This is a genomic window from Vibrio neptunius (assembly GCA_019339365.1).
Taxonomy (GTDB): domain Bacteria; phylum Pseudomonadota; class Gammaproteobacteria; order Enterobacterales; family Vibrionaceae; genus Vibrio; species Vibrio neptunius.
The window spans coordinates 2,710,560-2,768,230 of sequence record CP079859.1 but is presented as its reverse complement, the minus strand read 5'-3'; the positions used below and the strand labels follow the sequence as shown (position 1 = coordinate 2,768,230).

The 57,671-nt window shown below is 45.3% G+C and carries 37 protein-coding genes and 6 pseudogenes (2 of these 43 cut by a window edge); 27 read left to right on the top strand and 16 right to left on the bottom strand.

The features are described 5' to 3' along the window. From KW548_13030 to KW548_13005, 6 genes are all read left to right on the top strand, one after another. Positions 1 to 581: the end of a methyl-accepting chemotaxis protein gene (locus KW548_13030; GenBank protein ID QXX06044.1), read on the top strand. Its footprint begins 1,303 nt before the window's first position; only the last 581 of its 1,884 coding nucleotides appear in the window; the start codon falls outside the window, past its left edge; its stop codon occupies positions 579 to 581. A gap of 179 nt (positions 582 to 760) precedes the next feature. Further along, the gene (locus tag KW548_13025; protein ID QXX06043.1) at positions 761 to 2,203 is read left to right on the top strand and encodes a trypsin-like peptidase domain-containing protein; all 1,443 of its coding nucleotides are present in this window, start codon (positions 761 to 763) and stop codon (positions 2,201 to 2,203) included. 164 nt (positions 2,204 to 2,367) lie between these two features. Next, positions 2,368 to 3,888 (top strand): M20/M25/M40 family metallo-hydrolase, encoded by a 1,521-nt coding sequence (locus tag KW548_13020; protein QXX06042.1) that lies wholly within the window; start codon positions 2,368 to 2,370, stop codon positions 3,886 to 3,888. Between the two features lie 327 nt (positions 3,889 to 4,215). Then, positions 4,216 to 6,111 carry a methyl-accepting chemotaxis protein gene (locus KW548_13015; protein ID QXX06041.1) on the top strand — a complete coding sequence of 632 codons (1,896 nt, stop codon included), beginning with the start codon at positions 4,216 to 4,218 and terminating at the stop codon, positions 6,109 to 6,111. Between the two features lie 27 nt (positions 6,112 to 6,138). Beyond that, positions 6,139 to 7,809: an aspartate aminotransferase family protein gene (locus KW548_13010; GenBank protein ID QXX06040.1), complete on the top strand. Its 1,671-nt coding sequence runs from the start codon at positions 6,139 to 6,141 to the stop codon at positions 7,807 to 7,809. Between the two features lie 58 nt (positions 7,810 to 7,867). Next, positions 7,868 to 8,827 carry an ABC transporter substrate-binding protein gene (locus KW548_13005; protein ID QXX06039.1) on the top strand — a complete coding sequence of 320 codons (960 nt, stop codon included), beginning with the start codon at positions 7,868 to 7,870 and terminating at the stop codon, positions 8,825 to 8,827. 13 nt (positions 8,828 to 8,840) lie between these two features. Here the strand turns inward: KW548_13005 and KW548_13000 are convergent, their stop codons facing one another. From KW548_13000 to KW548_12990, 3 genes are all read right to left on the bottom strand, one after another. Next, positions 8,841 to 10,745, bottom strand: coding sequence for a GGDEF domain-containing protein (locus KW548_13000; GenBank protein ID QXX06038.1), 1,905 nt, complete (start codon positions 10,743 to 10,745; stop codon positions 8,841 to 8,843). 131 nt (positions 10,746 to 10,876) lie between these two features. Continuing rightward, complete coding sequence (locus KW548_12995; GenBank protein QXX06037.1) at positions 10,877 to 12,076, bottom strand: outer membrane protein transport protein; 1,200 nt, start codon at positions 12,074 to 12,076, stop codon at positions 10,877 to 10,879. Next, positions 12,073 to 14,373: an Ig-like domain-containing protein gene (locus tag KW548_12990; GenBank protein ID QXX08068.1), complete on the bottom strand. Its 2,301-nt coding sequence runs from the start codon at positions 14,371 to 14,373 to the stop codon at positions 12,073 to 12,075. The genes KW548_12995 and KW548_12990 overlap by 4 nt, the downstream gene beginning before the upstream one ends. Positions 14,374 to 15,003: 630 nt before the next feature. Between KW548_12990 and KW548_12985 the strand changes: the two are divergent. From KW548_12985 to KW548_12960, 6 genes and pseudogenes are all read left to right on the top strand, one after another. Continuing rightward, a pseudogene (locus KW548_12985) lies at positions 15,004 to 16,673 on the top strand (oligopeptide ABC transporter substrate-binding protein OppA). 135 nt (positions 16,674 to 16,808) lie between these two features. Beyond that, entirely contained in the window at positions 16,809 to 17,729 is a 921-nt protein-coding gene (gene oppB, locus KW548_12980; protein ID QXX06036.1) for an oligopeptide ABC transporter permease OppB, read from the top strand. A gap of 15 nt (positions 17,730 to 17,744) precedes the next feature. Then, positions 17,745 to 18,647, top strand: coding sequence for an oligopeptide ABC transporter permease OppC (gene oppC / locus KW548_12975; GenBank protein ID QXX06035.1), 903 nt, complete (start codon positions 17,745 to 17,747; stop codon positions 18,645 to 18,647). A 44-nt stretch (positions 18,648 to 18,691) separates the two neighbouring features. Beyond that, complete coding sequence (locus tag KW548_12970; protein ID QXX06034.1) at positions 18,692 to 19,666, top strand: ABC transporter ATP-binding protein; 975 nt, start codon at positions 18,692 to 18,694, stop codon at positions 19,664 to 19,666. After that, positions 19,654 to 20,655, top strand: coding sequence for a murein tripeptide/oligopeptide ABC transporter ATP binding protein OppF (gene oppF / locus KW548_12965; protein ID QXX06033.1), 1,002 nt, complete (start codon positions 19,654 to 19,656; stop codon positions 20,653 to 20,655). Before KW548_12970 ends, oppF begins: the two co-directional genes overlap by 13 nt. A 158-nt stretch (positions 20,656 to 20,813) precedes the next feature. Next, positions 20,814 to 21,758 (top strand): glutathione S-transferase family protein, encoded by a 945-nt coding sequence (locus KW548_12960; GenBank protein QXX06032.1) that lies wholly within the window; start codon positions 20,814 to 20,816, stop codon positions 21,756 to 21,758. Here the strand turns inward: KW548_12960 and KW548_12955 are convergent. From KW548_12955 to KW548_12945, 3 genes and pseudogenes are all read right to left on the bottom strand, one after another. Beyond that, positions 21,755 to 22,763: pseudogene (locus KW548_12955) on the bottom strand (GGDEF domain-containing protein). The gene KW548_12960 and the pseudogene KW548_12955 sit on opposite strands and share 4 nt — an antisense overlap. 95 nt (positions 22,764 to 22,858) lie before the next feature. Beyond that, positions 22,859 to 25,003 (bottom strand): phosphate acetyltransferase, encoded by a 2,145-nt coding sequence (gene pta / locus KW548_12950; GenBank protein ID QXX06031.1) that lies wholly within the window; start codon positions 25,001 to 25,003, stop codon positions 22,859 to 22,861. A gap of 120 nt (positions 25,004 to 25,123) precedes the next feature. Continuing rightward, the gene (locus KW548_12945) at positions 25,124 to 26,320 is read right to left on the bottom strand and encodes an acetate kinase (protein QXX06030.1); all 1,197 of its coding nucleotides are present in this window, start codon (positions 26,318 to 26,320) and stop codon (positions 25,124 to 25,126) included. A 349-nt stretch (positions 26,321 to 26,669) separates the two neighbouring features. Between KW548_12945 and KW548_12940 the strand changes: the two genes are divergently transcribed. Further along, a complete protein-coding gene (locus KW548_12940) occupies positions 26,670 to 27,122 on the top strand; it encodes a DUF412 domain-containing protein (GenBank protein QXX06029.1) in 453 nt (150 codons plus the stop codon). Between the two features lie 354 nt (positions 27,123 to 27,476). On the opposite strand, the gene ald is transcribed toward KW548_12940, so the two are convergent. Beyond that, a complete protein-coding gene (ald, locus tag KW548_12935; protein QXX06028.1) occupies positions 27,477 to 28,601 on the bottom strand; it encodes an alanine dehydrogenase in 1,125 nt (374 codons plus the stop codon). Positions 28,602 to 28,775: 174 nt separating this feature from the next. On the opposite strand from ald, the gene lrp reads away from it, so the two are divergent. Continuing rightward, positions 28,776 to 29,270, top strand: a complete 495-nt coding sequence (lrp, locus tag KW548_12930) for a leucine-responsive transcriptional regulator Lrp (GenBank protein ID QXX06027.1) — start codon at positions 28,776 to 28,778, stop codon at positions 29,268 to 29,270. A gap of 194 nt (positions 29,271 to 29,464) precedes the next feature. Continuing rightward, entirely contained in the window at positions 29,465 to 32,389 is a 2,925-nt protein-coding gene (locus tag KW548_12925) for a DNA translocase FtsK 4TM domain-containing protein (protein QXX06026.1), read from the top strand. 432 nt (positions 32,390 to 32,821) lie between these two features. Here the strand turns inward: KW548_12925 and dsbB are convergent, their stop codons facing one another. Together dsbB and nhaB are read right to left on the bottom strand one after the other, a co-directional pair. After that, complete coding sequence (gene dsbB, locus KW548_12920) at positions 32,822 to 33,340, bottom strand: disulfide bond formation protein DsbB (protein QXX06025.1); 519 nt, start codon at positions 33,338 to 33,340, stop codon at positions 32,822 to 32,824. Between the two features lie 92 nt (positions 33,341 to 33,432). Next, positions 33,433 to 35,022, bottom strand: coding sequence for a Na(+)/H(+) antiporter NhaB (nhaB, locus tag KW548_12915; protein QXX06024.1), 1,590 nt, complete (start codon positions 35,020 to 35,022; stop codon positions 33,433 to 33,435). Positions 35,023 to 35,717: 695 nt separating this feature from the next. Here nhaB and fadR point away from each other — a divergent pair. Further along, positions 35,718 to 36,557, top strand: a complete 840-nt coding sequence (fadR, locus tag KW548_12910) for a fatty acid metabolism transcriptional regulator FadR (protein ID QXX06023.1) — start codon at positions 35,718 to 35,720, stop codon at positions 36,555 to 36,557. Between the two features lie 63 nt (positions 36,558 to 36,620). On the opposite strand, the gene KW548_12905 is transcribed toward fadR, so the two are convergent. Both KW548_12905 and KW548_12900 read right to left on the bottom strand, forming a co-directional pair. Further along, positions 36,621 to 37,790: a DUF1887 family protein gene (locus KW548_12905; protein QXX06022.1), complete on the bottom strand. Its 1,170-nt coding sequence runs from the start codon at positions 37,788 to 37,790 to the stop codon at positions 36,621 to 36,623. Between the two features lie 146 nt (positions 37,791 to 37,936). Further along, a pseudogene (locus KW548_12900) lies at positions 37,937 to 39,926 on the bottom strand (methyl-accepting chemotaxis protein). A 225-nt stretch (positions 39,927 to 40,151) separates the two neighbouring features. On the opposite strand from KW548_12900, the gene hinT reads away from it, so the two are divergent. The 7 genes and pseudogenes from hinT (at position 40,152) to KW548_12865 (ending at position 46,261) form a co-directional block, all read left to right on the top strand. Beyond that, on the top strand, positions 40,152 to 40,502 hold the full coding sequence (gene hinT, locus KW548_12895) for a purine nucleoside phosphoramidase (protein ID QXX06021.1): 351 nt from the start codon (positions 40,152 to 40,154) through the stop codon (positions 40,500 to 40,502). A 105-nt stretch (positions 40,503 to 40,607) separates the two neighbouring features. Next, positions 40,608 to 42,002, top strand: a complete 1,395-nt coding sequence (locus KW548_12890; GenBank protein ID QXX06020.1) for a hypothetical protein — start codon at positions 40,608 to 40,610, stop codon at positions 42,000 to 42,002. Then, positions 41,999 to 42,388, top strand: coding sequence for a YcfL family protein (locus tag KW548_12885; GenBank protein QXX06019.1), 390 nt, complete (start codon positions 41,999 to 42,001; stop codon positions 42,386 to 42,388). Before KW548_12890 ends, KW548_12885 begins: the two co-directional genes overlap by 4 nt. 73 nt (positions 42,389 to 42,461) lie before the next feature. After that, the gene (gene lpoB / locus KW548_12880) at positions 42,462 to 43,052 is read left to right on the top strand and encodes a penicillin-binding protein activator LpoB (GenBank protein QXX06018.1); all 591 of its coding nucleotides are present in this window, start codon (positions 42,462 to 42,464) and stop codon (positions 43,050 to 43,052) included. Positions 43,053 to 43,070: 18 nt separating this feature from the next. Continuing rightward, positions 43,071 to 43,925: a phosphotransferase gene (locus tag KW548_12875; GenBank protein QXX06017.1), complete on the top strand. Its 855-nt coding sequence runs from the start codon at positions 43,071 to 43,073 to the stop codon at positions 43,923 to 43,925. 99 nt (positions 43,926 to 44,024) lie between these two features. Then, positions 44,025 to 44,567 (top strand): alpha/beta hydrolase YcfP, encoded by a 543-nt coding sequence (gene ycfP, locus KW548_12870; GenBank protein ID QXX06016.1) that lies wholly within the window; start codon positions 44,025 to 44,027, stop codon positions 44,565 to 44,567. A 405-nt stretch (positions 44,568 to 44,972) separates the two neighbouring features. After that, a pseudogene (locus KW548_12865) lies at positions 44,973 to 46,261 on the top strand (NAD(P)/FAD-dependent oxidoreductase). Between the two features lie 132 nt (positions 46,262 to 46,393). Here KW548_12865 and KW548_12860 read toward each other — a convergent pair. The 4 genes from KW548_12860 to KW548_12845 are packed head-to-tail and all read right to left on the bottom strand — an operon-like array spanning position 46,394 to position 51,868. Continuing rightward, positions 46,394 to 46,942, bottom strand: a complete 549-nt coding sequence (locus KW548_12860; GenBank protein ID QXX06015.1) for a GNAT family N-acetyltransferase — start codon at positions 46,940 to 46,942, stop codon at positions 46,394 to 46,396. Between the two features lie 58 nt (positions 46,943 to 47,000). Next, positions 47,001 to 47,774 (bottom strand): peptidoglycan binding protein CsiV, encoded by a 774-nt coding sequence (locus KW548_12855; GenBank protein ID QXX06014.1) that lies wholly within the window; start codon positions 47,772 to 47,774, stop codon positions 47,001 to 47,003. Positions 47,775 to 47,829: 55 nt separating this feature from the next. Then, positions 47,830 to 51,291, bottom strand: a complete 3,462-nt coding sequence (gene mfd, locus KW548_12850; GenBank protein QXX06013.1) for a transcription-repair coupling factor — start codon at positions 51,289 to 51,291, stop codon at positions 47,830 to 47,832. Between the two features lie 7 nt (positions 51,292 to 51,298). Next, positions 51,299 to 51,868, bottom strand: coding sequence for a PilZ domain-containing protein (locus KW548_12845; GenBank protein QXX06012.1), 570 nt, complete (start codon positions 51,866 to 51,868; stop codon positions 51,299 to 51,301). A gap of 165 nt (positions 51,869 to 52,033) precedes the next feature. Between KW548_12845 and lolC the strand changes: the two are divergent. From lolC to lolE, 3 genes and pseudogenes are all read left to right on the top strand, one after another. Then, positions 52,034 to 53,243: pseudogene (gene lolC / locus KW548_12840) on the top strand (lipoprotein-releasing ABC transporter permease subunit LolC). Next, entirely contained in the window at positions 53,236 to 53,922 is a 687-nt protein-coding gene (gene lolD / locus KW548_12835) for a lipoprotein-releasing ABC transporter ATP-binding protein LolD (GenBank protein QXX06011.1), read from the top strand. Before lolC ends, lolD begins: the two are co-directional and overlap by 8 nt. Before the next feature lies 1 nt (position 53,923). Further along, on the top strand, positions 53,924 to 55,168 hold the full coding sequence (lolE, locus tag KW548_12830; GenBank protein ID QXX06010.1) for a lipoprotein-releasing ABC transporter permease subunit LolE: 1,245 nt from the start codon (positions 53,924 to 53,926) through the stop codon (positions 55,166 to 55,168). Between the two features lie 111 nt (positions 55,169 to 55,279). Here lolE and KW548_12825 read toward each other — a convergent pair whose 3' ends face one another. Next, on the bottom strand, positions 55,280 to 55,810 hold the full coding sequence (locus KW548_12825; protein ID QXX06009.1) for a DUF2062 domain-containing protein: 531 nt from the start codon (positions 55,808 to 55,810) through the stop codon (positions 55,280 to 55,282). An 8-nt stretch (positions 55,811 to 55,818) separates the two neighbouring features. On the opposite strand from KW548_12825, the pseudogene KW548_12820 reads away from it, so the two are divergent. Beyond that, positions 55,819 to 57,671 (top strand): annotated as a pseudogene (locus KW548_12820) (DNA internalization-related competence protein ComEC/Rec2); it runs 384 nt beyond the window's last position.

Below are 57,671 nucleotides of genomic sequence, written 5' to 3'. Positions count from 1 at the left end.
GTCTTGCTAACGAGCTGCAAGAAGCGAGTAATGTGGTCGGAGAGTTAAACCGCCACTCTCAGGATATTTCTACGGTTCTGGCAACGATTCAGGGTATTGCTGAACAAACCAACTTGCTGGCATTGAATGCGGCTATTGAGGCTGCACGTGCTGGTGAGCAAGGGCGAGGCTTCGCGGTTGTCGCTGACGAAGTGCGAGTGCTTTCACAACGAACACATGATTCAACCGAAGAAATTAAAGCAACGATCGATACATTGCAAGTCACAACCGGTAGCGCGGTTAAATTGATGGAAAACAGTTCTGCTCTGGCCACGCATTCTGTCGAAGATGCTGATAAAGCGAGTGTGGCACTGGAAGAAATCAATACGGCAGTGCGGACCATTAGTGACATGGCGACACAAATCGCAACGGCGGCAGAAGAGCAAACCCATGTAACAAACGAGATCACACAAAATATCACCTCGATTAAAGATGTCGCTGATCAGTTAGTGAATAGTGCTCAGGAAAGCTCTCAAGAAGCGGGCACAGTGAAGGGGTTGTCTGGCGAGCTAATGGCTAAGGTTTCGACATTTAAGCTCTGATATATCAATAAATTACATCTTGACTAAGGCACTCATTGAGTGCCTTTTTATTCACATCTACAACGCGACCTGTTCAATTTTCTTTACTCTAAAATTGTTATGCAATTGATTGCTTATTTGTTTTTTCGGCATATGTTTGTTTTTGGGACCACACAAATAAACAAAAAAAGGAATAAACAATGAAGACAAATTTATGCAACGTTGGGTTGGCTATCGCATGTTTCTTCACTCCCATCGTGATGGCAGATACAGCGTTGCCCGTCATTGCTGATGAAGTGAAGTTCACTATGTCAGATGCAGAATTGACGGGTATGTCGAGTCAGCACTTGAGTCAGATAGTGAAACATGAAGGGGCTGAATTCATTAAATTGCACTTCAAAAAACTCTCACTTCCGAAAGGGGCGATTCTACGACTTACATCTGCCACTACGGATGAAGTCGTTGAGTATAGTGACAGTCAGCTAGATTGGTTTGCACAATCTATCTCAGGCGATGCACTTGTTATTGAACTGATAGCGAATGAACAAGGCCTGCAAGGACAGTTTGAACTCGATTATTACATGGCGGGTAAAGACTCGGCTGAACAGGAAATGTCGACCCTATCCACTTGCGGAGTTAACGAACGAAGAGATGTGGCGTGCTGGCAGGACTCGCATCCAGAAAAAGTCGCATGGACAACCCCAGTCGCACGATTGTTGATCAATGGTCGTAGTCTATGTACTGCATGGCGGGTAGGCCCAGACAACCGGATGTTTACCAACAACCATTGTGTGGATAGTGAAACGGAACTGAAAAATACCGAGGTCTGGTTTAACTACCAACGCACAACGTGTAATGGTGCGATGTCGACCACTGTTAAAGTTATGGGTGATCAGATACTTAGTACAGATTATGAGCTGGATTATACGCTGTTTACCGTTGCTGATTTCGCCAAAATTGCTTCGTTTGGTTACCTAGGTCTGGACGCTTCTGAGCCGACCTATGGCGATGGTATCTATATTCCTCAACACGGTTCAGGTAACCCGAAAGAACTCGCTATTGAAAGCGATCAAAATGGGTCTGGACTTTGTCAAATCGATGTCGCTTCAGCCAATGGCCGTGGAGCCAATACCGATACAGGTTACTTTTGTGACACCATAGGTGGCTCTTCAGGCTCCCCTGTGCTCAAAGCCAGCAGCAATAAAGCGATTGCGCTGCATCATTTTGGTGGCTGTGAAAATCAAGGAGTGAAAATCAGTAAAATCTGGCCGAAAGTCGCGAGTCACTTTAACAACACTCTGCCCGATGGCATGGTTGAGCAACCTGGAAGTGATATTACTGAGCTGAGTTTAGATACTCCGTTGTCAGGCCTGACACTAGCAAAAGGTGAGCAGAAAATGTATGTCCTGCGCTCAGATAAGAGAACGTCTGATGTTACTGTGTCGATTGCCTCGGGAACTGGTGATGCTGATCTTTATGTTCGTTCAGGACTTCAACCAACCAGAAGTGCCTACGATTGCAGACCATATCGCTCAGGTAACACGGAGTCGTGTGACGCAGTGAAGGCAGGTGAAGACCTCTATATCATGCTCAATGCTTACAGTAATTTTTCGGGTGTGACATTGTCAGTCACGGCAAAATAGTCTGAGTCAAGATAGGGGCAGTTCTGTGCCCCTATTAACTAATCCATGTATTGATAAAAAGATGACAACCTATTGTTACGCTTTGGTGTAAGACGAATAATTCTCAAAATGTAAATAAATATCCTAAGTTTTGGTGATTTTATAAAAACTCCATGGAGGAGAAAATGAACTGCACTAAAACGCTTTTGGCGATGACACTTTCTACGGTTGTCATCCATGCACATGCAGAAGATAAAGTATGGATATCAATTGGTGCTGATGCCTCGAAAACGGTAGCGAAATCAGGAGCACAAGCTGTCCTACCGGATTCACTGGCTAGCAGTGGTGAGGTTTGGGTCGGTCAGGTCGATGAAACTGAACTGGCTGAATTGTCTCACAACATGCATGAAGAACATCATCGTTGCGGCGGCTACATGGTTCACGCTTCAGCGCAGAGTGCGATGGCGGCGAGCGCGATGCCACTGGCCCTCAATACTTTTTCAGCGCCCGCTATTTCTCAGCAAGCTACTGTTAATGCCTGGCTACCTCAGGTTAACCCAGCACAGATCACTGGTACCATCAATTCGCTGACGAGCTTCAACAACCGTTTTTATACCACAACTTCTGGTGCTCAGGCTTCTGATTGGATTGCCAATGAATGGCGTGCTTTGGTTTCAGGTATTTCTAATGCCAGTGTGGAGCAGGTTTCTCACGCAGGTTATAACCAGAAGTCTGTAATTTTGACGATTCAGGGTTCAGAAAGCCCTGATGAATGGGTTGTGATTGGTGGTCACCTAGATTCGACGATTGGCTCACGAACGGATGAACACACGATTGCCCCCGGTGCTGATGATGACGCTTCGGGCATCGCAAGTGTGACGGAGATCATTCGTGTGTTAGCCGAAAACAACTTCAAGCCTAAACGCTCGATGGCCTTTATGGCTTATGCCGCTGAGGAAGTTGGGTTGCGTGGTTCTCAGGATATCGCCAACGCCTATAAATCTCAGGGCAAAAATGTTGTGTCTGTCCTGCAATTGGATATGACGAACTATCAAGGTTCTGCACAAGATATTGTCTTTATTAACGATTACACCGACAGCAGTCTGACTCAGTTCTTAGCTAATCTACTCGATGAATATCTTCCATCACTGAGTTATGGCTATGATCGTTGTGGTTATGCGTGTTCAGACCACGCTTCTTGGCACAACGCAGGGTATTCTGCCGCGATGCCTTTCGAGTCCAAGTTCAATGACTACAACCCTAAGATTCACACCTCTCATGACACTCTGGAAAATTCGGATCCAACGGGTGCTCATGCAACCAAGTTTACCAAGCTGGGCCTAGCTTACGCCGTTGAGATGGGTAGTGCTTCTGGTGGCACACCGCCCCCTCCAACTGGCAATATTCTTAAGGATGGCGTTCCAGTTGCTGGTCTATCGGGATCAACAGGTAGTGAAGTTGCTTACCGTTTTGAGCTGACATCGACAAAAACACTCGATATCAAAACATCGGGTGGTTCGGGGGATGCGGATTTGTATGTCAAGTTTGGCTCAGCAGCCAGTAAACAGAATTGGGATTGCCGACCATACCGCTATGGAAATAGCGAAACTTGTACATTTAGTAACGCGACTCCGGGGACGTATCATGTGTTGTTAAACGGATATTCTTCATTTAATGGTGTCACGCTTGAAGCTTCGACACGATAAGCGCAAATAACGAATGGCTCACTGTTGAGCCATTCTTGTCCAGTATTTATTGTTAAGGTTTTGAATATATGAGGTATATAGTGCGAATTATCCCGCTTTAATCCTCTTTTTCTCCGCTAACAATATAATAAATTTATATAATAATGGTTGTATATATTTGTGATATCAAGCTAAGGTAATTAGGTTGGCTGGGTGTAAAGACGGTTTGAAGGTGGGCATAAGCTCACGATTTGCCGATTATTCGGCAAGCCATATACGAATTAAAATGCAAACCGGAATTCATCCTTACGTTCTTTATATCGCTCGTTCAAGTAGTGAGGAGGCGTAATGAATATAGGTTTTAAAACGCGTATCTATCTTGGTGTTGGGTTGCTAGTGACGATTTCTCTGATTGTCCTTGGCACGCTCAATATTCTATCCATGAAAGAAAAAATGGTCACGGCTTTGGTCAATGAGACTGAAAACAAACTGAGTTTTCATGTGACCGAACTCGAACAGTTGATGCAGTTCCGTATCAATGCAATAGCCACTGGAGCAGAGCAATTTACTCCTGACCTTTCTGACTCTGAAAACCAGAAATTGGTCAATTTGCTTGCCAAAAGCACTGGGATTTCCAATGTCATCATGACCTATGAGGACGGACGGAACTATATGTCTGTCGAGAGTAGTAATCGATTCGACTTCAGGACCCGTGATTGGTACAAAGCAGCCAAAACAGCTTCTTCTGTGGCGTTGAGCGATATTTATCAAGATAAAGTCACCGGAGAAAAAGTCGTCAGTGCCACTATGCCAGTGAAACAAGGCGGTCAAGTTGTCGGCGTTTTGCTCGGTGATATCCAGTTAGGTGAAATCATCAGCACAGTGAGTAACATGCGTTTTGCTGGTGGTGCAGCAACGCTGACCGACCAAAATGCGGTGTTTTTTGCTAGTGATGATCCCAATGATATTGGTCGGACACCATCTCAGGTTAGCCCGAACTTTATTGCCATGGAGCGGATGTTCAGCTCACGGCAAAATGGTCATCTAAACTTCCCGTACCTTGGCATTCAGTTTGATGGCTATTTCCAGCGAGTGAATCTGACAGATAATATGTACTGGACTCTGATGGTGTTCGTTGACCAAGCGACCGCATTGGCACACGTTGACAAAGCTGAGCAAGAATCGATCATTACCGGTTTCCTACTGTTTCTTGTCAGTTTTGGCGCAATTTTTGTCATTCTTCACTACGCCTATAAACCACTGCTCGGCCTAAAGTCAGCGGTATTGGATTTGTCTCAGGGTAATGGGGACTTGACCCAGCGTCTTGAGATAGCCAGTAATGATGATCTTGGACAGATTAGTCTGGGTTTCAATCAGTTTGTAGAAAACCTTCAGCAGATGATGTTGCAAATTTCAAATGCCAGTGAAAGTATTTCGTCTAGCCTCGTTCAGCTTGGTCAAACGGCGAGAGAGAACGAGTCGAAGCTTCTCAATCATTCTAGTGAAACAGAGCAGGTTGTGACTGCTATCACCGAGATGAGTGAAAGTGCACGCAGTGTGGCTGAAAACGTTCATCAGTCCAATCGTATTACTGAAGCGGCGAGCGGCGAGGCACAGTCTTCCTTGAATATCGTCAACAATGCAGTGTCGACGGTCAGTGCTTTAGTCACGGAAGTTGATGATATGTCAAACCGAATTGTCAGTATGAAGCAGGATGCCAATCGTATCAGCGATGTATTGACAGTGATCGGTGAAATCTCAGAACAGACCAATTTGCTGGCATTGAATGCGGCTATCGAAGCGGCACGAGCAGGCGAACAAGGTCGTGGCTTTGCTGTCGTTGCCGATGAGGTGAGGGCGCTCGCAGCTAGGACACAGAACAGTACGACTGAGATTTCCGATATGTTGAGCCAACTACTTGATGGTACCGAAAGCGTCGTTCGCGCCATGGAGGCAACGAAGGAGCAGTGTGAGACCACCGCGGAGAAAACGTCAGAGGTGTCTGAAAGCCTCGGTATGATGACGGTATCCGTCAAAGAGATTGACGATGTCAGTACACAAATCTCAGCGGCAACCGAAGAGCAAAGCACGGTTGCTGAAGAGCTAAGTCGCAATATGCTCTCCATCAGAGAGATTGTTGAATCGCTAGTGACCAGTGGTCAACAAACTGTCTCAGCAACGGAGTCGCTCAGTGAATCCAATCATGAACTAGAAAGGTTAGTCGCCAACTTTAAATTACGATGACACTTTTAAGCCACCAGGAGGTGATGTATGAATCATGCAGCAACACTCGAGAAAGATGGCTTAAAAGCGAACGCGTTATCGCCTTATTATGTAGAGAAATATAATGAGGTGATACGCCGTTTCTTTAGTCGCGATAAACAGTTATGGCCTCTGTTTTCTTGTCCGGAAGTGAGTATGCTGGCGAGTAGAAAGTCGCCATTTTCTAATGAAGATTACCGTCAGCTGGTAAAAGCTTTGTGTCAACGACAAGATATTCCCGAGCAAATGAATGCCCCGACGGAAGCCTTTGACCCGCTTGCTTTGTTTGTCGCCCATCATAGTAAAGATTGGCAAGATCCAAGGTCAGTGGAAAATGTTATCTCTACCCCCTGTGACCCAGCGATTCACGGAGCGATGTTGGCAACAATCAAAAACCCCAATTTGGTCTATAGCGAATACGCCGGTATGGCTATAGAGTTGGAGAGAATGGTCGTGCGTCAGATTGCTCAACTAGCAGGCTATGATCCCCAGACTGCTGGCGGTTTGTTTACCCAAGGCGGTACTTTTTGCAACCTATATGGTTACCTGTTTGGCATGCGTAAAGCATTCCCAAAATCGAAATCTGAAGGGGTGGCGGGTCGGCGATTTTGTATGGTCAACTCCGAATCAGGTCATTACTCGAACATGACTAACTTGTCTCTTCTAGGGATTGATCTCGAAAGGCAGGTAATTCGGGTTCGTATTAATCGTAACAACCAGATCTGTCTCAACGACTTAGAACGACAGTTAGAAACGTGCTTTAAGCAAGGCATTGCTGTCCCTACCATTATGCTCACCTGCGGTACGACTGACACGTTTGCGATTGATGATGTTCAACAGGTGCGCCAGTTGTCTGAACGCTTGTGTCGTAAGTACGAAATTATTCGCAAACCCCACATCCACGTGGATGCAGCAGTTGGCTGGAGTTTGCTGTTTTTTCTTGACTACGATCTTCAAGAAAACCCCCTAGCAATAAATGAAGCGACTCTCACCAGTCTACGCTATTTAAAGAAGATGATGGCAGGCCTAAAAGAAGCTGATTCATTTACCGTCGATTTTCAAAAGTGGGGCTATGCGCCCTACACCTCTAGTCTATTGATGGTGCGAAACAAAAATGATTTTGAAGATTTAAGACAGGAGCCAAGCTACTTTTCTTACTTTGAAACTCAACTTCAACAAAAGACGCATCTTCAGTCTACGATAGAGTGTTCACGTGGTGCGGTAGGCGTGTTTTCTGCCTATTCGGCATTACAGTTTTTGGGGAAAGAAGGCTATCAGGTGGTGCTTGCCCATGGGCTACAAAATGCCAACTATCTGCGTATGAAATTGAGGCAGATGCCGGGCTGTAAGGTTGTTTGTTCTGGTAATCATGGCCCCTCAGTCGCGTTGCGACTTTACCCCCAAGATACGACCTCAGTCCTACACCTTTATGAAACTGAGCTCGCGATTAAGCAAAGCGACTCTGCCGTAGATGATTTAGTTAAGAACACGCTTTACCACAGAAATCACTTTCTTAAACGACAAGGGCAAGGGTTGAATACAAACTGGGTCGAGTCGATCGCTCATACCGACTACGATTACCAAGGATACTGCATAGCGTTGCCTGGCGAGAAGGCGGTGTTTCTTAACCCGTATACCTCCCGCAAGCATATTGATGAGTATTGCCGTTTATTTGGATAGAAATTCAGAGAATGGATGATTTGAACACTGCGGCTAACAGATGAACTAATCTTTATATATGAAGATTTGTTCGTCTGTTGTTATGAAGATAAATACAGCAAAAGTAATTATTGGCTTAACCTGCTGTTTTTCGTCCAGTGTGATTGCTGAAACCGTTCGGCTGCTTGAGCTAGATTGGTCTAGCCAGCGAGTGCTTACGCACGTATTGGCAGAGATCTTACAGTCAAAGCACGTCAATACTGAAGTCATTGCCATTTCTTCAACGCCACAATGGATGTATTTGAGTACAGGTAAAGCGGATATTCAGGTGGAAGTTTGGGAAGGGTCAATGGGGCCTCAATACCGAGAATTGCGAGACAAATCTTTGATTGAAGAAGGTACCACCCATCAAGCAAAGACACGAGAGGAATGGTGGTATCCAGATTATGTTGAAACCTTGTGCCCAGGGCTTCCGGACTGGAAGGCTCTGGAGTCATGCTTTTCCCTGTTCGCAGAAAATGGCGAGCAGGTAGGGACCTTTTATACAGGACCTTGGGAGAAACCCGATAACGCGAGAATCCGAGCTCTTGGCCTCAATTTCAAGGTGATTGTGCTACCCAGTGGGCAAGCGATAAATCAGAAAATTCATCAGTATGTGACACAAAAAAAGCCTCTGCTTATTTTCAATTGGACACCCAACTGGGTAGAGTCTGTCTACGCAGGAAGCTTTATTGAGTTCCCTGCCTATACACATGAGTGTGAAGAAGACCCTTCTTGGGGGACAAATCCTAAATATTTGTGGGATTGTGGTAACCCATCCGGTGGTTGGCTGAAAATTGCCATTTCTAATCAGCTTAAAAGTCGTTCTCAGTGCGCTTACGAAGTGGTGCAACGCTTTCAACTTAACAATAGAGATATCGCGATGGCAGCCACATTAGTGGATGTTGAGAATCTTGATGTTCAAGGGGCTGCGAAGGCTTGGATCGAACGCAATTCAGAGTATGTTCAACAGCTGCTGGGGTCGGTTAATTGCCAATAAGTGTTTGTTTGCATCAATGTTGGCAATCGAATGTGATACATCGATTGCGCCCACTTAGCTTCGCTTGGTAGAGTGCTTTATCGGCGCTTCTGAACATACCATCCCAGTCTGCTTGAATGTCTTGGTAATGGCAAAGCTGAGTTCCGATCGAAATAGTCACCGCAAGGTTTTCCTCTCCTACATTAACGCTATGATCTTCAACGCTTTTCCTGACTCTCTCTAAGGTTTCTTCAACGCCATGTGCGCTATCGATAGGAATGATTAGGACAAACTCCTCTCCGCCCCAGCGAGCGACAATATCGTGTCCACGGGTATTTTTCTTTAGTTGTTTTGCTGTTGCCTTGAGTACCGTATCACCCACATCATGGCCGTGAGTGTCATTGAATTGCTTGAAGTGGTCAATGTCGATAACACTCAGAGCGTAATAGTCACTCTTTTTGACTCTATCAGGTTGAGATAACCAGTATTCAATATAACGTCGATTGGCTAAACCAGTCAGTGAGTCCGTCGTGTTTTGATTTTTTAGCTCTTTGGTAATCCGTTTCATCTTCCACAGACGTCGACTAACGAGATAGGCTAATGCGAAGAAAAAGATAATAAACAAAATTTCACGAGTACGTTGAGAACGCAGATTGGTTTGCTGCAATTCATTTTGTGCCTCTAGTAACTGTATTTCACTTTTGTTTAATTGCCTTTCAAGTGCGTTTTTTTCACTCAAGATTTCAGCATCGTACGTCTGACGATAGAAGTTTTGACGTACCTGTGATAGCAATTTCATGTAAGCCAAAGCTTGTTGATAATTCCCCTGTGCCTCATAGGCTTTGACTAATGTGTTGAGAGTTTGAATTTCCCAAACCACTTCGCTGCTTTCTGAGGTGTGCAATGCGTCAAGAACCCGTTTCGCGTAATCGATACTGTTTTGGTAGTCTTGAGCAACGAAACTTGCCTCTGAATAGGCTTCGTAGCAAGTCGCTAAGGTGAGATTTGACTGGGGATCGAGAGCCTGACTTTCTTCAATACATTGCTTGGCGAGTGTGAGTGCTTGTTGTGAATTTCCGACGTCACTGTATCGCTGTGACATATTTGATAACGTAGAAAACTTAATCTTATCTGACCCTGTATTCTCTGCTTCTTTGAGTGCCATTAGCATGTATTGTTCAGAGCGCTCCTTTCTGCCCATAGCAAAATCAATGGCACTGACATTGGAGTACATAATGGCTTCAAACAAGCTGTTGTTGTAACCTTGTGTTTGATACAGCGCTAGCGCGCGTGTGAGGTATGTGTTGGCACGCTTCCACTCGCCTGACTGCATGTAGACAGTTGCGATATTGTTGAGTGTCATGCTCGTTTGGAAGTCATCCCCGATTTCTGTCATGACCTCATAGGCGGTTTTATAATAATTGAGGCTGGATTTAAGATTTGAGCGCTGAGCCTTAACGTTTCCCAGCCAACGATAAGTGCGACCCAGTAACCTCTTGTAGCCAATATCCCTAGCAATTGGGATCACTTCGTGGAGCAGAAATTCCCCTTCCAAAAGTAGATCTGATTCAATCAAGTGAATGGCTTTGTTTAGCATCGCTTCTGCACTAATCCACTCAATTTGGCTGTTTTCGCCGAGTTTGAGCAGTTCAGGAATCTTGGGTGTTCTTAATCCCTCGTATTTACGGAGATTTTTGAGGCCGAAATAATAAAGGGCTTGTTCAGATACTGATGCGTTCGGTGGCAATTCAATATGTGAAAGTTCGACTTCTCCTGGTTTGCAAAGTGAGTCGTAATAAAAGGTCAACAGCGCTTTATGTTCAATATTCGTGTGTAAGTAAAGATAATCGCTATCCGTTTGGATATGACACGCGGCCAAAGCGGGCAAGGGGAAAGTGAAAATAAGAATTGTGACAATTAACACAAGGTTCGTGGGCATTATTCACCGAGTCAAAAGATACCGATAGCTCATAGTTAAGTTTATCACTATCTATATAGTCTGCCTAACCACAGAAAAGAAAAAGCCAACTCTTTTGAGCTGGCTTTAGATGTTGATGTAAAACGAGCGGCTTAAAAAGTGTAGTTCAACTGAGCACCGACCAACCAAGCACGGGTATTGACCGTCGCTTCGATATTGTACTCATCAACAACAGCTTGAGATTCATTGATTGCTGTCTGCATACCGGTTAAATAGCCGATAGATAAATCGAGCTTTAGCTGATCCGTCGCTGCGTATGACCCTCCGAATGTAAACCAGTGTCGATCAGTGTCAGGTATTGACAGTGAACTGATCTGATCGACAGGTGAAAGGTCATACATATAACCTGCCCGCAACTCAATATCTTTGTTTAGTTGGTGTGTGATTCCAACAGAAATATGACCTGCATTCTTCCATGCATAATCTTTAATCGATGCGCTGTAATGCTCCGAGGTCAGCTTATCAAACTCAGACCACGCAACGTACTGTAGGCTGTAGTGTGCGGCCCATTTTGCGTTGAGTTTGTGGTAGCCGGAGAACTCAATGGTGTCAGGGAGAGGAATATCGACACTATCCGTTTTCCCTTGCTCCCAGGCATACACATTTCCATCGGCTGTTAGCTCAGGACTGTATCGATACGACAATCCAAATCGGTTGTCTTCATCAACAAGATAGGCAACACCTAGATTGAAGCCAAGTCCTACGCCGTTTGCATCAATCCGAAGAGGGGTAGCACTGTTCGGTGTCCGAGATATCTCGCCCTCTCCGTATATAAGATCGATACCGCCGCCAAGGGACCAAGATTCATTCAACTGGTAGGCTGCAGAAAAGCCTGCATTAATGCTGCTAAGGTAAGTCTTACCACCAAAAATAGGGGCCTCAAAGCTATCTTCAAATTCAACGTCGGTACCGAAGTTTGAATGAATCGTCGCGCCTAGTGTCCAGTCTGTACCCTCTAGTGGGTACACCAGATGAGCATTAGGAATAAAGGTGTTGTTGTCCAGCCCTGTATCGCCAATTGCCTGTGTAGAAGCACTAGGCGGAGTGTAGCGGATGTTGCTGAAGTCTACTTGGCTGGCAATATTCACTGCACCAATAGAGAACATCGGCTTATCGATTAAACTCATCGCCGCCGCGTTTTTCGCTACAATCGAGGCATTATCCGCAATGATTGCATCACCCGCGAATGCGCGCCCTAAACCGGTTGCCGATTGAGCATTAAGTTGAAAGCCTGCGGCATGTGCTTGTAATGTTGCCGATAGAGCTGTGAAGCCAAATATGATTTTTTTCATTCTTCAACCTCGTCGTTGCTATCTACAATATTGATAAAATCACTATCATCGAGTGTTATAACTTTGCCCTTTGTTTGAATCATTTCTAAAACGGCATCTTGTTGTGTTTGACGAGAGTCCTCTACGGCTTCTATCTCTGAGAAAGATGGCAGCCCAGTTTCATCCATTGGGCCTTCATATGGGAATAGGAACGTGCCGTGACCTCCGACCGTTGCCTTAATGACCCCCCGTATTCCATTTGAATCGCTTGTGGTATCCAAGATCGAGTTGAGTCCAAGAGCGATAATCAAAGGGTCAGTACCCGTCATGACATTGTTATCGGCATGGTTCGGAACGACGGTATCTGGCATGTACTCTCCGACTTCACACTGGGTACCACAATCACCAACGGCTTCAATAAGTAAAGTTGGCTGTTTAGCTTCGCGTTGGCGAGTGACCTTTCCAGCGGGATCGGAACCATCAATTGTTTGCTGGACGCCATGTTTTAAAACTGGAATTAAAGCGTCAAAGATCTCGTCTTCCAACATTTCAATGCTGTCGCTTAACGGACCACTGTGATTATCGAGTTGAGTAATACACTCTTCATTGCTTGTATCAGCCGTACATAAATTAGGTATCAAGGTTTCTGCGATGGCGCGTTGAACATCCGCTGATTTTTTCACGGACGCTTCCATTTCCGATCCAAGTGTTAAAGATGACAGAGTCAGATTAACTAGGCCTTGGCCCGGTACTGCATAGTTTGAGGTTTCTAATTCTAAACCTCTGATTTGACGGCTATCTTGATCATATGTCGCCTCTGTGGTCATCACCGACATAATTCCACCCAGAGAAACGCCTACGAGGTGTGCCTCGCGATTAGCGTTTGGGTTGCCGAAGTTCATCGCCCATCTAAGGCCAATAAAATCGCTAACCGATTGGTGCAGGTTGGAACGTAAAGTCAAAGGGGAGGTTATATTGATAAAATAGGATTTGTCTGCACGGGCGCTAATAGGTTTTCCTCCCGTTGGGCAGTATGCATCTTCTGGGTCTATATAGTCAGAGGCATCACATACAACCCTCTTTCCGTGATAAGGCATATCTATTGCGGCAAAAATGTATTCTTGGCCGTCCTTGACATATTTTTTACTTACTAAGGATGCATCGTCTTTACTGCCCGTTATACCGTGAATAAAAAGTACGGTTGGATTCGATGTATTTTCAATGTAATCGATCGCATCATCTTTGGTCGTTGTTTTACCTGTGATGAAAGGCAAATAAAAGTCAACAGGTATGATGGTAGAGTTGTCGTTGTGTATGGCAATCTTCTCTGTCCGGCTAGTCTTGGAGAAGTATTGCTCCGTTAGGTGTTCGCCATTGACTCCTGTCATCCATTTGTACATTGATGGGCAGTTAGATATAGGGTCATAGCGGTCGAGTATGCAATTTTTATCAACGGCAGTATCCTGCGTTAATGGCAAATAATAGTTAGCAATCAAGTGAGCTCGGACTACAACATATCGATCCTCTGGATCCGCGGTAGGAAGTCCTTTCTTTTCATATTCGACTGCGCTCCAATCAATAGAGGGTTTATCTATTAGTGTTTGAGTAATGACGTTGTCTATAACCGAGTAGCTATTTTGAGTGGTAAATTTAGCGGCATAAACGAGGTCGTGGTGATTGTCCCTGGCGTGGTAAATATCGACGGCCTCTTGGGTCGTGCTTTGCAGCCATTTCTCATGCTCATCTAGCTCACTTGGATCCGCAGTAAGCAGTTGAGTGAATCCACGCGAAGGTTGCAATGGTTTGCCTTGAGTGGTTTTCACTCCATCGGTTACTGCGAGGTAATAGGGAGTACTAGGTTGCAGTGCAGCACGACACTGGATAGTCAACTGACGGCCATCACTTGTCAGTTTTGTGTCGTTGATTTCACTTCCCGAACTATCCAGTAGTAGTATGTTACCCTCCAGCGAAGACGAATCTATGGCAGGTACTTGACCCGAATTGACGCTATCAAGTGGAATCACGATAGGTTCAACACATAGCCCCCAACCATCAACCGCAGCAAGACTGGTCTCAAAACTCTGGTAGTAGGCCTCGTATTCTTCATTGGTCGAATAGCTCAGAGGAGATGCAGGTTCATCGGGTAGAGAGAGGGAACCATCGTCATCGTATCCATAGCCATCATTTGGCATTGGAACGTGATTTAATGCAAAAGGAATTTCTACCGCAATGTTTTCTGTGGTGCTTTCTTCACCATCGCAACCAGTGATTACAAATGCGGCAGAGAGTAATACTGCTAGTATATGGAGCTTTCTCATCATAGAGGTGCCTATACAGTTGTGGGGGTAGCGGTATATCAATGTGCATACGGCTCGCTCACAAATGATTAAGCTTAAAAAAGCTAAGAAAAAACTAAAAATCTATATTTTTCATTTATTTGGCTTATGTTGCCGGTGTGTTAATTATTTGGGGAAGGTGGGTGAGGGGCTGAGTCCAAAATGGGGCATAGAGCACATTGCTTGTGCAACAGAGTGATTAACCTCACAGAATGCTATTTTTGTAAGGGTAATGTAGCTAAATGTTAGGTTGCTTACATAACTTTTGTTAAAATTTCTGCAAAATATCCAGAATAAGATGCTAAAAAGTTGCAGCTTATCAGATAAATAGGCACTTCAATCTGAACCTAAAGAATTTCTTATTCAAATACACTGGTAATCATTTCTTTAGTAGTGTTTTTTACCAAAATGTCGCACTGATCGGAGAATTAAACGATTTTTCGCTACATTTTTATGGCAAATTAATCCAATGATTGATAATGTGTGCCGCAATCTTTGTGCGATTTTAGATTTTTATGCTTAAATTTTGAGCTAAACAGATCTAAATCACTGTCCGTTCTAGTACCGTGCAAAGAAGTCATGGATGCAAATGAAAAACTTGGAGTTTTACACATGTATAAGAACAAAATTACGCGCGCTCTATTTGTTGGCGCGGGCCTCTCTTTAGCTTTAACTGGTTGTGGCGACAAGCCAGAAGAAAAGCAAGCTGCACAGCCAGTACCTACTCCTGAAGCGAAATCAGACTCTCAGAAAACTGAACTTGCTGACGTACAAGAAATTGTCCGTGGTAACGGTACCGAAGTGGCGACAATCGACCCACACAAATCTCAAGGTGTACCAGAGTCTCACGTCATTCGTGATCTTCTAGAGGGCTTAGTGAATCAAGATGCTGATGGTAATACAGTTCCTGGTGTTGCAGAATCTTGGGAAACAACAGACAACAAAACCTTCACTTTCCACCTACGTAAAGACGCAAAATGGTCAAATGGCGATCCTGTTACGGCTGGCGATTTTGTTTACAGCTTCCAGCGCGCCGTTGATCCAAACACAGCTTCTCCATACGCTTGGTACATGGAATACACCAAGATGTTGAACGCAAAAGACATCGTTGCAGGCAAAAAGATAAGAGCGAATTAGGTGTTAAAGCAGTCGATGACCACACGCTGGTTGTTGAACTAGATACCGCTGTTCCTTACTTTGTCATGATGATGGGTCACACAACAGTGAAACCTGTTCATAAAGCAACAGTAGAGAAGTATGGTGATCAGTGGACGAAACCAGAACACTTTGTTGGTAACGGTGCATTTGTTGTCGACAACTGGGTTGTTAACGAGCGCTTGGTACTTAAGCGCAATGAACAATACTGGGATAACGCAAACACCAAGCTAAATAAAGTAACTTTCCTACCTATCGAAAACCAGGTAGCTGAAATGAACCGCTTCCTTGCTGGCGAAATTGATGTTTCTTACGAATTACCTGTTGAACACTTCAAGCGCCTTAAGAAGGAGCACCCAGAAGAAGTATCGGTGACGGGCAACCTATGTACTTATTACTACAGCTTCAATACTAAGAAACCACCATTTGACGATGTTCGCGTTCGTAAAGCCATCTCTTATGCTATTGACCGTAACATTGTAACTGACGCGATCTTAGCGCAAGGCCAAAAACCTGCTTACTTCCTAACGCCTGAGATCACCGCTGGATTCAACCCAGAAATGCCAGCTTATGGTCAAATGACTCAAGCAGAACGTGATGCAGAAGCGGCACGTCTTCTCGCTGAAGCGGGCTATGGTAAAGATAACCCACTGAAATTCAATCTGCTTTACAACACTTCTGAAAACCACAAGAAAATCGCAGTAGCACTAGGTTCAATGTGGAAGAAAACACTGGGTCTAGAAGTCACTCTAGAAAACCAAGAGTGGAAAACTTACCTATCTTCCAAGGACTCAGGAGACTTTGAAGTTGCTCGTGCAGGATGGTGTGGTGACTACAATGAAGCGTCTTCATTCCTAACACTTATGAAGAGTAACAACACCACGGGTGGTGTTCACTACGGCAGCAAAGAGTATGATGAAATCATGGCTAAAGCGATTGCATCGACTTCGGAAGAAGAGCGTCAAGCACTTTACCTAGAAGCGGAAAAGCTACTAGCGAAAGATATGCCTATCGCCCCTATCTACCAGTACGTGAAATCACGTCTACTTTCTCCTAAGGTTGGTGGCTTCCCAGCAAACAACCCAGAAGAGAAGATCTACTCTAAAGATCTCTACATCGTCAAGTAACTCTTGAACTGATCGAACTATAAAAATATAGGCCTGCATGTGAGAAATGACATGCAGTGCCTTTCTGCAATCTGAATTCGTAGAAATTCGGTTGTTTCTTCATTTTTAACTGTCACAGACTGAAAGAGTGAGTTTATGCTTAAATTCATCGCGAAAAGGATATTTGAGGCGATCCCAACTATGTTGGTTCTGATCACTATATCTTTCTTTCTTATGCGTTTCGCACCGGGTAACCCATTCTCGAGTGAACGTCCATTACCGCCAGAAGTTATGGCAAACATTGAAGCTAAATACGGTCTAGATAAGCCTGTATTTGAGCAATACACCACGTACTTGACTAACGTTGTCCAAGGTGACTTTGGTCCGTCGTTTAAGTACCTAGATTACTCTGTAAACGAGCTCATCTCGGTCGCGCTACCGGTATCGGCAAAGGTAGGTTTTATTGCCTTTATTTTTACCGTTATTATGGGAGTCACCGTCGGGACTATCGCAGCGCTTAAGCAGAATACTTGGGTAGACTACACCATCATGTCGACCGCCATGTTGGGTGTCGTGATGCCTTCATTTGTGCTAGCACCAGCACTTATCTATTTGTTCTCACTTCATTGGAACCTATTTCCTGCGGGAGGGTGGCAAGACGGCAGCTTAAAATATCTAGTGCTACCAGTCATTGGCATGTCACTGCTCTACGTAGCGACATTCGCTCGTATCACGCGTGGTTCGATGATTGAAACACTGAACAGTAACTTTATCCGTACCGCTCGTGCGAAAGGTCTAAGTTACCGCTACATCATTGTAAAGCATGCTCTTAAACCAGCACTTCTCCCTGTTGTGTCTTACATGGGCCCAGCATTCGTAGGTATCATCACAGGTTCGGTAGTTATTGAAACTATCTTCGGCCTGCCGGGTATCGGTAAGCTTTTCGTTAACGCTGCATTTAACCGTGACTACTCGCTAGTAATGGGTGTAACCATCTTGATTGGTTTCCTATTCATTTTATTCAATGCGATTGTCGATATCTTACTTGCAATGATTGACCCGAAAATTCGCTACTAACAGGGACGTTTGGTTATGTTAACGAAAAAAGAAAACCTAGAAGCGATTGAAAAGTTCTCTGAAAACTTAGAGATCGAAGGTCGCAGTCTATGGCAAGACGCTCGTATCCGCTTTATGCGTAACAAAGCGGCGATGGTGAGCTTGTTTATCCTATTCTTAATGACGCTAGCGGTAATCGTTTTACCGACTATGGCGCCATTCACTTACGATGATACTGACTGGTACGCAATGCACGTTGGTCCGAACGCAGAGCACTGGTTTGGTACCGATAGCTTAGGCCGTGACCTTTATGTTCGTACCTTAATTGGTGGCCGAATCTCACTGATGGTCGGCGTGATGGGTGCGTTTGTCGCGGTATTGATTGGTACGCTTTACGGTGCAGCTTCTGGCTTCATCGGCGGTAAAGTAGACCGAATCATGATGCGTATCCTTGAGATCCTTTACGCAGTACCGTTTATGTTCCTAGTTATCGTACTAGTTACATTCTTCGGTCGTAATATCATTCTTATCTTCGTTGCTATCGGTGCGATTGCATGGCTAGATATGGCACGTATTGTTCGTGGTCAAACCCTTAGCTTACGCAGTAAAGAGTTCATCGAAGCTGCACACGTTTGTGGTGTGAGTAAGTGGAAGATCATCACTCGTCACATCGTTCCAAACGTACTGGGTATCGTAGCGGTTTACTCAACGCTTCTAATCCCAAGCATGATTCTGACTGAATCATTCCTATCATTCCTTGGTCTTGGTGTTCAGGAACCAATGACAAGTTGGGGCGCACTTCTTCAAGAAGGTGCACAGACAATGGAAGTAGCAATCTGGCAGCTAGCATTCCCTGCAGCGTTCATGGTTGTGACTCTATTCTGCTTCAACTACGTTGGTGACGGCCTGCGCGATGCGCTGGATCCAAAAGACAGATAAGTAAAAAGCAATAAATTATAAAATCTATAAAGATTAAGGAAGCAATGATGAGCTTATTAGATGTCAAAGATCTGCGTGTCGAATTTACCACTCAAGACGGTATTGTTACCGCAGTCAACGATCTAAACTTTTCTCTGAACCAAGGCGAAACTCTCGGTATCGTGGGTGAGTCTGGTTCAGGAAAATCGCAAACAGTATTCTCTATCATGGGTTTATTGGCGAAAAACGGCATTATCTCAGGTAGTGCCAAGTTTGAAGGTAAGGAAATCCTTAACCTTCCAGAAAAAGAACTGAATAAAGTACGTGCTGAGCAGATCGCGATGATCTTTCAGGACCCAATGACGTCTTTGAACCCATACATGAAAGTCAGCGATCAGCTTATGGAAGTACTGATGCTTCATAAAGGTATGGGCAAAGCTGAAGCGTTTGAAGAGTCGGTACGCATGCTTGAAGCCGTGAAGATTCCGGAAGCACGTAAGCGTATCACTATGTACCCGCATGAGTTTTCAGGCGGTATGCGCCAACGTGTAATGATCGCGATGGCACTACTATGTCGACCTAAACTACTGATTGCCGATGAACCGACAACCGCACTGGATGTTACCGTTCAAGCGCAGATCATGGATTTGCTTAATGAGCTGAAACATGAATTCAATACAGCCATCATCATGATCACTCACGATCTGGGAGTGGTTGCTGGGTCATGTGACAAAGTGCTTGTTATGTATGCTGGCCGTACCATGGAATACGGTACTGTCGATGAAATCTTCTACAAACCAAGCCACCCTTATGCTGAAGGCCTACTCAAAGCTATCCCTCGTTTAGATACGGAAGGTGAGATTTTGCCGACGATTCCGGGTAACCCGCCAAACTTGCTACGCCTGCCAACTGGCTGTCCATATCAAGAGCGTTGTCACCGTGTTATGGCTCGTTGTAAGCGTGAAGCGCCAATCCTGACACCATTTGGTGATGGTCGTCAGCGTGCATGTTTTTCAGAATGGGAGGCTTGGGAAAAATGAGTGCAGATAAAAAATTAATTCTGGATGTATCGGATCTTAAAGTTCATTTCAGCATTGCGTCTAAGTCCGCTTGGCCTTGGTCTAAGCCATCGAACCTGAAAGCCGTTGACGGTGTTAATGTGCGCCTTTATGAAGGTGAAACATTAGGGGTAGTAGGTGAATCGGGTTGTGGTAAATCGACGTTTGCACGCGCCATTATCGGTCTTGTTGAAGCGACCGATGGTGAAGTGGTTTGGCTGGGTCAAGACCTGACTAAGATGCAAGACGTGCAGCGCCGTGAAACGCGTAAAGAAATTCAGATGATCTTTCAAGATCCGTTAGCATCACTTAACCCACGTATGACGGTTGGGGACATCATCGCCGAGCCTCTGGAGACTTTCTATCCTGAGTTGTCAAAAGAAGAAGTAAAAGACCGCGTTAAAGAGATGATGGCTAAAGTTGGTCTTCTGCCTAACGTAATCAACCGCTACCCTCATGAGTTCTCAGGTGGTCAGTGTCAACGAATTGGTATCGCTCGTGCACTTATCCTCAAGCCTAAGATGATCATCTGTGATGAGCCGGTTTCTGCTTTGGATGTGTCTATTCAGGCTCAGGTTGTCAACCTTCTGAAAGAGTTGCAAAAAGAGCTAGGGCTGTCTCTGGTCTTTATTGCACACGATTTATCAGTAGTTAAACATATCTCTGACCGCGTATTGGTAATGTATTTGGGTAATGCTGTTGAGCTGGGTGAAGCCGAATCGCTATTCGCTGATCCTAAACACCCATATACACGGGCTTTGATGTCAGCGGTGCCAATTCCTGATCCGCATCTTGAGCGCAATAAGCAGATCGAAATGCTGGAAGGTGATCTACCATCTCCAATCAGCCCGCCGTCTGGTTGTGTATTCCGTACTCGTTGCCCTCAGGCAACAGAAGCGTGTGCTAATACGAAACCGTCTATACAGGGCAGTGATGTTCATGCCGTATCTTGCCTGCATGTCAGTGTCTAGCCTATTCAGCCTGTGACGGGCTTAAGCGCGGCCTCCTTCGGGAGTCGCGCTTTTTTACTTCAAATATTTCGAACAACAAAGCCAACTTATTCTGCTTTAGAGTAAGCTGGCTTTTTTTTATACTTAGTCTATAGATATTAATCAGTTGAGAGTGTGATATGGGCAAGTTAGTAGAAGGTAAATGGCAAGACGTTTGGTATGACACGAAAACCAGTGGCGGCAAGTTTGTCCGAGAAGATGCTGGGTTTCGACAATGGGTAGAAAACAAGCCTGATGCGAAATTTCAGCCTGAATCAGGCCGCTATCATTTGTACGTATCGCTCGCTTGTCCTTGGGCCCATCGCACCCTCATATTCCGAAAACTGAAAAAGTTAGACGCGCATATTGATGTGACTGTGGTATGTCCGGATATGATGGGAGAGGGATGGCAAATGGGCTTGCCTGAGCCTTTATTTGGGCACACTCGGATGCACCAAATCTACACTCAAGCTAAGCCAGATTATACAGGTCGCGTTACGGTGCCAGTGTTGTGGGATAAAAAGCACAATACGATAGTGAGCAACGAGTCTTCTGAGATTATCCGCATGTTTAATTCAGAGTTTAATGAACTTACGGGTAACCAAGATGATTATTACCCCAATGAATTAAGAGCGTTGGTGGACGAGTGGAATGATTACATCTATCCCAATGTCAACAATGGCGTATATCGTTGCGGGTTTGCGACGGCTCAAGAAGCCTACGAAGAAGCTTACGATAACTTGTTTGAAGCGCTTGATCGGATCGACACACACCTAGCAAGCCACCGTTATCTTGCAGGTGGTGCTATCACGGAAGCGGATTGGCGATTGTTTACAACATTGATTCGATTTGATGCTGTGTATGTCGGCCACTTCAAATGCAATAAGAAACGCATCGCCGACTTTCCAAACTTGCACGGATATATGAAAGAGTTATATCAGGTCGAAGGGATTGCAGAAACGACCGATTTTTATCACATCAAACGTCATTACTACTTTAGCCACACAGGAATCAACCCAACGCAAGTGGTGCCCAAAGGCCCCGAGCTTGACCTAGAATCTGCTCATGGTCGTGGGCACATTTAAATTGCAATAACCTGATCACGGCCCTGTGATTTCGCTTGGTACAGGGCCGCGTCTGTTATCTTCATTGTTTCGTCAATTCGGACGATTCCTTCCTCGACCACCAATTCGCATAATCCTCCACTCAGCGTCACTTGTAGAGTTTGATCTCCAATCGATATGGGTGTTTGACTTAACTTTTCTCTCAGTGCATTGGCAATGCTAAACGCGCTTGCTTTATCGGGCGCTGGAAAAATGGTGCAAAACTCTTCGCCGCCGACTCGATAAAACGCATCTTGGTGGACTTGCTGACCGACGATTTGAGCGACCACTTTTAATACCGTGTCACCTGCGGCATGGCCATAGTTGTCGTTGACTCGTTTAAAGTGGTCGAGATCAAAGTGCACAAGGTAGTGATTGTGAGCCAAATCCGGATTGTTTGACGTATCAGCCTCAAGCGCCAAGCGATTTTTTGCGCCGGTCAATGGATCGAGGAGAGCGGCATCACTAAGCTTGCCTTTGATCTTGGTTTGCATATCTTCATGAACAAAAGAGATTGCCCAAATTAGAAAATAAGGAATGGTGAAGTTGACCAAGGTATAGGGTGTCGAGTTGATGAGAGGTGGGTAAGAGGCAAGGATAGAAATCGCAACTAAATAGAAGCCGAATGTGATGGCTGAAGCGATATAACGGTTAAAAAATATATGGTACAAAGCGGGAAAACAAAATGCCCAAAAAACCAAAACAGAGTAGCCATCTGCCACTGCCATGCTGTAGATAAGTAGGGCAGTGAGGCCTGAAATCACTAGCGCTGAATGCCAAGGCCTGTAATGGCCGAACTCTATTCTCAAATACACATAGATGCAAATAGCAGTATAGATAGAGTCGATAACACCGAACTTTGGTAAGTCCCAGAAAAAAAAAGTTAACAATCGTAAAGCCTGTGCCGGTGAACGCCAGAAAAAAGCTGGTGATCTTCAGAACATTTTGTTCGAGTGAGGCTTGTGATGAAAATAGCTTTACTGACATTTGAAACCCAAGCATGACGTTTGGGATAAGTGTAGCAATAAAAAAAAGCAGCAGTAAAATACTGCTGCTTTTTCATTAACATAAACCAATAACGTTTAGTTTTGCTCTTGGTCTGCCTGAATGGCGGTTAGTGCGATTGTGTAAACAATATCGTCGACTAGTGCACCGCGAGACAAGTCGTTTACAGGCTTGCGCATACCTTGCAGCATTGGACCGATAGAGACTAGGTCTGCTGAACGTTGTACCGCTTTGTATGTTGTGTTGCCCGTGTTTAGGTCTGGGAATACAAATACGGTTGCTTTACCTGCAACTGGAGAGTTTGGTGCTTTAGAGGCTGCCACGTTTTCCATGATAGCCGCGTCGTACTGAAGAGGACCATCGATGACAAGATCAGGACGCTTCTCTTGAGCAAGTTTCGTCGCTTCACGTACCTTATCAACGTCTGCACCCTTACCAGATTCACCGGTAGAGTATGAGATCATTGCAACACGTGGGTCGATACCAAATGCGGCTGCAGAATCCGCTGATTGGATAGCGATTTCAGCAAGCTGTTCAGCCGTTGGATCTGGGTTGATTGCACAGTCGCCGTAAACCAGTACTTGATCAGGCAGAAGCATGAAGAACACTGAAGATACAATAGACGCGTTCGGTGCAGTCTTGATGATCTGGAATGGCGGGACAATCGTGTTTGCTGTTGTATGGACAGCACCAGAGACCAGACCGTCAACTTCGTTGTTCTCAAGCATCATAGTGCCTAGGAATACTGAGTCTTGTAGCTTCTCACGAGCAACAACTTCAGTCATGCCTTTCGCACCACGTAGTTCAACTAAACGAGCAACGTAGTTTTCGCGGATAGCGTCAGAATCAATGATCTGAACACCTGCGCCAAGTTCAACACCTTGCTGTGCGGCAACACGTTTGATCTCTTCTGGGTTACCCAGAAGTACACATTCTGCAATACCGCGCTCGGCACAGATAGCCGCCGCTTTTACTGTGCGAGGTTCATCACCTTCCGGCAGAACGATACGTTTACCTGCACGACGAGCGAACTCAGTAAGCTGGTAACGGAATGCTGGTGGGCTTAGACGGCGTGATTTTTGAGTGCCTTCCGTCATAGACTCAATCCAGTTGCCATCGATGTGGCCAGCAACGTGTTCGTTGATGAACTCGATACGCTCTTTATCATCTTCAGGTACTTCAAGGCTGAAGCTCTGTAAGTTCAGAGATGTCTGCCAAGTGTTGCCCTGTGCTTTGAAGATTGGAAGGCCAGTATCGAACGCTGGCTTACACAGACCAACGATTTCTTCAGGAATGTCGTAACCGCCAGTCAGAAGTACCGCACCAATATCGACACCATTCATTGCTGCAAGTGCTGCTGCAACGATGACGTCTGGACGGTCCGCAGAGGTTACCAATAAAGAGCCATGCTTAAAGTGCTCAATCATGTTTGGTAGTGAACGTGCACAGAACGTGATGCTCTTGATACGACGAGTGTTGATATCACCTTCGTTGATGACGTCAGCATTAAGGTGCTTCGCCATGTCGATTGCACGAGTGGCAATCAGGTCGATGCTCCATGGCACACAACCAAGAACGCGGATTGGAGATGTGTTAAAGATCTCCATCACTTTCATTTCGTTTTGCTTCGCGCTGTCTGCATCATCAAAGATTTCTGACAGGTCTGGGCGAGTACGTCCTGCTTCATCAACTGGAGCGTTAAGCTTGTTGATGATAACGCCTGAGATATTCTTGTTCTTAGTACCGCCGAAGTTCGAACATGCGACTTCGATACGCTCTTTAAGCTGTGCAGGGTTATCTGTACCTGGTGTCGCAACAAGCACGATCTCTGCGCCAAGTGTTGCCGCGATTTCTGCGTTCACTTGGTTCGCAAACGGGTGCTTACGAGTAGGTACAAGACCTTCAATCAATGTAACGTCTGCGTCTTTATTGATCTGATTGTAACGCTCTACTACTGTTTCCAGCAGCTCATCCATGTTGTCATTACCAATAAGGCTTTCAGCGACAGACATCGCCAAAGGTTCACCGATCTTCATATCGCTGTTATGACCAACGATCGTTGAAGTCAGATCGGGCTGATCGCCACCTGAACGTGGCTGACAAATCGGTTTGTAAAAAGAAACCTTAACGCCTTTGCGCTCCATAGCGCGAAGAACACCCATGCTTACACTAGTAAGACCAACACCAGCGCTGGCAGGGATAAGCATAATAGTACGAGACATTCGTAGAGTACCTTTAGCTATTTTAGATAAAAGCCCAACTTCGTATTCCCTGAAATGGAATAGGAGTTACGCCCCTTAGTAAGAACACCGGCTGACTTACAAGTCAGCCGGTTGAGTCAATTAAAGACCTGCTAGACGCGCAGTGTCTTCTGCGATAACGAGCTCTTCGTTAGTAGAGATAACCATCGCTGGGATGCGGCTATCAGCTGTAGTGATAGTACCTTCGCCGCCGAAACGTGCTTTCAGGTTAGCTTCACCGTCAACTTCGATACCGAATACGCCCAGACGGTTAAGAACCATTTCGCGGATTGGACCAGAGTTTTCGCCGATACCACCAGTGAATACGATCGCATCAAGACGGCCTTCTAGAGTCGCCGTGTAACCAGCAACGTATTTCGCTAGGCGATGGCAGAATACATCCATGGCGCGAGTTGCTTCTTCTTTCTCACCGTAGTTGTCTTCAACGAAACGGCAGTCGGAGGTCACTTCAGTCAGACCAGCAAGGCCAGATTCTTTAGTTAGCATGTTGTTGATTTTCTCAACTGAGTAACCAAGAGTATCGTGTAGGTGGAAGATGATCGCAGGGTCAATGTCGCCACAACGCGTACCCATTACCAGACCTTCTAGAGGAGTCAGACCCATTGAAGTGTCTACAGATTTACCGTTTTTAACCGCACATACAGATGCACCGTTACCTAGGTGACAGTTGATGATGTTAACTTCTTCAACTGGCTTACCAAGGATATTAGCAACTTCACGAGTGATGAATAGGTGTGAAGTACCGTGCATGCCGTAACGACGGATACCGTGCTCTTTGTAGAGGTTGTATGGAAGAGCGTATAGGTAAGACTCTTCAGGCATTGTTTGGTGGAAAGCAGTGTCAAACACAGCAACGTTTTTCAGTGCTGGGAAAGATTTTTGCGCTGCTTTGATGCCAATGATGTGAGCAGGATTGTGAAGAGGTGCTAGAGTTGCACAGTCTTCGATACCTTTAAGAACGTCGTCAGTAATAAGTGCCGACTGAGTGAACTTCTCCCCGCCGTGTACAACACGGTGACCGATTGCTGCTAGGTTCTCAGAAAGCTCTGGCTTAGAAGCAAGAATAGTTTCTACCATGAACGCTAGAGCTTCTTCGTGAGCTGCGCCGTTGCCTAGTTGAGCTTCGTGCTTACCGTCAAGTTTCCACTTGATACGAGCTTCAGGAAGGTGCAGACATTCTGCAAGGCCTGTTAGATGCTCATCACCGCTTTCTGCATCGACAACAGCAAATTTAAGAGAAGAACTACCGCAGTTTAAAACTAAAACTAGCTTAGACATGAGTGACTACCTGTAATAATCAATTAGGATAAAAAATTAATCACAAGAATAGACGAAGCTCACAGGCTGCGTACTAGTCTTGGTCAAAAAAGCTTCAAATTCCGTATAAAAAGACAGCAGCGATTCCCAATCACTGCTCATGCATCCGCTGCAGAAAGGTCCCGAGAGTTGCTTAAATTGTAAATAACAGCAACAATGAGATTGTGGGCCCGCAGAGGATAGCGATAATAGGTAATAATAACAAAAAAATTTGAAAGAATATTAATTTTCATCAATTTTTTACGCTGAAATTTTAATCTTTCAACTTATTTTTAGTTTTACAGGCCTGAGACTGGAGTGAGAGAGTCCTATGAGTAATAAAGTCGGTTTAGTTCACAACCTTCGTGATGGGCAAAAGTACATGGAAATTTGGCCTACGCGCAAAGAACTCAATTTGCTGTTTCCAGAGCAACGCATTATCAAAGCCACCAAATTCGGTGTAAAAGTAATGCCCGCGATCGCCGCGATTAGTGTCTTGACCCAAATGGCCTTCAATAACTATACAGCGATGCCTCAGGCGGTGATTATTGCCTTGTTTGCTATCAGCATGCCGATTCATGGTATGTGGTGGCTCGGTAATCGTGCGAACACCCAGCTGCCTCCAGCGTTAGCAGGTTGGTACCGTGAACTTCACCAAAAAATTGTTGAGAGTGGATGCGCGTTAGAACCGCTGAAAAGCAGACCTCGTTACAAGGAGTTGGCGCAGATCCTGAATCGTGCTTTTCGTCAACTGGATAAGCATGCTCTAGAGCGGTGGTTTTAGGAGAGGGAACGGGCTACGCCCTACAGAACACTTCGTTTCGAGAATCGGGAACAGACTTCGCCGTTCTAGAGAAGAACGCCGCAATATGCCGTCATTCCCTAGACTGACGAAGGAAGGAGTAGGGAATCTCCATAAGCTTGCGACTTTCGTTAAGAGATCCCCAACTCACTCGTACCTCGTTCTTGAGGATGATTAGTGTACAAAGAGCTCTTATTGATTCTGTCATTCCATAGAACGACGAAGGAGTGAGTAGGGAATCTCTAACAATTCTCGATGCACTCTAAACTAATTTCAGTTCAAACAAAAAAACGCCCACCGAAGTGAGCGTTTTCTCTTATTTAATATTATTTAACTTTAGTTGAACATGGCAATCGCGTCAGCTGGGTTTACGTAATCAAGATCGAAGCTTTCTGCTACTTCTTTACACGTCACTTTGCCATGGATTACGTTCAAGCCTTCTAGGAAACCATTATCTTCTAGTAGAGCTTCACGGTAACCTTTGTTCGCTAGCTTAACAATGTAAGGAAGTGTTGCATTGTTTAGAGCGAATGTAGAAGTGCGAGCAACAGCACCTGGCATGTTAGCAACACAGTAGTGAACTACGTCGTCAACGATATAGGTTGGTTCTGCGTGTGTGGTCGCGTGTGAAGTCTCGAAACAACCGCCTTGGTCGATTGCAACGTCAACAACTGCTGCGCCTGGCTTCATCTTAGCGATGTGTTCTTTGGTGACGAGTTTAGGAGCTGCAGCGCCTGGGATAAGAACTGCACCTATGACGAGATCAGCATCTAGTACATGCTTTTCAATGGCATCTTCTGTAGAGTAAACCACTTTTGCGCGCCCTTGGAATTCTTCGTCAAGACGGCGCAGAGTGTCGACGTTGCGGTCTAAGATTGTCACGTCTGCACGCAGGCCAACAGCCATACGAGCGGCGTTAGCACCGACGACACCACCACCAACGACCACTACTTTTGCTGGTTCAACACCTGGTACACCGCCGAGCAGAAGGCCACGGCCACCGTGAGATTTCTCCAAAGTTTGTGCGCCAGCTTGGATAGACATACGACCTGCTACTTCAGACATTGGAGCAAGTAGTGGCAAGCGACCCATATTATCTGTTACAGTCTCATATGCTATACAGACAGCTTTGCTCTTGATTAGCTCTTCAGTTTGTGGAAAATCTGGTGCTAGGTGCAAATAAGTAAATAATATTTGTCCCTCACGAAGCATAGCTCGCTCAACAGCTTGGGGTTCTTTGACCTTTACAATCATTTCTGCTTGCGCGAAAACGTCAGCAGCGGTAGGAAGAATGGATGCGCCTACAGCGATGTAATCATCGTCTGAAAAACCAATGCCAGAACCGGCCTTGGTTTCTACAAAAACTTGGTGACCTTGAGATACTAGCTCGCGAACGCTGGCTGGGATCATGCCAACACGGTATTCGTGGTTTTTGATTTCCTTAGGTACGCCAATGATCATCCTGACTCCTCATTTTATTTTGGTTGTATAAACTATATTGGTTGTATTAACTGTATGTAGGGTAATTCTATCGAATTAATATCTAGTATAGATACGATTGAATAAAATTTGATACTGAATATTAAAAAGTTGTAGTATATTTTTTTGCAAGGAAGTAATAAGGTGGAATAAAAAATGGCAGACAACAATAAGAAGCCGTCTAAGGATCTAGACCGTATCGATCGCAACATTCTAAACGAACTGCAGAAAGACGGTCGTATTTCAAACGTTGAACTGTCTAAACGAGTTGGTCTTTCACCAACACCGTGTTTAGAACGTGTTCGTCGTCTGGAACGTCAAGGGTACATTACGGGTTATACAGCTTTGTTAAACCCTCAGTTCCTTGATGCCTCACTGCTGGTTTTCGTAGAAATTACGTTAAACCGTGGTGCTCCAGATGTGTTTGAACAGTTTAATGCAGCAGTGCAGAAGCTCGATGATATTCAAGAGTGTCACCTAGTGTCAGGTGACTTTGATTACCTATTGAAGACTCGAGTGTCGGACATGAGTGCATATCGAAAGCTCCTAGGCGATACGCTTCTGCGTCTTCCTGGCGTTAACGACACACGTACGTACGTCGTTATGGAAGAAGTGAAGCAAACAAACCAGTTAGTTATCAAAACGCGCTAAACTTTGCTTTATAGCGTAATACCTTTCGATATTCTGACTTAAGGTAATTGGGTTTTAAGTCCTGATATGGTTAAATCAATAGTCCGAGTGGCATAGCTGCTCGGACTATTTTTTTCCTTACTGATTAGCCGGATGGATGTTCTGCCATACGAGCTTTAGCCAGCAATCAGTATTACGCAGTTGATAAGTCGGTTATGTTCAAAGAGAACAAAAATAAAGTTGAAACAATAATCAAAACTGGAGAAGAGCCTCACTCCTCTCGTCTTGATGGGCCTCAGCGTCTTAAAGAGTGCAGTCTGATTGTGGTTGTGCTGTTTTCTATATTATTGTCCGTTGCATTAGTCACCTTTAACCCCGCTGATCCTTCTTGGTCCCAAACGGCTTGGGGAGGTGATATACATAATGCAGGAGGGCTCGTCGGGGCCTGGGTTGCCGATACACTGTTTTTCACATTTGGTTCTCTTGCATATCCGATACCCCTTGTTATGACTGTTACGGCTTGGGTGATGCTAAGGAATCGAGAAGAAAACGAGTCAATTGATTTGATGCTTTGGGGCACTCGTTTTCTCGGATTAGCGATACTTATTCTGACCAGTTGCGGCCTAGCAGACATTAACTTCGATGATATCTGGTATTTCTCGTCCGGTGGTGTCATTGGCGATGTGTTGACCAGTCTAGCGCTGCCCACTCTTAATATTTTGGGCACGACTCTGGTATTACTGTTTTTATGGGGCGCAGGCTTCACCTTGTTGACTGGGATCTCTTGGCTCAACATTGTCGATAGGATTGGGGAAGTGGCAATTAATCTTGTCACTAACCTTGTTAACCGAGCGCGCGGAGAAAAAGACGAAATCCTTGAACCTGAGTTGATGGTGCCTGAAGAAATCTCCCCACAGGCCAATGAGCAAACTAACCAGGATGAGGTGTTGTTTGTTTCGGAGTCAGAGAAAGAGCCACGCCGTTTCAATATCCACATGCCTGAAGTACGTCAAGAGGCCAAAGTAAGCAAGCCTGCCAGTGAGAGTGTCGAGGTAGAGAATGCAGTGGTTGAACCCAATGCGTCAATACCCATCTCTGAGCCCGCCCCCATAGAGGAAGTGACTGCTACCCCTCATACTCAAGCGTTTGACGAAACAATTCAAGATGAGCGCTTAATGCAACTGGGCTCAACGATAGAAGAGCTGGATGCTGTGGCTCAAAGTGAAAATGATTTTGCCACCCAAGATCGCCGAATTGAATCAAAAAACATCCCAGAACCTGAGGAAGAAAACGTCATTGTTGACGAGGCCGAAGTTGTCGATGATCCTGTGAAAGGCATGCCATGGAGCGTCGAACAGAGTGATGAAGAACAGGCCCTTGTTCAACCAAACATTGACCCTGTAGCACTTGAAAGAATTTCAGATGCTGTTGAACCTGAAAACGCTCATCAGCTACCCAATATTTCAACATTTGATGTTGCGGATGAGGAAACCAACGATAGCGATCTTGTTGAAATCGAAGAAGTGAATCAAGATGATGATGTTGCTGCGTTCCAAAACATTGTTGCTGATGCTCAGGCAAAAGTAGTAGCTCAGCAGAACCCATTCCTTGTCCAGCAAGATACTAACCTTCCGATGCCAAAAGAGCCGATGCCAACATTGGAGCTTTTATATCACCCTGAAAAGCGTGAAAACTTTATTGACCGCGCTGCCTTGGAAGAAATAGCCCGCTTGGTTGAAGCTAAGCTTGCCGACTACAAGATTAAGGCTGAAGTGGTCGATATTTTCCCTGGTCCTGTCATTACTCGATTTGAGTTAGATCTAGCACCAGGGGTAAAGGTGAGCCGTATTTCAGGCTTGTCGATGGACTTAGCCCGCTCATTGTCCGCGATGGCGGTTCGTGTTGTGGAAGTGATACCGGGTAAACCATACGTGGGGCTTGAGTTACCAAATATGAGCCGACAGACCGTATACTTCTCAGATGTTGTGGGGAGTCAGCACTTTATTGACGCCAAATCACCGACAACGGTCGTCCTTGGTCAGGATATCGCAGGTGAGGCAGTTGTCGCAGATCTGTCGAAGATGCCGCATGTGCTTGTCGCGGGTACCACGGGCTCAGGTAAGTCAGTGGGTGTTAACGTGATGATCTTGAGTATGCTGTACAAAGCGACTCCCGAAGAAGTGCGTTTCATCATGATTGACCCGAAAATGCTTGAGCTATCGGTATACGAAGGTATTCCACATCTTCTCTCTGAAGTGGTTACTGACATGAAAGACGCGTCGAATGCGCTGCGTTGGTGTGTGGGCGAGATGGAACGTCGTTACAAACTGATGTCTGCACTTGGCGTACGTAACATCAAAGGCTTTAACGACAAGCTTAAGATAGCCGCAGAAGCGGGACATCCTATTCACGACCCATTGTGGCAACCGGGTGATAGCATGGACGAAACTCCACCATTGCTGGAGAAACTGCCTTACATTGTGGTTATTGTCGATGAATTCGCTGACCTGATGATGGTTGTAGGCAAGAAAGTCGAAGAGCTCATAGCCCGTCTAGCTCAAAAAGCGCGTGCTGCGGGTATTCACTTAATTCTCGCTACCCAACGTCCATCTGTTGACGTCATTACTGGCTTAATCAAAGCTAATATCCCAACTCGTGTTGCGTTCACCGTATCAACCAAAACAGACTCTAGGACCATTCTAGATCAAGGTGGTGCCGAATCATTATTGGGTATGGGTGATATGCTTTATCTTCCACCAGGGTCGAGCCACACGGTGCGTGTTCATGGCGCCTTTGCTTCAGATGACGATGTTCATGCGGTGGTAAACAATTGGAAAGCGCGGGGTAAGCCCAACTATATTGACGAAATTACCAATGGTGACCAGGGCCCAGAGGCACTGTTACCAGGCGAAAAGCCAGAAGGTGAAGAAGAGATGGACCCGTTGTTTGACCAAGTTGTGGAACACGTTGTACAGTCACGCCGTGGTTCTGTATCCGGTGTGCAGCGGCGCTTTAAAATCGGCTATAACCGTGCAGCTCGTATTGTTGAACAGCTAGAGGCTCAAGGGATTGTGAGTGCGCCTGGACATAATGGAAATAGGGAAGTTTTAGCGCCAGCACCCGGTCGAGAGATGAACTAACGGCAAAGCTGTTAGGAACGGGCTGCGCCCTATGGATCGCTTCGCTCCGAGATGCGAGAACGGGCTCCGCCCTACGAGATAAGACAAAGCAGGGTGTTCTGAATCGAGAATGGAATGCCTCTAAGAGATAGACCGTCATTCCATAGACCGACGAAGGAGGGAGTAGGGAATCTCTGTGCTCTCTTAGCTTACTTTGGGAGATCCCCAACTCGGTCGTCCCTCCCTCTTGAGGATGACACTTGTTTACGTAAAGGGTTGATGTTGTGTCAGCCTTTCTAGCCTTTCTAGCCTTTCTAGCATTCTCTAGTTTTCCGTAACAAAGTCCGCTCCCGCATCCGTTTTCCATAGCGAAGCGTTCCTGCCTCATTCCAAATCAAAAAGGGCTGACATCATATGTCAGCCCTTTATTTTTTTGTGTGCTTTCGCCTCTCGCTACTTGCTCTTCGCAAATTGCGCAATAACGATCACCGCTAATGTCGCTAGATTTGCTGCGAAGATGACCACCAGCCACTGTGGCATCGAAAGTGACAGAAACTGCCACACAACTTTGCTGCAGTCGCCAAAGGCTTCGAACATCCATGGCACCCATTTGTTTAGAGGTGCCCAATCGGGGAACGTAACAAACAAATCACAGGTTGCAAACGGAGAAGGGTTGAATTGGTAATCAACGTGCTCCAAAGCTAGCATTAAGCCTTTATATGAACTTGCTCCCCATGCCGCGAGCCCTAGACTGCGTAACGCTGTGCTGTTTGGTGCTATCAAACCGACTAAGGCAGCGGCACCGATTCCAAGCATAGCGACGCGCTCGTAGATACACATAACACAAGGCGCGAGCAGCATGACATGTTGAAAATATAACGCTGCAACCTCAAAGAAGATGACAAAAGCTAATAGCAGTAACCAAGACAGGCGTGATTGGGAAAAAGACTTAATGGTAGAAAGAATGTTCACAGAGATATCCTGTTATAAAAAAGCTCTGACTAATCAGAGCTTTTTATCGTGGAAAAGTTTCGGTTTCAACGAAAACTTTTGAATTTTAGTGATTAATGTCCGCCAGATATCGTTTGAATAACGTCGCCTGTGTGCTGTGAAATCCAACCTAGGTCATAGAACCATGCGGTCATAGGTTCAACCAGAAAGATGATTCCAGCCAGACCAACAAGCGCAAGGACGATGGTGTAAGGGAGAGCCATAATAACCATGCGGCCGTAAGACAAACGAATCAGAGGTGCAAGCGCTGATGTTAACAGGAATAAGAAGGCTGCTTGGCCATTTGGCGTTGCGACTGAAGGAAGGTTAGTACCGGTATTGATTGCTACTGCGAGTAGGTCGAATTGGTCGCGAGTGATCACTCCCTCGATCAGTGCTGTTTTCACCTCATTGATGTAAACCGTGCCGACAAACACATTATCTGACACCATAGAAAGTAGGCCATTAGCAATGTAAAACAAGGCCAGTTGGGCGCCCTTGTCTTCGACGTGAAGGACGGCGTCGATGACAGGCTTAAACAGTTGCTGATCTATGATGACGGCAACGACGGCAAAAAACACCGCGAGCAGTGCAGTAAATGGCAATGCCTCCTCAAATGCTTTACCCATTGAATGCTCTTCAATAACACCAGTAAATGCAGTCGCTAGGATGATGACCGAAAGGCCAATTAAGCCAACTGCCGCTAGATGAAGCGCTAGGCCGACAATTAACCAGACCGCAATGGCACCTTGAATCCATAGCTTGGCGACGTCTTGTTTCGTACGAGTTTTTCGTTCTGCATTGTCAAAATCGACTAAGATTTGGCGAACATTATCAGGTAAGCGAGCACCGTAACCGCATATTTTTAGCTTTTCGACAAGCACACAAGTGATTAAGCCACAAACAAATACGGGTGCTGTAACCGGGAGCATTCGAATAATAAACTCTCCGAACAGCCAGCCCGCCTGATCAGCGATGATTAAGTTTTGCGGTTCTCCAACCATGGTCATGACGCCACCCAATGCGGTGCCGACGCCAGCGTGCATCAGTAGAGAGCGTAGGAATGCACGGTAGTTTTCTAAGTCATCTCGTGTTAACTCACAAAGGTGATCATCCTGAGTATGGTCGTGTGAAGCTGTAGAGCCTTTGCCTGAGGCGACTTTGTGATAAATCGCATAGAATCCAACAGCCACACTGATGACTACTGCAATGACGGTGAGTGCATCAAGAAACGCAGATAGAAAGGCTGCGGCAAAACAAAATGCCATAGAAAGCAAGCTTTTTGAGCGAATGCCAAGCAGTATCTTGGTAAAGATAAACAGCAGCAGCTGTTTCATGAAGTAAATACCCGCCACCATGAAAATAAGGAGAAGTAGTACTTCGATATTGGCGACGAGTTCGTGTTTGACTTGCTCTGGACTTGTCATTCCAATAGCAATGGCTTCTATGGCTAGCAGACCACCAGGTTGAAGAGGGTAGCATTTTAATGCCATTGCCAGGGTGAAGATAAATTCTGCGACTAATAGCCAGCCCGCTACAAATGGGTCGATAAGAAAAAATACAATCGGGTTGATGACAAGAAATGAAAGGATGGCAACTTTATACCAATCCGGAGCTTTACCTAAGAAGTTCTTAATGAAAGCATTCCCGAGTGACATCGGCATGATACTAATACTCTTTAATGTTGTAATGAATAGACACTGCGCGTGCTTGCATCTATATATCTGAGCTACACTTGGCTTGGGTTACCGCCAGCGGTGGGGTAGGTAACCAACAAAATCAAATGGTAAAACAGACCTGATTCAACAGTGACTTAGAAAAACAACATAGAGAAATATGTTATGTGGTCTTGCCAAGTCACTCCCTGAGAAAGACAAGCACTCCGTACTTTGGTCGCAACTCTACTCCACAAGTTAATTTAGTCAATAATAAAGTTTATATTGATAAATTGCTCACTGAACTTTTGTTTAAAAACGCGATCCGAGTGGCGATAAAACGGATTGAGAGTTGTGAAAAAAAACAATTCATGGCAGCTCATGGGCGAAAAGGTCGAATAAGATAGATTATGTTATTATATTGCATGGAAATGACGTAAGTATATTGCAAATATAAGAACTTAAATTTTGCTTTCTAAGTCAATAAAGATAAGGGCTAACAAAGGTTATATTTTTATTAAATTCATAATATACAAGCTTTGACTCAAAGACATAAAAACTCAATATCTTAGTCTAAATTAGAGTTGTTGCTCTATGTGGTGTTTACAGCACGTTTACTCTAGGTTTGTTTCCGATACTTGAGAACTAGTGGTATGATGAGTTCTATGAGACCCTATAAATAAGAATATTGGATAGCTAAATTAATGGTAATTAAGGCAAAGAGCCCTGCAGGTTTTGCAGAAAAATACATCATTGAGAGTATTTGGAAAGGGCGCTTCCCTCCAGGTTCTATTCTTCCCGCTGAACGCGAGCTCTCTGAACTCATCGGAGTCACCAGAACGACACTACGTGAAGTGTTGCAGCGCTTGGCTCGTGACGGTTGGTTAACCATTCAACACGGCAAGCCGACAAAGGTTAACCAGTTTATGGAAACGTCGGGGTTACATATCCTCGATACACTCATGACACTTGATGCGGACAATGCGACATCTATTGTTGAAGATTTACTCGCCGCACGTACTAACATCAGTCCTATCTTTATGCGTTATGCATTCAAAGCTAATAAAGAGAATGCAGAGCGTACGATCAGTGGCGTTATTGAGTCTTGTGAAAGCCTTCTCGCAGCTGAGTCATGGGATGCTTTTATGGAATCCTCTCCATACGCTGAAAAAATTCAACAGCATGTCAAAGATGATGGTGATAAAGATGAGGCTAGGCGCCAAGCTAACTTGATCGCCAAGACGTTTAATTATTATGACTATATGTTGTTTCAACGTTTGGCGTTCCATTCAGGTAATCAGATCTACGGTTTGATTTTTAATGGACTTAAGAAGCTTTATGATCGTGTTGGTAGCTACTACTTTTCTAAACCGGAAGCTCGCAACCTAGCTCTGCAGTTTTATCGTGATTTACTTGAAGTTTGTGAAACTGGCAATCGAGATCGCATTGTAGTGGTCATTCGCCACTACGGCATGGAAAGTGCGCAAATCTGGAATGAGATGAAAACGTCCCTGCCAACCAGTTTTACAGAAGACGACGGTTAATTCATACAATATACAATAAGAAAACCCGCCAATAGGCGGGTTTTTGTGTTGTTAGAAAAGCCTCTAGTAGATGCCACTGTCGTCATAACCACCGGCTTCTTTAAACCAATTGGTGAGGTGTGTTTTGAGATCTTTCAGCTCGTCGGGCCCAATCAAAGCGAGGCCTAAATCTTCGGCGCGAGTAATATCGTTGTAGCGCAGTGGTCTGAAGCTAACCAACATTGCACGAGCTTGTAATCCACCGAGTAAATCTCGCAGCGACTCAAGTTTGTACAAAGTGTCATCGCCATCGTCTCGCATACCTTTCGTCTTACATTCGATGATATGAAGCTTGTTATTCGCGACTGAAGCGACGTCCAGTTCATTACGTACTTCACGATCGCCTAACTGGCGATAGACTTGAACGTTGAGTGAGTGGTCTTGAATGGTCGGCATGTCCTTTTGAATTTGACGAACGGTGCTGTGAACCAAAGTTTCCAACCACTCTCCGTTAGAGAAGCGTCGTGCATCCTCATCGACAAAAGTCAGAATACCGTTTTCGTAATGGGCAATTTCGGCCTCAACCAGATCACTGAGCAACATGTTGAGCTCGCGATAGCCTTGCTGTTTTTCAGACAAAGCCACGTCCAACTTTTGCTCTTTACGGCATGTAGTGGCGAGGTAATTCAGCGTTGCCAAGCCGGGGCCTAACTCAAGAGCATTGCTGGCCCAGCGCTCTCCTAGCTCATAGAGTTTTTGATCAAGCTGAGGGGGTAGCTGCTGATCATTGAACTCACCGCGTGCACCAAACACGGTAAGATAGTCGTCAATGGTAATCCTATCTTCTACTTGCGTGTCTTCTTTGCCATCGGGATACAGCCAGCAAAGACGGTCGCTATTGGGTTCGACAACAAAGATAGGCCAGTGGAAAGTACGAAACACTTCATAAACAGAGAGCAGGCGGTGACGCAAACCACAACTGGCGTTGAGTTTGACATCCTCACCACGAACGTTGAGGTCATCAGCGAGTATCCCCACTGCACGCTTGATCCGTGATGTGTTTGCGACGTTGGGAATCTCAAAAAACTCGGACGTTATGTCTCTTTTGGCCAGAACACTATGTAACCGATGGTACATCTCTTTCTGGCTTTTCACGCCTATAAAAACGATATGATCACTGACGGTTCGGTTATCCAGAAGCGGAGTGACTAAACGAATTGGGTCCTGATCAATGATGCCAACATGAACTGCCATATACCTTCCTCATGCATGGCTTGCGAAAATTAGAATTTATAAGTGGGCAAGCCTCAATAACCATATAACGACAGCACATATAAAAAACAAGGGCGATTAGTGAAATTAACCGCCCTGAGTGAATAATTTGCATTGTCTTTACAAAACTAGAGTTTAAAGCGATGCACGAGTTCACCTTGTTGGTTAGCGAGTTGGGTTAAATCGGTACTGGTTTGTGCTATCTGAGCCATTGCTTGATAGCTAGAGTCAGCAATCTGATTGATTTCATCGATGTTGCGAGCAATCTCTGCGGTTGTTTCGTTTTGTTCTACGGCTGCTTGAGATATGTGTCCACTCATATGGCTAATCTCTATGATTAAGGCTTGAATCTCTTCCATTGCACTATTCGCATTCGAGGCTTGAGCCACGGATTGATCCATATCGTCCATACAGCTTTGAATAACCTTATTGGCTGATGAGGAGCTGCCTTGCAGGTTATTGATCATGTTCTCGATTTCTGTGGTGGATTCAGTGGTTCGTTGAGCGAGAACCCTGACTTCATCGGCGACCACTGCAAAACCACGACCTTGTTCACCGGCGCGCGCTGCCTCGATGGCGGCGTTGAGCGCCAGCAGGTTGGTTTGTTCGGCAACATTGCGAATCACATCTAAAATTGAGCCAATCTGGCTGCTCATGGTTTGTAGGTCTTTGACTGCATCAACGGATTGCGTCAAGCGTGTTTCGAGTTGGTTGATGGTCGTAATGTTGTCGTTCATAATTCGACGACCGGACTCCGATGCCGCCTCAACTTGCTCGACCATTTGCTGAGAGCTCTGTGCACTTTGTGCGACTTCTTGAACCGAGTGCGCCATTTCAGTCATGGCTGTCGCGACACTGGCGGTTTGCTCTCTCTGTTGACTCAACTGTAACTGGGCTTGAGAAGAGGTTTGTTGATTAGTACTGGCCGTGTTCGTCAAATTGTCTGACGCACCGTTTAATTTCTTTAATATGTCGTGCAGGTTGTCCGCTAACGAATTGATATGGCCACTTACGCGACTAAATTCGTTGTTGTAACGAATCTCAATTCGTTGCGTCATGTCGCCTTGCGTCAAACTCTCTAGAGTGGAGAGAATACGTGTCAGTGGAGAACGAACACTATGAGCAACTTGATGGCCAATACCAATCGCTAAAGCAATCACCAGTACACCGAGTGAGACGGCGTTGATGACTCCTTGGTCATATACATCACTCGCTTCAGCGAGAGAAGCGTAAAGGCCGTTTTGTGCTTCTTCACTAAAAGACGTCAATAGCGCCATGGTGTTATCTACTTCCAATGTGAGATTGGCAATGTTGGCATAAAGAGCGGCCTTGGCCTGCAGATAAGAGGCGTGTTGGTCAAGTACGCCCCTTTTTTTCCGATATCTGTCGTGAATTGTTCAACGGATTCATCGAACACTTTTTGATCTCAGGCATCTGTGTCGTGAGGCCACGATAGGCATAGTTGAGGTGGGTTACCGCCTTCTTGTTTTTGGCGACGGCTTTATTGACTAACTCTAGATTGTTGCTCGCGAGTGCATCGGAAGTAATGACTTCAGCATCTCTGAGTTTAATAAAATAACTTTTGGCCATTACTTTGACAGAGATACTACTTTGATCATCGACATATTCTTTCATGCCGATACCGAGTTCTGAATGAAGACGCTGGAAGCGGCGAGATGATTTCTGTACCTCTGCTTGAGCGACAAACATGTCGCCATAATTGTCCATTGCAGCGTCAGCTTCGGTAAAGTAACGCACTTCCATATCTTTGAGCTTTTCTATACTGGCAAGTAACTCGGTGTTTCCGTCACTTGCTTTGGCTAAGTCCTGCAGCGCTTGCGCGTAGCGATTTTTGGCCTCTTCAAATTGACCTCGAATTTCTCCCATACGCTCTGGGCTCTGCGTGGTCAAAAAGTCTTTAAAAAGCTTATCCGCAGAAAGAAGGTAAACGCTAGTCTGGTTTGATTGTGATACCAAAGGTAGGGCTGTATTCGATACACTGCCGAAGTTGGTGTGAATTTGTTGCATTCCCCGCATTGTCATAATGGTTGAAATAACAAACATTATGATGATCAAGGCAAACCCAGCGTACATACGCTTGATCACTGAGCCTTTCATAGATCTCTCCCTAAATACTGACTTGTCTTAAAAAATTAACAAAAAGAGCGTTATTGTATTGAGGGTGAGACACGCATTTTATGACGCGTAATACAAATTTAACTATCTACTATTATCAGTACGGTGTATATGTTAAGTGAACACTGTTTTTTATTGTGATCTGAGCCAGCTTAGCGCATACTCCGTGGAAACGATTAACAATAACAACACTTAATGGAGTGCTTCATGGCTGAAGAAACCATTTTCAGTAAAATTATTCGCAAAGAAATTCCTGCCGATGTGGTGTACCAAGATGATCTTGTTACCGCATTTCGAGACATAAACCCTCGTGCGCCAACGCACATTCTGATCATTCCTAACAAATTCATTCCAACAACCAATGATATTGAAGAGGAGGATGAGGCAACCATGGGCCGTATGTTCATCGTTGCGCGTAAGCTCGCGAAAGAAGAAGGTATCGACGAAGACGGCTATCGTTTGATTGTGAACTGTAACTCTCACGGTGGGCAGGAAGTTTATCATATTCACATGCATTTGGTTGGTGGTCGCCCACTTGGCCCGATACTAATGGGTTAAAGATAATACGTTTATTGGAGTGACGGTATTCATGCAAACTTTTTATCAATACCGTTGTCCAACCGCGACGATGATGAAATTCTAATAACTAATTCGGAGTACGAAGTGCGTAAACACGTTCGACTCGCATTCGTGATATTCAGCTCTGCTGCTCTTTCTGCATGTGCCAACCTCTCTGCTGGAAATTTGTTTAGCCACTACAGCGCTCAAAACAGTGACGTTTATCAGTCAGTGAAAGATGGCGAATATCAAAAGGCAGAGGAAGCCCTACCTGAAAACGTTGCTGGTGATATTCTTGATAATTTCGAGAAAGGTCGAGTCTATTTACTTAACCAGCAATACGCTGACAGTAAGTCAGCGTTTGAAGCGGGTGACAAAGCGGTTCGTGTTCAGCAGGACAAAGCGACAATATCGCTGACTGAAACGGCAACAAGCGTAGCTGCCTTGGCGGTTAACGACAACTTGGACATCTACGAACCCGCTGATTACGAGCTAGGTTTTTTGCATCTGTATCTGGGATTGAACTACCTCAGGGAGAATAGTCTTGAAGGTGCATTGATAGAAATGCGTCGTGCCAATCAGGTACAAGAGCAAGCGCGTAAAGCGCGAGAAAAAGAGTTAGAGTCTGCTCAGAAGGATATGCAAAGTCAGGGGCTAACACCGAACCTCGGTAGTGTTTTGTCGAGCTATCCAGATGCTGGCAAAACACTTCAAGCGATACAAAATGGTTACCTGTTGTATTTATCGGCTTTGCTTTATGAAGCCGACAATTCGTTGAATGATTCCTATGTGGATTATCGACGTGCACTAGCAGTGATGCCAGACAATACACAAGTGATTGAAGGTACAAAGCGAGTCGCAAAGCGTCTCGGTATGCGCGAAGATCTTGTTCAGCTAGAAAAACGCTATGGTAAAGCAAGCTATTTGGGTACCGACGAAGCAAGAGTGATCGTTATAGAAGAGCAGGGTGTGGTTGAGGCTATGCAAGGCTGGAAGCAGTCTCTACCTCTATACGATAGCGGAGGAAATGGCGCGTTGTACTCGATTGCGCTTCCTTATTACCCACAGCAGGTGAGTCAGTCGTTTGTTCCCATGCAACTCAATAATGAGAACTTGCAGAGTAACTTGCTGACGGATGTGAACTTGATGGCTGAGAGAGATTTATCTGAACGTATGCCAGCAATCATCATTCGTCAGGCTTTACGAGTCTGGGCTAAGGACGAGATCCGTAAAAGTGCTGCAAAAGATGATGAGCTAGGTAATGCTTTGCTCAATATCTGGAATACATTGACAGAGCAGCCGGATACTCGCAGCTGGATAACGTTACCCAGAGAGATCCGCAGCAGTAGTGCTGTTGTTCAGCCTGGTACTCAGGTAATTCGTGTTGCTGGTCAAGACTACAAATTTGATGTAGAAGAAGGGCGAACAGCTTTAGTTTGGGTCTCTCGTCAGGGAGGCAGTGCTACAATTTGGCATAAACAGTTAGGAAAAATTCGATGAAAAAATGGCTTATGGCAGCGATAGCTGCTTTGGTGATGGTTGGTTGTTCTAGTAATACCGCTGGGTTACGTATTGACGGTCAGTCGCAAACCGTCTTGTTTGGTGACAACGTTCTATCAGGACGCTTACAAATTGAAGACATTTCAACCGCTCAAGTAGATGGCCGTGCTCGAGGCATTGTTCGACTAGCGAGTCAGTACAAAGGCGATCAGCATATTCAGTACCGCTTTTACTGGTACGATGACAACGGTCTTGAAGTGAACAACAAGCTGGGCCCATGGCGTCAGGCGATCATTCGAGGTATGGAAACGATCGCTCTTTCTGAAGTTTCAGTGAATCCGAATGGCACGCAGTTCCGCGTTCAGATTCGCGAAAATGATAACTAAATCGAACTAAAGTCCACTAACTTTAGTCATACATTCATAACACAAGATTCTATAAAGATTTGAGGAACCAAGAATGAAAAAAAGTGTTATCGCATTACTTGGCTTGGCTGTCATCCTAGGCGGTTGTTCTAATAAAGTCAGCTACGGTGATGCACAGGCGGTTGAGACTACAACGATTGATTTTGGCTCAACAGATCTGCAAAAAATTGCCGGTGAAATGGTCGACAGCATGATGATGTCTGGCTCGGTATCAGCGATCACTCGTGACTCTCGTCCAATTGTTTTTGTTGAACGAATCAAGAACAAGACAAGCGAGCACATTGATACTGAATCCATTACCGATACTATTAGCACTAAAATGCTCAATTCAGGCAAGTTCCGCTTCGTTGATATGGACCGTGTAGAGTCTGTTCGTGATCAACTTAACTTCCAAAACAATGACGAACTAGTGAACCAGAGCACAGCGATTCAGTTTGGTAAGATGGTTGGTGCTCAGTACATGCTTTATGGCAACCTAGCAAGTATCGCTAAAGCAGGCGGCAGTGATAAGGATGTATACTACAAAATGACAATGCGTCTTATGGATTTAGAAACAGGCCTGATTGAGTGGGCAGATGAAACTGAAATCCGCAAACAAGAGTCTAAGAGCTTCTTAGGTCTTTAATCTTTAGAGGAGTGATTTATGGCAAGGATGTCGTGGCATGAGGCATGTCAGCTAGACGGTTCGTTAAAGTCATTAGATCACTTCTTCTCTCTCTCTCCGGATTACGCTCAAACGCTGACTGGAGGCCTGACTAATCGCTGCTGGAAGGTTGTCACCCAAAGCGGCGATTGTTTTGTCTGGCGCCCCAATACCTCGATAACCAAAGCTTTTTCCATTTCCCGTTTTCAGGAATATCAAATTCTGACAGCGATAGAAGATTCCCATCTTGCGCCGAAAGCATTCCATATCAACGAACAAGGGTTGTTGGTTGAATGGATTGAAGGAGAGTCGTTGAGTAATGAGTTGTCCTTTGACTCGTTGTTAAAAATGATGATCAAAATCCACCATTTAGATACGACAAGAGTGCCTGTCGCTCCATTTAACTTTACAGCACGTGTTGACCACTACTGGATGCTACTTCGTGAAGAGTTAAGGTCTGATGACTATCTTGACATTTATCAACAATGGCGTGGCGTTCCAAGTTTGGCGGATGTCGGTAATACGTTGTGTCACTTTGATTTGGCGGGTTATAACATGGTCAAACACGCTGACGGAAATCGAGTCATAGATTGGGAGTATGCTGCGATTGCTGATCCTAGGCTAGATCTGACGCTGAGTATAGGAGTGGTCGATGAAAAGCCCTTGGAGTCGGTTTACCGCTACTGCCAACTGAGAGAGATTGAAGGTGTGGATGACTGGGTTGAAGGCGTCATTGCTTGGCAACCTAGAGCAACTATGATGGCAATGCTTTGGTATTTGTTGGCCTTTCAGCTTTGGGGAGATGAGCATTATCTTACTCAAGCACAAGCTTTGCGTGACACATTTTGCAGTTGAGATCACTGTTTGAACGACGTAAACAGTGAATTCTAGTCGCTGACTTTAAAACCTTACAAATCATGGTAGATTAAGCTGACAAGAATTGAGGGTGATAGAATGATTATTTACTTACATGGTTTCGACTCAACGAGTCCGGGGAACCACGAAAAAGTGCTTCAACTGCAGTTTATCGACGATGATGTCCGTTTTATCAGCTACAGTACTTTACACCCCAAGCATGATATGCAGCACCTACTCAAAGAGGTCCACAAAGCGATAGAGCAATCTGGCGACCGTGAAGCCATTGTTTGTGGTGTCGGTCTGGGGGGATATTGGTCGGAGCGCATTGGTTTTTTGTGTGGTATTAAGCAGGTGATTTTTAACCCTAACTTGCATCCGGAAAATAACATGCAAGGACGGATAGATCGTCCTGAAGAGTATGAAGACATAGCCACAAAATGTGTCGAAGAATTTCGTAGCAAAAACAAAGACCGATGTTTGGTGATCCTATCTAAAGATGATGAGGTGCATGACAACCGTCAAACGGCTCAGGCACTTGAGAAACATTACCAAATTATCTGGGATGAAAAGGAGACTCATAAGTTTAAGAAAATCTCTCAACATCTGCAGACCATTAAGGCGTTTAAAGCAGATAGCTAAACTTCATTTCTAACTCGGTTTCTTGAAAAGCGACGTCAATAGAGCACGTCGCTTTTTCGTTATTGACGCAAATAGAAATTAAGGAAAAATTAAGTGTCATTAGCGCAATATATGGTTGCGCGGCACATTCCGGCCGATATAATGAATCCACTATAAATTTTTTGATAAATATCAAAAAAATTGAGAGCGAATCTTAAAGTTCGCCCATTTTAAGCTAGAGCTCGATAGCTTGGAGTCATCAGACTATTATTCCAATTTTCGCGCTGTATTTTACGAATAAACCTCTACTGGCCCATTTAATCCTAAGACTGAACCTGGTTCAGCAGATTGGCCAATATTACACAATTTCATCGGGGCGAACTCTTCGACTCGAAACCTAGTTTTTATCTTTAGAGGAAAGTTGCTGTGACTCGAATTATCGTAATAGGCGGTGGTGCAGGCGGACTTGAGCTTGTGACCAAACTTGGTCGTACACTGGGTAGAAAAAGAGAGCGAAAGTGACACTGGTCGATCGCAAGGCCAGTCACTTGTGGAAACCTCTATTGCATGAGGTAGCGACAGGGTCATTGGATGAGGGCGTCGACGCCCTTAGCTATCGTGCTCATGCAAAAAACCATCATTTTGATTTCCAAATGGGGAGTCTTGAAGACATCGACAGAGAACGTAAAGTAATCAGGCTAGGCGAACTCAGAGATGAACATGATGAGCTTTTGATGCCAAGCCGTGAGCTTGAATACGACATCCTTGTTATGGCGTTGGGCTCTACTTCCAATGACTTCAATACCCCTGGCGTCAGGGAGCACTGTATTTTCCTCGATAGTACAGAGCAAGCTTATAAATTTAGAACTGAGATGAACAATGAGTTTCTCAAGCTGCATGCCAAACATGGTCATGGTACGGTGGATATTGCTATCGTCGGTGCTGGTGCGACTGGCGTTGAACTTTCCGCAGAGCTTCATCATGCAGTCAAAGAGCTTCGCACTTATGGTTTTGGTGACCTTGACTCTAGCAAGCTTAACGTCAACTTAATTGAAGCTGGTGAGCGAATTCTTCCCGCTCTGCCTCCAAGAATCTCCAGTGCCGCGCATCATGAGCTGACGAAGTTAGGGGTGAATGTGCGTACCACCACTATGATCACTGAAGCTGGTAAAGATGGCCTTATTACTAAAGAGGGTGAAAAGATCCCAGCTCAAATTATGGTTTGGGCTGCAGGTATCAAAGCGCCTGACTTCGTTAAAGATATAGGTGGCCTAGAAACCAATCGTATTAACCAGCTTGTGGTGAAAGATACGTTACAAACGACATTGGATGACGATATTTTTGTCATCGGTGACTTAGCTCAGTGTACACAAGCTGATGGCTCATTTGTGCCTCCACGTGCTCAGGCTGCTCACCAAATGGCAAGCTGCGCTTTTTCCAATATCGTTGCTAAATTGAACGGTCGTGAAATGAAAGCCTATATCTACAAGGATAAAGGCTCCTTGGTTTCCCTGAGCCAGTTTTCAACAGTAGGTAGCCTGATGGGTAACTTAACTAAAGGCTCTATGATGGTGGAAGGACGCATTGCCCGAGTGGTTTATATATCCTTGTATCGTTTACATCAAATGGCGTTGCATGGCGTGTTCAAAACCGCCTTGATTATTTTGATGGGGCGGATAAATAGAGTGCTTCGTCCAAACCTTAAACTGCACTAATCAAAAAGCGTTAACAATGAAAAGAGCACTGTGGAGTGCTCTTTTTTTTGCATGTTCTAATTTAGTCAGTTGATGAAGATTGCATAATAATACTTTGCAACCTTGGCCAAAGGTTCTTGATGGCTATTACAATTATGAGTTGTTGGTCGGAATTATGGAATAGACTAGCCCTTGCTTGGGTTGCCCATTGAACAAATAGCGGTTTTCAGCACTTACTTCAAATTGTGCCCCACAGGATTCTGCCAGTTGCTGACTTGGAATATTGTCGGGGTCACAAACGATTTCAATCCGCGTGATCTTAAGCTGAGCGAAGCAAAATTCTATCAAGGCATCCAACGCTTCTTTCGCATAGCCTTGTTTGTGATATGAGTCATGCAGCCAATAACCCAAACTGGCCATATTAAAGGTGTGGTAGAACTCGTTGATTGCCACCATACCAATTAGCGCATGGTCACTACGACGATAAAGACCGAAACCGTAAGCTTCCGATTTGACCCAGTTCAAGCGAGTGGCGAGAATAAAACGTTCTGCCTCTTGAATCGTGAACTTGTCATGGCACCAATCTATCCAGCGGTGAAGGCCGGGAGATTGAAGGACACATTGAGCCAGTGTTTTTGCATCTTCTTGAGGTATCAGTTTTAAAACTAATCTAGGTGTAATGATGTGGTAATCCGGACCCATAACGCTCCTTTATCAAAAAACAGCCCTTAAAGGGCTGTTGATTGTGACTTATTTCAGATTATTGCGCGACACGGCGCACCTGAATGATCATCCCAAGCAAAGGGTGATCTAAGAAGTGGGTTTCTGTGCTACGCATACGGCGTTTTTGGTCCATGCGGTAACTCTTTAGAAACTCTTCGGTATGTACCATCGGCGTCACATCTTCCATTAAGCCGACTTGAACCGTGTTTTCGGCAGTCACGTCGTTAGTTGGAGTAAACTCAAGGGGTTTTGCTTCGAATGTTATATCCCTTACACTTGGTGCTTTCAAATCCAACTTAACGTCTGCATACAGGTAGTGCTCGACGTAAACCTGCAATTTGCCATCCAATTCATAAAGTGGCGATGCAATGTTTTCTTCAGTCACTCCGTTAATGACTTCTGCACTAGTCTCTGATGCTCTTTGAGAACCGTCAGGCATGAATTGGCCTGAGAAGTCTCGACCCGCTTGAATATGGAATGTCGGGGCGACATAGCGATTACCGTCTCCTTGGCGCCATGCGGTGTGCAGTAGAACTTTGAACCCCGCATGATTTTTCAATTTTTGAACCTGAGGGTTAAGCTTGTATGAAGACGCTGGCAGCAGCGAGACTCCTTTTTGAGCGCGGTAGCCAGTATCATTCAAGTTTCCGACTCTCTTCATTGAAATCTCAGGGACTGCGTTTGGCCAAGATTCAGCAGTCTGTTCTGGATTAACCGCACGCTTAAAAATGATCACTTCTATATCAAACTGGCGTTTTGCCCAAGATGGCATAGCGACAACCAGAAGTAGCAGTGGGATCAACTTTTTCATTACAACTCCATCGTAAGGTGGTTACACCTTGGAAAATTAGTTAAGCCTGAGTTGATCAGGCTTGTGGTAATAGGTTTTGTTGGAACTCTCCCAACATGTCACCAACAAATTGAATTCTCTTACGCCTGTCAACCAATGGTACCGTAAACTTGAACTTAGTTGGGCCTTCCATTGCGAATTTTTGTGGTTGAGATTGCAATAGTTTAACCAAATAGGTCGGATTTATGTCAGCGTCAGGATAGAACTCAATGAATCCACCTTTGTCATGCGCTTCGATTTTCTTCACTTTAATGGCGCCCGCTTCAAGCTTTATTTCTGATACAGATAGAAGGTTTTTGGTTGCATCTGGTAAAAGCCCAAAGCGATCGATCAGTTCGATTTTGAGCTCGTCCAGCTCGGTCTTGTCTGATACGCTGGCGATTTGTTTGTACATGGATAGGCGAGTGTTGATGTCCGGAATGTAATCATCAGGCAGTAGAGCGGGTAAGCGCATCTCGACTTCTGTTTGCTCTCTGAGTAGTTCGTCTAGAGAAGGCTCTTTGCCTTCCTTCAGTGCCTCGACGGCTTGCTCAAGCATTTCCATGTACAAAGTAAACCCAACTGACTGAATTTGCCCGCTTTGCTCGTCACCGAGAAGCTCTCCCGCCCCGCGAATTTCAAGGTCGTGAGTCGCAAGAGTAAAGCCTGCACCTAAATCTTCCAATGAAGCAATGGCATCAAGGCGCTTAATAGCATCTTTCGTGATGGCTTTTGGATGAGGTGTTAGCAGGTAAGCGTATGCCTGATGATGAGAACGTCCTACGCGACCGCGTAACTGGTGCAACTGAGCAAGACCGAGGTTATCCGCTCTGTCCATAATGATGGTATTAGCGGTTGGCACATCGATACCTGTTTCGATGATAGTGGTACACACCAGTAAGTTAAAGCGCTGGTGGTAAAAATCATTCATGATACGTTCGAGTTCTCTCTCGCGCATTTGGCCGTGGGCTACGGTCACACGAGCCTCTGGAATGAGCTTCTCCAGATCGGCAGCAACTTTCTCTATGGTCTCAACTTGATTGTGCAAGAAGTAAACCTGACCACCGCGCATAATTTCACGTAATACAGCCTCTCGCACGACTGCATCATCACTCTGCCTGACAAAGGTCTTGATTGCGAGACGTCTTGCTGGTGGAGTGGCGATGATCGATAAGTCGCGCATACCACTCATCGCCATATTTAGCGTTCGTGGGATTGGCGTTGCGGTGAGCGTTAAAATATCGACATCAGTGCGCATTGCCTTCATTTTCTCTTTTTGCCGGACCCCAAACCGGTGTTCTTCATCGACAATTAGCAGGCCAAGGTCTTTGAACTTGATGTCATTAGACAAGAGTTTGTGTGTACCGACGACTAGGTCGACTTTGCCATCTTCAATATCTTGTAATACTTGCTTTTGTTCCTTGGCTGTTTTGAAGCGTGAGAGTACTTCAACGCGAATGGGTAGATTAGCAAAACGGTCTCTGAAGTTTTCGAAATGTTGCTGAGCGAGCAAAGTCGTCGGCACCAGTACAGCGACTTGCTTGCCATTGTCTGTGGCAAGAAACGCCGCACGCATCGCGACTTCTGTTTTACCAAAGCCTACATCACCACACACCAAACGATCCATCGCTTTAGCCTGACACATGTCAGACATGACGGCGTTGATCGCCATTGACTGGTCATCTGTCTCTTCAAACGGGAAGCCCGCTTTGAATGTTGCGTACTGATCGCGATCAAGGACGAATTTATAACCCGGCTTAAGTTCTCGTTTAGCGTAAACATCAAGCAGCTCTGCGGCGACATCTCGTACTTTTTCTGCCGCTTTGCGACGTGCTTTTGCCCAAGCTTCTCCACCAAGTTTGTGCAATGGGGCGGATTCTTCTGCACCACCTGAGTAACGGCTGATGAGGTTCAATGCCGCGACAGGCACGTAGAGCTTGGCGTCATTCTGGTATTCCAGCGTGACGTATTCGGTAGTCATCCCACCGGCTTCCAACGTTTGTAGGCCAATATAGCGGCCAATACCGTGGTCGATGTGAACGACAGGCTGGCCGGGTTTAAGCTCAGCAAGGTTGCGTATCACGGCATCGCTATTAGTGACTTTACGATCTTTACGACGACGCTGAATAACTCGGTCACCGAGTAAGTCGCTTTCGCAGATCAAAGCGACCTGATTGTCACCAAAAAGGAATCCGTGCTCGGAAGCACCAAGTACTAAGGTAAATTTATCGCTGCTTTGTGTCGCAGCAGAGAAACTTATGTGTTCAATTGGGCGAAGCTTAATACTTTGAAGAAGCTCAAGTAAGGCCTCACGGCGGCCTTCAGATTCGACTGAGAAAACGACTTTGCCATTAAAGCTTTCGCTAAACTGGCGAAGCGCCGACATGGGTTCCTTGCTTTGGTGCTGAACAGCCAACTCTGGTAGCGGTTGAACGGCTGGGTTAGTACGCCCTAGTTTTTCTGTCACCGAATCAGCAGAAAGTTGCACCTGAGGGAGTGATTTAAAATGACGGAATAGCTCGTCTTTTTTCAACCATAATTCTTCTGGCGGCAATAGAGGCCTTAGTGGATCCACTTTGCGTTGGCCGTAACGGTAGTCGACATCGGTGAGAAAATGATCAATGGCGCCTTCTAAGTCACCAATTGTGATTAATTGGCTGTTATCGGCAATGTAGTCGAACAAGGTTTCGGTGCAATCGAAAAATAACGGTTGCCAGTACTCGATGCCCGCAGGCCACGTACCTTTAGAAACCTGCATGTAGATTGATTCGGGTTCTCGTCTCGTTTCAAACCGCTGACGCCAGCGGATACGAAAATCTTCAATAGCGCTGTCTGTGGTTGGAAATTCATGGGCGGGTAGTAGGCGAATATCTTCAACGTCTTCAATAGAGCGTTGGTTTTCTGGATCAAAAGTACGAATCGTATCGATCTCGTCATCAAAAAAGTCGATTCGGAATGGGTCATTTGCCCCCATTGGAAAGAGATCAAGAATCGAACCGCGGCTGGCGTATTCGCCCGGGCCAAACACTTGATCGACGTGTCGATAGCCGGATTTTTCTAATTGAATACGCAACTTTTCGAGTGAATACTGGTCGCCCACTTTGACCATTAATGTGTGTTGCAGTAAGAATTCTCTTGGAGACTGTCTTTGCAACAGGGTATTCACTGGAATGATGGTAATACCACTGGATTGGGTCGGTAGCTGATACAAGCGAGCAATACGGTCAGAAATGATTTCCTGATGCGGAGAAAAATTGTCGTAGGGTAACGTTTCCCAGTCGGGAAACAGCGATACGTCTTGATCCGTAAATTGCTCGACTTCTTGAAGCAGCTTTAGCGCTGTTTGAGGGTCAGCGACAGCGACGAGTGTGTGGCTGGTATGTTGATTAGCAAGTTCAGCAATAGCAAGTGCCAAACTGGCTCCTTGCAGGTTACCGACCTGTTTTTTGTCTCCGGAACCGGTTGGGTTAGCCAGATTTAAAAGCGATGTAATAGGCATAATGAAGTTATTGTTTGTCGCGTTGCAATGAACGCTGACGAAGTAATTTTTGTTGCTGATAGAGAGCGGCTTTAATCAGAAGATCCTCGTCCTGATCGCGCAATAGGTCGTACTTTAAGGTAATAATGTATCGATCGTCTTTCTGCTCACAGCTTTCAACGTGACCGTAGCAGTAGATAGCGGCAGGCGGATGATCCATAAACATTTTTACACGGGCTTTTGCATTCAATGGAAGTTTTCCTTCAGCAGCGTAGCTAAATTTACTCGCGCCAAAAGAGAGGGTTTGATGTCGGTATTGCTCGTCATCTTGCTGCGACAGCATAAAAGTCAGTAGTAAATTGAGTTTTGCATTTTGAGTGTCCAGTAACTCAATAACATGCCTGAAGTCATTATTCTTTAACTCAGTCCTAGCGTTGTCATTGAGAAGATCGAGGTGGCTAAACTCACTGGCGACTAAAAAGGGGGCTGGAATTTCTCCTTCAAACTGTTCAAAACTTGGCAATGCTTCATCTTGAGCCAGTGGCTCTACGTTGACGGTCATTTTGTGGTGAACAGTGAAGTATTCTTGATCAGACATGCGAAAATTCCTTTAAATTATCCTTTGATTATCGCCATAAGAAGCAACTAATCAAGGTATGTCATTGTTTAACACACATTTTGACGTCTAATTAGCAATTAGGGACTACAACCCACCGCTATAAATCGTTACAGTATCGCCTATCAAACGTTATTGGTTTTATATATGTACCATCCGATTTCCACTTTTATCGGTTTGCGCTACCTACGCGGTCGTTCCGGCGATAGGTTCAGCCGTTTTGTCTCTTATATGTCTACCGCAGGTATCACGATTGGTGTGATGTCTTTGGTTACTGTGCTATCTGTCATGAACGGCTTTGAAGCACAGCTAAAAGGTCGAATTCTCGGTGTTTTACCACAGGCCATTGTGTCAGAGGCGGATGGTAAAACACTTTATACCGATCAAGCGCCTGATTTCGCTGTGGCACTATCGACTGCCGCGTCCCCACAGCCCATCGTTCAAAGTGAAGCTGTGATTCAAAGCTCAGACAATCTGTCTGCTGGTTTGCTAATCGGTATCACGCCTAGTGACAAAGACCCGATCCAGTCGCATTTGATTGCAGGTCGATTATCTTCCTTACAGTCTGGTAAGTATCAGGTGTTCATTGGCCATACTTTGGCGAGAGCAATGGATGTCTCGCTCGGCGATAAGGTACGTTTAATGGTCACTAATGCAAGTCAATTTACGCCACTTGGTCGAATTCCGAGTCAGCGGATTTTTACGGTAGCTGGAATTTACAACACAGGCTCCGATGTTGATGGTCAACTTATGTTGACTCATATTGACGACGCAGCGCGTTTACTGCGTTTCAAGCAGGACACCATTACTGGTTGGCGTTTGTTTTTCGATGATCCGTTTGTGGTGGCGGAGCTGAGTAAGCAGCCATTACCTGAAGGTTGGCAATGGCAAGACTGGAGAGATCAACGAGGCGAATTATTTCAAGCTGTTCGAATGGAAAAAAAATATGATGGGCTTGATGTTAGGGTTAATTATTGGCGTTGCCGCCTTCAACATTATTTCCGCTTTGATTATGGTCGTGATGGAAAAACAGTCTGAAGTGGCGATTTTAAAAACTCAGGGAATGAAAGATAGACAAGTTCTGGCGATATTCATGGTTCAAGGGGCTAGTAGTGGTGTGATAGGCGCCCTATTTGGTGGTGTTTTAGGCGTGCTACTGGCGAGCAATATCAACGCACTACTCGAAAGTGCGGGCATTGCTTTGTTTGCTGTTGGCGGTGAACTACCGATTGTGATAAACCCTGCCCAAATCAGTATCGTGGTTGCTCTGGCTATCTTACTCAGCCTACTAGCCACACTTTTCCCTGCTTATCGTGCATCTTCCGTAAAACCAGCTGAGGCTTTGAGATATGAGTAACCTGCTTCAATGTCATAATATATGTAAAACATACCGCGAGGGTTCTCTTGATACTCAAGTACTTAAAGGGGTGAGTTTCGAACTGAAAAAAGGAGAGTTGGTATCGATTATTGGTTCTTCAGGATCAGGAAAGAGCACTTTGCTCCATATTTTAGGAGCGTTAGATGATACCACGCAGGGTGAAGTAACTTTCCTTGGCCAACATCTCTCTGATCTGAGTTCGAATAAACAAGCTAAGCTTCGCAACCAACATCTGGGTTTTGTTTATCAGTTTCATCACCTTTTGGCAGACTTCAGTGCCTTAGAGAACGTTGCCATGCCGCTACTTATTGGTGGAATTAAAGTCGGCAAGGCGAAAGAAGCAGCAAAAGCGCTTCTGGACAAAGTTGGCTTGAGTCATCGTATTGATCATCGTCCATCTGAGCTGTCTGGTGGTGAACGTCAACGTGTGGCTATTGCCCGCGCATTGGTTAACAACCCAGACTTAGTGCTAGCCGATGAGCCAACCGGCAACTTAGACCATAAGACTGCATTGGCCATCTACGACTTGATGCGCGAGCTCAATGAACAGTATGGAACCGCGTTTTTAGTGGTTACGCACGATGGAGAATTGGCGAGCAAAATGGATCGCCAACTGCATATGCAAGATGGTTTGTTGTTAAACGTTGAGGAGGCGTAATTTGTTCTCTTCACTCTCCCTATTTATTGGTGGCCGTTTTAGCCGTGCTAAGCAGCGCAATAAAATGGTGTCGTTCATCGCACTGTCTTCCACGATTGGTATTGCAGTCGGAGTGGCGGTGATCATCATTGGCCTGTCGGCAATGAATGGATTCGAACGTGAACTCAAAGATCGTGTTCTGTCAGTGGTTGCTCATGGTGAGTTTGAAGGCGTTCGTGGACCACTGGAGGATTGGCAGTCTGTCGTTGAGCAAGCTGAAAAGCACCCACAAGTGGAAGCGGCAGCCCCATATGTAAAGATGACAGCGTTAGCGGAGAAAGGTTCGCAGCTTAAAGCGTTGGAAATCCGGGGTATTGAGCCCAAGCAAGAGTCAACGGTCTCCAATATGAGCCAATACATTGATGCAGATGTGTGGAAGCAGTTCAAAGCTGGTAAACAGCAGGCCATCTTAGGTCAAGGGGTTGCAGAGGTATTAGGCGTGTCTAAAGGGGATTATATCACCCTGATGATCCCAACGGCGGGGTCGACGACGAAGGTTCAGGCACCTAAACGTGTTCGTGTTAGAGTTGCTGGCCTGTTGAAGCTCAATGGACAGATTGACCATAACCTTGCTTTGGTTCCTCTGAAAGATGCTCAGCAATACGCAAAGTTAGGCGAAGCTGTGACAGGTGTATCGTTGAGAGTCTCTGATGTTTTGAATGCGACACAAATTGTGCGAGAAGCTGGCAATACACTCAATGTGTATGTCTATTTACGCAGTTGGCAGCAAAATTATGGTTTCTTGTATCGAGATATACAGCTCGTCAGAACAATTATGTATTTGGTGATGGTGCTGGTGATTGGTGTTGCTAGCTTCAATATTGTATCGACGTTGATGATGGCAGTGAAAGATCGTGCATCGGAAATTGCCATACTGAGGACGATGGGGGGAACCGATCGACTTATTCGACGGATTTTTGTCTGGCAAGGCGTTTTTTCAGGTGTATTGGGCAGTGTTGTGGGTAGTGTTGTAGGGGTTTTGATTGCTGCAAACCTTACTCAGCTCATCAAAGGACTAGAGAGTTTAATTGGTCATCAGTTTTTATCAGGGGATATTTACTTTGTTGATTTCCTTCCTTCGCAGATTAATCTTTCCGATGTTGCATTGGTCTCGGGAACGGCGATCATATTAAGCTTATTAGCTACTTGGTATCCTGCATCGCGAGCGAGTAAACTCAATCCTGCCACTGTACTCAGCGCGAAATAAAAGTGTTTAAATATTCAATAAAAAAGGACCGTTTCGGTCCTTTTTCACTATGAGTCGACATGACAGTTACACAGCCTAGTCAGTCTTCCCGAAATCTTATTCACGCAACATTTACTTTTTAAGTAATCCGCCTAATCTAATTTTTCGTTGTTGCCAACTGCGGACAACCGAATATCTCCATAAAGCTTTGATTCCAAAATAGCCGGCAATGGCAGATACCAGGCCGCAAATCATGCAGCCAAGTAGAAAGGGAGGGCCTATAGTGCTCATTTGATGAAGAATAAATTCCCATGACAACTCAAAATGAAAGGGTTGAGGAGGAATGTGCATAACCCAAGCCCCTACTTTATACGCAAAATAGAACAGCACTGGCATAGTGATAGGATTACTTACCCAAACTAAAGCTACCGACAGAGGGAGATTAACGCCGCAAAGAATGGCTAAGCCAGCAGACATGATCATTTGGCTGGGTAACGGGACGAAAGCCATGAACAGGCCAACAGCAAATGCCCCAGACGCGGAACGGCGGTTGAGACACCATAGATTGGGGTTGTATAGCACGTTGCCAAAAACTTTGAGTGCTTTCTGACGCTTTATTACTTCATGGTCAGGCATAAAGCGTTTGATGAATTTTCTTGGCATAGGGAAATATGACTCTCTACTTAAATTACTGGACGCTTATCTCGTTCTCATTCCTTATATCAACCGCTCAGTTCTGGTGGTACATGCCATCATGGGAGTGGTTGTTTCCCTGTTTATTGGCCTTGATACTCAGTATAAGGTCAAAATCGCTAAGGTGGTGTGTTGGTCCTGTGTTCGCATGCCTGATAATCGTCATACACAGTCACCTTTTACGCCATCAGCGGGCAATGCTTTTCCAAGCAGGTCAGGATATTACCATAAATGCTGAGGTTGACAGCTTTTTTAAGCAAATAAGTCACGGGTTTCAAGGTGAAGCCGTGGTGAGATCAATCAATGGTGAAGAATTGCCCACTTTTACCCGGCCGCGACTATGGCTTGTCTCTCCTATTTTGCTTTCTCCCGGAGATCAGGTTGGGGCGAGAGTCAGGCTTAAGCCTATTGTGGGGGTGCTCAATGATGTGGGCTTTGATGTTGAAAAGTACGCACTTCAGCGGCGTGTAGTCGGTAGAGCTAGCGTGGCAATCAAAACACCCTACTGGGTTCGTCATTCTGGTTCTATGCGCTACGAGTTGTACCAGCAAGTGTCTAAATCCGTGGAGTCTCTGCCGAGTAAAGGTTTGATTTTAGCACTGACATTTGGCGTACGAGATAGCCTATCACTCGAACGGAAAGAGCAGCTCAAAGCGAGTGGCCTGAGTCATCTTATCGCGATATCAGGTCTGCATATTGGCATTGTTTTTTTTCTTGGTTGGTGCCTAGGAAAACTACTCCTCAGGCTTTTCCCTAACGCATTTACCGTTCCGTTCGTTATCGCGATAATATGCGCTTGTTGCTACGCTTGGTTAGCTGGGTTTTCTGTCCCGACTCAACGAGCATTGTGGACATGTTGCCTAGCCGCGTTGTTGACGATCTCTTTTAAACACCTCCCTGCAAGCTATAAATGGCTTCTTATTCTATCTTGGCTTTTACTGTTGGATCCGTTTACTGCCGCTTCTTCAGGTCTTTGGCTATCTATGTGGGCTGTTGCGATCATTTTGATGTTTTCTTCATTGCAAAGTCGGTCATCGTCAGCTTGGGTAAATGTCCTTAAACTGCAACTGGCTCTGGTTATCGGGATGACACCGATAGTCGCCATAGTATTTCAGGGCCTGAGTGTCGCCAATTTTGTATACAACCTTATTTTTGTACCTTGGTTTAGCTTTGTCGTTGTGCCGTTAAGTTTATTGGCATTGGTGGTAGATACTATGTTGAGTGTATCAGTACTTTGGCATTGGGTTGATATCACTATCGCCCCCGTGATTTATGTACTGCCTTTTGCTGGCAGTAGTTGGCTTCCATTAAGCCACTCCCTAGTCATCTTTTCCGTCGCGGGGCTGTTGTTGCTGTTGTCCTCTACTGTGCTTAGCCGCCACGGGAACGCCCTATTTGTATTGTGTGCGCTAGTGTTCTTCGTTGATTGGAAAGACAAGCCCTTATGGCAGGTCTTTGTTTTAGATGTAGGTCATGGCCTGGCCATTATCGTAAAGCAAGGTTCACAAGCTTTCATCTATGATACTGGAATAGCCTGGCAGGGGGGAGCATTGCTGCCCAGGTGATGACGCCTTTTCTTCGGTATCACGGTGTGGGTAAGCTAGACATGCTAGTGATATCTCATACCGATGGTGACCACGCAGGTGGCCTAGAGATGTTATTGCGTGACTGGCAACCAGAACGTCTAATGGCTAGCCAAAAACTGACTCGAGCTCAAATGTGTTCAAAAGGAAATATCCTCACGTGGGGCCAGTTAACATTAGAATTTTTGTGGCCAGTTGAATCGGTACGCCGGGCTTACAATCCTCATTCGTGTGTAGTGAGAGTGTCA

Bases quoted from the DNA above. Each gene is read 5' to 3' on its own strand.
- KW548_12960 (QXX06032.1), top strand. From the start codon at position 20,814: ATGGGCAAGTTAGTAGAAGGTAAATGGCAAGACGTTTGGTATGACACG.
- KW548_12875 (QXX06017.1), top strand. From the start codon at position 43,071: ATGGCAAGGATGTCGTGGCATGAGGCATGTCAGCTAGACGGTTCGTTA.
- KW548_12905 (QXX06022.1), bottom strand. From the start codon at position 37,790: ATGGCAGTTCATGTTGGCATCATTGATCAGGACCCAATTCGTTTAGTC.
- KW548_12925 (QXX06026.1), top strand. From the start codon at position 29,465: ATGTTCAAAGAGAACAAAAATAAAGTTGAAACAATAATCAAAACTGGA.
- KW548_12825 (QXX06009.1), bottom strand. From the start codon at position 55,810: ATGCCAAGAAAATTCATCAAACGCTTTATGCCTGACCATGAAGTAATA.
- hinT (QXX06021.1), top strand. From the start codon at position 40,152: ATGGCTGAAGAAACCATTTTCAGTAAAATTATTCGCAAAGAAATTCCT.
- KW548_13000 (QXX06038.1), bottom strand. From the start codon at position 10,745: ATGCCCACGAACCTTGTGTTAATTGTCACAATTCTTATTTTCACTTTC.
- lpoB (QXX06018.1), top strand. From the start codon at position 42,462: ATGAAAAAAAGTGTTATCGCATTACTTGGCTTGGCTGTCATCCTAGGC.
- ycfP (QXX06016.1), top strand. From the start codon at position 44,025: ATGATTATTTACTTACATGGTTTCGACTCAACGAGTCCGGGGAACCAC.
- KW548_12855 (QXX06014.1), bottom strand. From the start codon at position 47,774: ATGAAAAAGTTGATCCCACTGCTACTTCTGGTTGTCGCTATGCCATCT.
- KW548_12940 (QXX06029.1), top strand. From the start codon at position 26,670: ATGAGTAATAAAGTCGGTTTAGTTCACAACCTTCGTGATGGGCAAAAG.
- KW548_12885 (QXX06019.1), top strand. From the start codon at position 41,999: ATGAAAAAATGGCTTATGGCAGCGATAGCTGCTTTGGTGATGGTTGGT.
- KW548_13015 (QXX06041.1), top strand. From the start codon at position 4,216: ATGAATATAGGTTTTAAAACGCGTATCTATCTTGGTGTTGGGTTGCTA.
- KW548_13020 (QXX06042.1), top strand. From the start codon at position 2,368: ATGAACTGCACTAAAACGCTTTTGGCGATGACACTTTCTACGGTTGTC.
- nhaB (QXX06024.1), bottom strand. From the start codon at position 35,022: ATGCCGATGTCACTCGGGAATGCTTTCATTAAGAACTTCTTAGGTAAA.
- KW548_13005 (QXX06039.1), top strand. From the start codon at position 7,868: ATGAAGATTTGTTCGTCTGTTGTTATGAAGATAAATACAGCAAAAGTA.
- pta (QXX06031.1), bottom strand. From the start codon at position 25,003: ATGTCTCGTACTATTATGCTTATCCCTGCCAGCGCTGGTGTTGGTCTT.
- KW548_13025 (QXX06043.1), top strand. From the start codon at position 761: ATGAAGACAAATTTATGCAACGTTGGGTTGGCTATCGCATGTTTCTTC.
- KW548_12970 (QXX06034.1), top strand. From the start codon at position 18,692: ATGATGAGCTTATTAGATGTCAAAGATCTGCGTGTCGAATTTACCACT.
- KW548_12945 (QXX06030.1), bottom strand. From the start codon at position 26,320: ATGTCTAAGCTAGTTTTAGTTTTAAACTGCGGTAGTTCTTCTCTTAAA.
- KW548_12845 (QXX06012.1), bottom strand. From the start codon at position 51,868: ATGTCTGATCAAGAATACTTCACTGTTCACCACAAAATGACCGTCAAC.
- KW548_12860 (QXX06015.1), bottom strand. From the start codon at position 46,942: ATGGGTCCGGATTACCACATCATTACACCTAGATTAGTTTTAAAACTG.
- ald (QXX06028.1), bottom strand. From the start codon at position 28,601: ATGATCATTGGCGTACCTAAGGAAATCAAAAACCACGAATACCGTGTT.
- KW548_12990 (QXX08068.1), bottom strand. From the start codon at position 14,373: ATGAGAAAGCTCCATATACTAGCAGTATTACTCTCTGCCGCATTTGTA.
- lolD (QXX06011.1), top strand. From the start codon at position 53,236: ATGAGTAACCTGCTTCAATGTCATAATATATGTAAAACATACCGCGAG.
- KW548_13010 (QXX06040.1), top strand. From the start codon at position 6,139: ATGAATCATGCAGCAACACTCGAGAAAGATGGCTTAAAAGCGAACGCG.
- fadR (QXX06023.1), top strand. From the start codon at position 35,718: ATGGTAATTAAGGCAAAGAGCCCTGCAGGTTTTGCAGAAAAATACATC.
- oppB (QXX06036.1), top strand. From the start codon at position 16,809: ATGCTTAAATTCATCGCGAAAAGGATATTTGAGGCGATCCCAACTATG.
- KW548_12995 (QXX06037.1), bottom strand. From the start codon at position 12,076: ATGAAAAAAATCATATTTGGCTTCACAGCTCTATCGGCAACATTACAA.
- oppC (QXX06035.1), top strand. From the start codon at position 17,745: ATGTTAACGAAAAAAGAAAACCTAGAAGCGATTGAAAAGTTCTCTGAA.
- mfd (QXX06013.1), bottom strand. From the start codon at position 51,291: ATGCCTATTACATCGCTTTTAAATCTGGCTAACCCAACCGGTTCCGGA.
- lrp (QXX06027.1), top strand. From the start codon at position 28,776: ATGGCAGACAACAATAAGAAGCCGTCTAAGGATCTAGACCGTATCGAT.